This is a genomic window from Microbacterium sp. NPDC056736 (genome assembly GCF_042790415.1).
Taxonomy (GTDB): Bacteria; Actinomycetota; Actinomycetes; order Actinomycetales; family Microbacteriaceae; genus Microbacterium.
Map to the genome: position 1 here is coordinate 1 of NZ_JBHTZE010000006.1, position 55438 is coordinate 55438.

55 protein-coding genes and 1 tRNA gene (1 of these 56 cut by a window edge) are annotated in these 55438 nt (G+C 71.6%); 14 read left to right on the forward strand and 42 right to left on the reverse strand.

Going from position 1 to position 55438, the window contains the following annotated elements:
- Positions 1 to 112: 112 nt before the first annotated feature.
- Entirely contained in the window at positions 113 to 775 is a 663-nt protein-coding gene (locus ACFRAL_RS12515) for a YqaJ viral recombinase family protein (protein ID WP_336394873.1), read from the forward strand.
- Between the two features lie 6 nt (positions 776 to 781).
- Here ACFRAL_RS12515 and ACFRAL_RS12520 read toward each other — a convergent pair whose 3' ends face one another.
- Complete coding sequence (locus ACFRAL_RS12520; RefSeq protein WP_336394872.1) at positions 782 to 1285, reverse strand: 2'-5' RNA ligase family protein; 504 nt, start codon at positions 1283 to 1285, stop codon at positions 782 to 784.
- A 147-nt stretch (positions 1286 to 1432) separates the two neighbouring features.
- On the opposite strand from ACFRAL_RS12520, the gene ACFRAL_RS12525 reads away from it, so the two are divergent.
- The 3 genes from ACFRAL_RS12525 (at position 1433) to ACFRAL_RS12535 (ending at position 4826) form a co-directional block, all read left to right on the forward strand.
- Entirely contained in the window at positions 1433 to 3175 is a 1743-nt protein-coding gene (locus ACFRAL_RS12525) for an MDR family MFS transporter (protein WP_378883352.1), read from the forward strand.
- Between the two features lie 11 nt (positions 3176 to 3186).
- On the forward strand, positions 3187 to 3651 hold the full coding sequence (locus ACFRAL_RS12530; RefSeq protein ID WP_378883355.1) for a MarR family winged helix-turn-helix transcriptional regulator: 465 nt from the start codon (positions 3187 to 3189) through the stop codon (positions 3649 to 3651).
- Between the two features lie 149 nt (positions 3652 to 3800).
- A complete protein-coding gene (locus ACFRAL_RS12535) occupies positions 3801 to 4826 on the forward strand; it encodes an NADP-dependent oxidoreductase (RefSeq protein ID WP_336394869.1) in 1026 nt (341 codons plus the stop codon).
- A gap of 9 nt (positions 4827 to 4835) precedes the next feature.
- Here the strand turns inward: ACFRAL_RS12535 and ACFRAL_RS12540 are convergent, their stop codons facing one another.
- The gene (locus ACFRAL_RS12540; protein ID WP_378883359.1) at positions 4836 to 5729 is read right to left on the reverse strand and encodes a LysR family transcriptional regulator ArgP; all 894 of its coding nucleotides are present in this window, start codon (positions 5727 to 5729) and stop codon (positions 4836 to 4838) included.
- 71 nt (positions 5730 to 5800) lie between these two features.
- Here ACFRAL_RS12540 and lysE point away from each other — a divergent pair, with 71 nt between their 5' ends.
- The gene (gene lysE, locus ACFRAL_RS12545) at positions 5801 to 6511 is read left to right on the forward strand and encodes an L-lysine exporter (protein ID WP_378883362.1); all 711 of its coding nucleotides are present in this window, start codon (positions 5801 to 5803) and stop codon (positions 6509 to 6511) included.
- A gap of 35 nt (positions 6512 to 6546) precedes the next feature.
- Here the strand turns inward: lysE and ACFRAL_RS12550 are convergent, their stop codons facing one another.
- Complete coding sequence (locus tag ACFRAL_RS12550; RefSeq protein ID WP_378883365.1) at positions 6547 to 6900, reverse strand: iron chaperone; 354 nt, start codon at positions 6898 to 6900, stop codon at positions 6547 to 6549.
- A gap of 59 nt (positions 6901 to 6959) precedes the next feature.
- On the opposite strand from ACFRAL_RS12550, the gene ACFRAL_RS12555 reads away from it, so the two are divergent.
- On the forward strand, positions 6960 to 7235 hold the full coding sequence (locus ACFRAL_RS12555; RefSeq protein WP_336394866.1) for an acylphosphatase: 276 nt from the start codon (positions 6960 to 6962) through the stop codon (positions 7233 to 7235).
- Here the strand turns inward: ACFRAL_RS12555 and ACFRAL_RS12560 are convergent, their stop codons facing one another.
- The 16 genes from ACFRAL_RS12560 to gabT form a co-directional block, all read right to left on the reverse strand.
- On the reverse strand, positions 7236 to 8054 hold the full coding sequence (locus ACFRAL_RS12560; protein ID WP_378883367.1) for an amino acid ABC transporter ATP-binding protein: 819 nt from the start codon (positions 8052 to 8054) through the stop codon (positions 7236 to 7238).
- Entirely contained in the window at positions 8041 to 8709 is a 669-nt protein-coding gene (locus ACFRAL_RS12565; protein WP_378883369.1) for an amino acid ABC transporter permease, read from the reverse strand. The genes ACFRAL_RS12560 and ACFRAL_RS12565 overlap by 14 nt, the downstream gene beginning before the upstream one ends.
- Positions 8710 to 8775: 66 nt before the next feature.
- Entirely contained in the window at positions 8776 to 9582 is an 807-nt protein-coding gene (locus tag ACFRAL_RS12570; protein ID WP_336394863.1) for an amino acid ABC transporter substrate-binding protein, read from the reverse strand.
- 104 nt (positions 9583 to 9686) lie between these two features.
- The gene (locus ACFRAL_RS12575; protein ID WP_378883371.1) at positions 9687 to 10754 is read right to left on the reverse strand and encodes an NAD(P)H-dependent flavin oxidoreductase; all 1068 of its coding nucleotides are present in this window, start codon (positions 10752 to 10754) and stop codon (positions 9687 to 9689) included.
- A gap of 197 nt (positions 10755 to 10951) precedes the next feature.
- The gene (rplA, locus tag ACFRAL_RS12580; protein WP_336394861.1) at positions 10952 to 11644 is read right to left on the reverse strand and encodes a 50S ribosomal protein L1; all 693 of its coding nucleotides are present in this window, start codon (positions 11642 to 11644) and stop codon (positions 10952 to 10954) included.
- 14 nt (positions 11645 to 11658) lie between these two features.
- Positions 11659 to 12090, reverse strand: a complete 432-nt coding sequence (gene rplK / locus ACFRAL_RS12585; protein WP_192634886.1) for a 50S ribosomal protein L11 — start codon at positions 12088 to 12090, stop codon at positions 11659 to 11661.
- Between the two features lie 325 nt (positions 12091 to 12415).
- On the reverse strand, positions 12416 to 13246 hold the full coding sequence (locus ACFRAL_RS12590; RefSeq protein WP_378883374.1) for an endonuclease domain-containing protein: 831 nt from the start codon (positions 13244 to 13246) through the stop codon (positions 12416 to 12418).
- Positions 13247 to 13675: 429 nt separating this feature from the next.
- Positions 13676 to 14740, reverse strand: coding sequence for a transcription termination/antitermination protein NusG (gene nusG, locus ACFRAL_RS12595; protein WP_378883377.1), 1065 nt, complete (start codon positions 14738 to 14740; stop codon positions 13676 to 13678).
- A gap of 78 nt (positions 14741 to 14818) precedes the next feature.
- Positions 14819 to 15091 carry a preprotein translocase subunit SecE gene (secE, locus tag ACFRAL_RS12600; protein WP_336395064.1) on the reverse strand — a complete coding sequence of 91 codons (273 nt, stop codon included), beginning with the start codon at positions 15089 to 15091 and terminating at the stop codon, positions 14819 to 14821.
- Positions 15092 to 15202: 111 nt separating this feature from the next.
- Positions 15203 to 15275, reverse strand: a tRNA-Trp gene (locus ACFRAL_RS12605).
- A 186-nt stretch (positions 15276 to 15461) separates the two neighbouring features.
- Complete coding sequence (locus ACFRAL_RS12610) at positions 15462 to 15899, reverse strand: pyridoxamine 5'-phosphate oxidase family protein (RefSeq protein WP_378883380.1); 438 nt, start codon at positions 15897 to 15899, stop codon at positions 15462 to 15464.
- Between the two features lie 86 nt (positions 15900 to 15985).
- Positions 15986 to 17350, reverse strand: coding sequence for an NAD-dependent succinate-semialdehyde dehydrogenase (locus ACFRAL_RS12615; RefSeq protein WP_336394857.1), 1365 nt, complete (start codon positions 17348 to 17350; stop codon positions 15986 to 15988).
- Positions 17351 to 17390: 40 nt separating this feature from the next.
- Entirely contained in the window at positions 17391 to 18932 is a 1542-nt protein-coding gene (locus tag ACFRAL_RS12620; protein ID WP_378883383.1) for an APC family permease, read from the reverse strand.
- A gap of 20 nt (positions 18933 to 18952) precedes the next feature.
- Positions 18953 to 19837: a universal stress protein gene (locus ACFRAL_RS12625; protein ID WP_378883385.1), complete on the reverse strand. Its 885-nt coding sequence runs from the start codon at positions 19835 to 19837 to the stop codon at positions 18953 to 18955.
- Positions 19834 to 21195, reverse strand: a complete 1362-nt coding sequence (locus ACFRAL_RS12630) for an NAD(P)/FAD-dependent oxidoreductase (RefSeq protein WP_336394854.1) — start codon at positions 21193 to 21195, stop codon at positions 19834 to 19836. The genes ACFRAL_RS12625 and ACFRAL_RS12630 overlap by 4 nt, the downstream gene beginning before the upstream one ends.
- Before the next feature lie 70 nt (positions 21196 to 21265).
- Positions 21266 to 22627, reverse strand: coding sequence for a 4-aminobutyrate--2-oxoglutarate transaminase (gene gabT / locus ACFRAL_RS12635; RefSeq protein WP_378883389.1), 1362 nt, complete (start codon positions 22625 to 22627; stop codon positions 21266 to 21268).
- 93 nt (positions 22628 to 22720) lie between these two features.
- Between gabT and ACFRAL_RS12640 the strand changes: the two genes are divergently transcribed.
- Positions 22721 to 24256, forward strand: a complete 1536-nt coding sequence (locus ACFRAL_RS12640) for a PucR family transcriptional regulator (protein ID WP_378883392.1) — start codon at positions 22721 to 22723, stop codon at positions 24254 to 24256.
- A gap of 119 nt (positions 24257 to 24375) precedes the next feature.
- Complete coding sequence (locus ACFRAL_RS12645) at positions 24376 to 25779, forward strand: NAD(P)/FAD-dependent oxidoreductase (protein ID WP_378883395.1); 1404 nt, start codon at positions 24376 to 24378, stop codon at positions 25777 to 25779.
- A 3-nt stretch (positions 25780 to 25782) separates the two neighbouring features.
- Here the strand turns inward: ACFRAL_RS12645 and ACFRAL_RS12650 are convergent, their stop codons facing one another.
- Positions 25783 to 27261, reverse strand: a complete 1479-nt coding sequence (locus ACFRAL_RS12650; RefSeq protein WP_378883397.1) for a helix-turn-helix domain-containing protein — start codon at positions 27259 to 27261, stop codon at positions 25783 to 25785.
- A gap of 229 nt (positions 27262 to 27490) precedes the next feature.
- Here ACFRAL_RS12650 and aceB point away from each other — a divergent pair, with 229 nt between their 5' ends.
- Both aceB and ACFRAL_RS12660 read left to right on the forward strand, forming a co-directional pair.
- Positions 27491 to 29131: a malate synthase A gene (gene aceB / locus ACFRAL_RS12655; RefSeq protein ID WP_378883836.1), complete on the forward strand. Its 1641-nt coding sequence runs from the start codon at positions 27491 to 27493 to the stop codon at positions 29129 to 29131.
- Between the two features lie 48 nt (positions 29132 to 29179).
- Entirely contained in the window at positions 29180 to 30775 is a 1596-nt protein-coding gene (locus ACFRAL_RS12660) for an isocitrate lyase (RefSeq protein WP_378883399.1), read from the forward strand.
- A gap of 214 nt (positions 30776 to 30989) precedes the next feature.
- Here ACFRAL_RS12660 and ACFRAL_RS12665 read toward each other — a convergent pair whose 3' ends face one another.
- The 5 genes from ACFRAL_RS12665 to ACFRAL_RS12685 all read right to left on the reverse strand — a co-directional run bounded on the left by ACFRAL_RS12665 (position 30990) and on the right by ACFRAL_RS12685 (position 35063).
- Complete coding sequence (locus ACFRAL_RS12665) at positions 30990 to 31622, reverse strand: response regulator (protein WP_378883402.1); 633 nt, start codon at positions 31620 to 31622, stop codon at positions 30990 to 30992.
- Positions 31619 to 32830 carry a sensor histidine kinase gene (locus tag ACFRAL_RS12670; RefSeq protein WP_378883405.1) on the reverse strand — a complete coding sequence of 404 codons (1212 nt, stop codon included), beginning with the start codon at positions 32828 to 32830 and terminating at the stop codon, positions 31619 to 31621. The genes ACFRAL_RS12665 and ACFRAL_RS12670 overlap by 4 nt, the downstream gene beginning before the upstream one ends.
- A 24-nt stretch (positions 32831 to 32854) precedes the next feature.
- The gene (locus ACFRAL_RS12675; protein WP_336394847.1) at positions 32855 to 33688 is read right to left on the reverse strand and encodes an ABC transporter permease; all 834 of its coding nucleotides are present in this window, start codon (positions 33686 to 33688) and stop codon (positions 32855 to 32857) included.
- Positions 33685 to 34566, reverse strand: a complete 882-nt coding sequence (locus ACFRAL_RS12680) for an ABC transporter ATP-binding protein (RefSeq protein ID WP_336394846.1) — start codon at positions 34564 to 34566, stop codon at positions 33685 to 33687. Before ACFRAL_RS12680 ends, ACFRAL_RS12675 begins: the two co-directional genes overlap by 4 nt.
- 152 nt (positions 34567 to 34718) lie before the next feature.
- Positions 34719 to 35063 (reverse strand): hypothetical protein, encoded by a 345-nt coding sequence (locus ACFRAL_RS12685; protein ID WP_336394845.1) that lies wholly within the window; start codon positions 35061 to 35063, stop codon positions 34719 to 34721.
- A gap of 158 nt (positions 35064 to 35221) precedes the next feature.
- Between ACFRAL_RS12685 and ACFRAL_RS12690 the strand changes: the two genes are divergently transcribed.
- The gene (locus ACFRAL_RS12690) at positions 35222 to 36424 is read left to right on the forward strand and encodes a pyridoxal phosphate-dependent aminotransferase (RefSeq protein ID WP_336394844.1); all 1203 of its coding nucleotides are present in this window, start codon (positions 35222 to 35224) and stop codon (positions 36422 to 36424) included.
- A gap of 94 nt (positions 36425 to 36518) precedes the next feature.
- On the opposite strand, the gene ACFRAL_RS12695 is transcribed toward ACFRAL_RS12690, so the two are convergent.
- The 13 genes from ACFRAL_RS12695 to ACFRAL_RS12755 form a co-directional block, all read right to left on the reverse strand.
- The gene (locus tag ACFRAL_RS12695; RefSeq protein WP_378883409.1) at positions 36519 to 37655 is read right to left on the reverse strand and encodes a UDP-N-acetylmuramate dehydrogenase; all 1137 of its coding nucleotides are present in this window, start codon (positions 37653 to 37655) and stop codon (positions 36519 to 36521) included.
- Between the two features lie 3 nt (positions 37656 to 37658).
- Positions 37659 to 38063 (reverse strand): MaoC/PaaZ C-terminal domain-containing protein, encoded by a 405-nt coding sequence (locus tag ACFRAL_RS12700; RefSeq protein ID WP_378883838.1) that lies wholly within the window; start codon positions 38061 to 38063, stop codon positions 37659 to 37661.
- Between the two features lie 23 nt (positions 38064 to 38086).
- Positions 38087 to 38536 carry a MaoC family dehydratase N-terminal domain-containing protein gene (locus ACFRAL_RS12705; protein ID WP_336394842.1) on the reverse strand — a complete coding sequence of 150 codons (450 nt, stop codon included), beginning with the start codon at positions 38534 to 38536 and terminating at the stop codon, positions 38087 to 38089.
- Between the two features lie 9 nt (positions 38537 to 38545).
- Complete coding sequence (locus ACFRAL_RS12710; protein WP_378883412.1) at positions 38546 to 39373, reverse strand: sulfite exporter TauE/SafE family protein; 828 nt, start codon at positions 39371 to 39373, stop codon at positions 38546 to 38548.
- Complete coding sequence (locus ACFRAL_RS12715; protein ID WP_378883415.1) at positions 39370 to 40254, reverse strand: DUF2510 domain-containing protein; 885 nt, start codon at positions 40252 to 40254, stop codon at positions 39370 to 39372. Before ACFRAL_RS12715 ends, ACFRAL_RS12710 begins: the two co-directional genes overlap by 4 nt.
- 111 nt (positions 40255 to 40365) lie before the next feature.
- The gene (locus ACFRAL_RS12720; RefSeq protein ID WP_378883418.1) at positions 40366 to 41346 is read right to left on the reverse strand and encodes a DUF2510 domain-containing protein; all 981 of its coding nucleotides are present in this window, start codon (positions 41344 to 41346) and stop codon (positions 40366 to 40368) included.
- A 66-nt stretch (positions 41347 to 41412) separates the two neighbouring features.
- Entirely contained in the window at positions 41413 to 43656 is a 2244-nt protein-coding gene (locus tag ACFRAL_RS12725; protein ID WP_378883421.1) for a heavy metal translocating P-type ATPase, read from the reverse strand.
- 73 nt (positions 43657 to 43729) lie between these two features.
- The gene (locus ACFRAL_RS12730; RefSeq protein ID WP_378883423.1) at positions 43730 to 45361 is read right to left on the reverse strand and encodes a CDP-alcohol phosphatidyltransferase; all 1632 of its coding nucleotides are present in this window, start codon (positions 45359 to 45361) and stop codon (positions 43730 to 43732) included.
- A gap of 1 nt (position 45362) precedes the next feature.
- The gene (locus ACFRAL_RS12735) at positions 45363 to 46130 is read right to left on the reverse strand and encodes a RibD family protein (protein ID WP_378883426.1); all 768 of its coding nucleotides are present in this window, start codon (positions 46128 to 46130) and stop codon (positions 45363 to 45365) included.
- Between the two features lie 94 nt (positions 46131 to 46224).
- Entirely contained in the window at positions 46225 to 47052 is an 828-nt protein-coding gene (locus tag ACFRAL_RS12740) for an SAM-dependent methyltransferase (RefSeq protein ID WP_378883429.1), read from the reverse strand.
- Entirely contained in the window at positions 47049 to 48059 is a 1011-nt protein-coding gene (locus tag ACFRAL_RS12745; RefSeq protein ID WP_378883432.1) for a glycosyltransferase family 4 protein, read from the reverse strand. Before ACFRAL_RS12745 ends, ACFRAL_RS12740 begins: the two co-directional genes overlap by 4 nt.
- Positions 48056 to 48451 (reverse strand): 6-carboxytetrahydropterin synthase, encoded by a 396-nt coding sequence (locus ACFRAL_RS12750; RefSeq protein ID WP_336394834.1) that lies wholly within the window; start codon positions 48449 to 48451, stop codon positions 48056 to 48058. The genes ACFRAL_RS12745 and ACFRAL_RS12750 overlap by 4 nt, the downstream gene beginning before the upstream one ends.
- The gene (locus tag ACFRAL_RS12755; protein ID WP_378883435.1) at positions 48448 to 49332 is read right to left on the reverse strand and encodes a zinc-binding alcohol dehydrogenase; all 885 of its coding nucleotides are present in this window, start codon (positions 49330 to 49332) and stop codon (positions 48448 to 48450) included. Before ACFRAL_RS12755 ends, ACFRAL_RS12750 begins: the two co-directional genes overlap by 4 nt.
- A gap of 167 nt (positions 49333 to 49499) precedes the next feature.
- On the opposite strand from ACFRAL_RS12755, the gene ACFRAL_RS12760 reads away from it, so the two are divergent.
- Positions 49500 to 50252: a CDP-alcohol phosphatidyltransferase family protein gene (locus ACFRAL_RS12760; protein ID WP_336394832.1), complete on the forward strand. Its 753-nt coding sequence runs from the start codon at positions 49500 to 49502 to the stop codon at positions 50250 to 50252.
- 4 nt (positions 50253 to 50256) lie between these two features.
- A complete protein-coding gene (locus ACFRAL_RS12765) occupies positions 50257 to 50673 on the forward strand; it encodes a hypothetical protein (RefSeq protein WP_378883438.1) in 417 nt (138 codons plus the stop codon).
- 8 nt (positions 50674 to 50681) lie between these two features.
- Here the strand turns inward: ACFRAL_RS12765 and ACFRAL_RS12770 are convergent, their stop codons facing one another.
- Positions 50682 to 51509: a zinc-ribbon domain-containing protein gene (locus ACFRAL_RS12770; protein ID WP_378883441.1), complete on the reverse strand. Its 828-nt coding sequence runs from the start codon at positions 51507 to 51509 to the stop codon at positions 50682 to 50684.
- Between the two features lie 120 nt (positions 51510 to 51629).
- On the opposite strand from ACFRAL_RS12770, the gene ACFRAL_RS12775 reads away from it, so the two are divergent.
- Positions 51630 to 52166, forward strand: a complete 537-nt coding sequence (locus tag ACFRAL_RS12775; protein WP_336394829.1) for a MarR family transcriptional regulator — start codon at positions 51630 to 51632, stop codon at positions 52164 to 52166.
- Positions 52167 to 52173: 7 nt separating this feature from the next.
- On the opposite strand, the gene ACFRAL_RS12780 is transcribed toward ACFRAL_RS12775, so the two are convergent.
- The 3 genes in view from ACFRAL_RS12780 to ACFRAL_RS12790 are tightly spaced (at most 4 nt apart) and all read right to left on the reverse strand, a layout consistent with a single transcriptional unit that may run on beyond the window.
- Complete coding sequence (locus ACFRAL_RS12780; protein ID WP_378883444.1) at positions 52174 to 53367, reverse strand: MFS transporter; 1194 nt, start codon at positions 53365 to 53367, stop codon at positions 52174 to 52176.
- 4 nt (positions 53368 to 53371) lie between these two features.
- The gene (locus tag ACFRAL_RS12785) at positions 53372 to 54631 is read right to left on the reverse strand and encodes a 2-hydroxyacyl-CoA dehydratase (RefSeq protein WP_378883447.1); all 1260 of its coding nucleotides are present in this window, start codon (positions 54629 to 54631) and stop codon (positions 53372 to 53374) included.
- Positions 54628 to 55438, reverse strand: partial view of a 2-hydroxyacyl-CoA dehydratase gene (locus ACFRAL_RS12790; protein ID WP_378883449.1) — the 3' portion only. The gene runs 236 nt beyond the window's last position; only the last 811 of its 1047 coding nucleotides appear in the window; the start codon falls outside the window, past its right edge; its stop codon occupies positions 54628 to 54630. Before ACFRAL_RS12790 ends, ACFRAL_RS12785 begins: the two co-directional genes overlap by 4 nt.

A 55438-nucleotide genomic window follows, 5' to 3' on the forward strand; every position in this document is an offset into this window, starting at 1 on the left:
GGGAGGGAGGGAGGGAGGGAGGGAGGGAGGGAGGGAGGGAGGGAGGGATGAGGGGCTACGCCGGGGGGTGTCGCGGGCGGCGGATGTCGCGGCGGCGGCGTACGGTTGATCCGTGACACCCGAGCTCGCCGCCCGCATCGTCGCGGATTCCCGCGACCGGGTCGCGTGGGTCCGTGCGCGGTCGCGCGGCATCACCGCGACCGATGTCGCGGCGCTGACCTCCGACAGGGCGATCTCGCGCGCAGCCGACGCGAAGCTGATGGGCTCAGGGTTCTCCGGCAACGCCTACACCGCGCACGGCCGCGCGCGCGAGCCCGAGATCGCGGGGTGGGTCGCCGCTACGCACGGCATCCAGCCGTCATCGGCGCTCTTCCACGCCGTCGTCGAGAAGCGCCATCTGGCCACACCCGACGGCATCGCGGTCGACGGCGCGGGCCGCGTCATGCTGGCCGAGATCAAGACGACCAACAAGGCGTGGCGCAGCATCCCCCGCTCCTACCTCCGCCAGGTGTGGTGGCAGCAGCACGTGCTCGGGGCCGAGCGCACGCTCGTCGCGTGGGAGCAGCACGACGGCTTCGTGCCGGTCGGCGACGAGCCGCGCTGCGCGTGGGTCGACCGCGACGAGGCCGAGATCGCGAAGCTGGTGCGCCTCGCCACCGCGCTCATCGACGAGCTCTATCTGCGCACGACGCGCGCGCGACGCACGGATGATCGGATGCCGCAGCCCCCGGCTCCGCCCCGCGAGCCGTTCCGCGCCCTCGCCCTCGCCGACTGAGTCCGCTCAGCGCAGGGTCGTGACCTGCTTGGCCGAGGCATCCCACACCCGCAGTCCCACCGCGTGCCCTCGAGCATGCCCGAGCTGCACCGCGCGCAGCGCGAGCGCCAGGCGTTCGGGATCGAGTCCGCGGGCGAGCGTCATGTGCGGCGACCAGCGGTCGGGCGCCGTGTTGGCGTAGTGCGGCTCGGGCGGGCCGATCCGCCACGCCACCTCCGCGTGGAACGCGAGCAGCGCTGCGACGGGCACGACCTGCCGGGTGAGGACCAGCCGCGGGCTGCGGCCGAAGAGCAGCACGCCGCCGAGCTCGAGCGGCAGCGGCAGGAGGTCGGCGATCCCCTCCAGCTCGCGCGGGTCGATGTGCTCCCGCACGGCGAGGGTGACGTGGGGGCGGTTGCTCGGCGCGGGGTTGCGCCCCGAACTCGGCAGCCCGGCGTCGATCAGGTGCGTCCAGTCCTCCCTCACAGCGCGGTCCACGGCGTCGTCGGGGACCAGCTCCACACTGAACACCTCTCCATCTTCCGCCGATCCGCGCCTCCCGGATGGTTGACACACCTCAACGATCAATCTATAGTTGATCCAAATCAACTGTTGACTTCGGTCAACCAGCTTCCGGCGCCGCCGCCGCTCCCGTCCATCGCCTCGGAAAGACCATCCATGACTGAACCCACCCCCGCGACCGGATCGGTCGCCGCTGTCGACGACAGGCGCCGGCACCGCACGGTGCTGCAGGCGCTCACCGGCCTCCTGCTGGGCATGTTCGTGTCGATGCTCGCATCGACCGTCGTGTCGACCTCGCTGCCGGTCATCGTCCACGACCTGGGCGGCGACCAGGCGGCCTTCACCTGGGTCGTCACGGCGACCCTCCTGACGACGGCGATCTCGACTCCCATCTGGGGCAAGCTCGCCGACCTCTTCGACCGCAAGCTGCTGATCCAGCTCGCGATCGTGCTCTTCGTGCTGGCCACCGCGGCCGCGGGCTTCTCGCAGGACCCCGGCACGCTCATCGCGTTCCGCGCCGTGCAGGGCCTCGGCGCCGGCGGCCTCGCCGCGCTGAGCCAGGTCATCATGGCCGACATCATCAGCCCGCGCGAGCGGGGCCGCTACATGGGCCTGTTCGGCGCCGTCATGGCCGTGGCGACCGTCGGCGGGCCCCTCCTCGGCGGCTTCATCACCGACACCATCAACTGGCGCTGGAACTTCTTCATCGCGCTGCCCTTCGCCGTCGCGGCGCTCATCATCATGCAGCGCACGCTGCACCTTCCCGCCCGCCCGAAGCAGAAGGCGCGCATCGACTACGTCGGCATCGTGCTGCTGTCCACCGCCGTGTCGCTGCTGCTCATCTGGGTCACCGGCGCCGGAGACGACTACGAGTGGTGGAGCGTCGAGACGGCCCTCATGGTCGGGGGCGCGCTCCTTGCGGCCGTGCTCTTCGTGATCGTCGAGCTGCGGGCGAAGGAGCCCCTCATCCCGCTCACGCTCTTCCGCGACCGGACCTTCACGCTCGCCGTCGTGGCGTCGATCTCCATCGGCATCGCGATGTTCGGCACCTCGGTCTTCCTCAGCCAGTACATGCAGCTCGCGCGCGGGGCGACCCCGACGGAGGCGGGGCTCATGACCCTCCCGATGATCGGTGGCCTCCTGCTCGCGTCGATCGTGATCGGCGGCCTCGTGACCCGGCACGGCCACTGGAAGCCCTACCTCATCGCGGGCGGCGTGCTCCTCATCGCCGGCTCATATCTGCTGTCGACCATCCACTACGACACGAACTTCGCGCTCGTCTCGCTCTACATGTTCCTGCTCGGCGCGGGCGTCGGCATGACGATGCAGAACCTCGTGCTCATCGTGCAGAACACCGCGAAGCCGAGCGAGATCGGGGTGGCGAGCTCGGGGGTCACCTTCTTCCGCAGCCTCGGCGGCACCGTCGGCGTCTCGGTGATGGGCGCCGCGCTGGCGGCGTCGGCGACGGACCTCTTCGCCGACCGCACGGACGACATCGCCGCAGCCATCATGACGCTCGGCGAGAAGGGCGCCGCCATCGCGGAGCAGCTCCAGTCCGGCACGATCCCGCAGGTCTCTACGCTGCCCGAGGGCGTCCGCGTGATCGTCGAGGACATCTACGCGCAGGCCATCGCGCACTCGTTCCTCATCGCCGTGCCGCTGGCCGTCATCAGCCTCATCGCGATCCTCTTCCTGCCGAACGTGCCCCTGACCCGGATGACGACGAGCGAGCGCGTGCAGGCCAGCGAGGCCGACCTCGCGACGGTCTCGACGGCCGAGGGCATGGCGGCGCTGACGGCGACCGCTCCGCGGACGGGGAACACGGATGCCTCCGCCGCCGCCGCCGCACAGCCCGAACCGTCCGGCGACGCGTCGGACGAGGCATCCGTCCGCCGCTAATGTCGATCACGATGACCTCCCCCGACACCCGAGCGGCGCGCACCGAGGCGGTGCGCGCCCTCGAGGCGGAGTTCGGCGAGCTGGTCACGCGCTTCCGGCGGGTGATCAGCGAGAACGCCAACAGGGTGAGCCCCGGCATGCTGCCGGGCGCCTACAAGGTGTTCACCACCATCGTCCGCCGGGAGCGGATCACCCTGTCGGCCCTCGCCGAAGTCCTGATGGCCGACAAGGGCCAGATCAGCCGCACGGTGCGCGAGCTGGAAGCACTCGGCCTCATCGAGCGCACGCCCGATCCGGACGACGGGCGCTCCCACCTGCTGTCGCCGACCGCGTTCGGGCTGGAACGCCTCGCCGAGGCGCGCGCACCGCAGGAGAACACGCTGGTCGACGCGCTCGCGGAGTGGCCGCTGGAGGACATCCGCAACCTCACGCGGCTGCTGCACGCCCTCACCGCGGGCGAGACGCCTCACGCCTGACGCCTGACCGCTGACGGCCCACGCCCCACAGGCGCTCTGCGGCTGGGCTTAGCACCGGCGTAACACGGTCGAGACGTGGGCAGGGTTGACTGGTGCCACGGGGATGGAATCCGGTGCCGACGGCGGCACGCCCGCGGAAGGAGTGCACGATGAGGATCCGGCCGCTGCGATCATCGCCCGACGTCCCGCTCACCGAGGTGGCCGACCCGCCCGAGACGATGCGGGCCATGGTCGTCGACGCGCCGGGGACGCCGGACGCGCTGCGCGCGGCATCCGTCCCCGTCCCCTCCCCCGTGCTCAGCGAGGTGCTCGTGCGGGTGGTGGCCGCGGGCGTGAACCCGATCGACGCCAAGACGCGGTCGGGCGCGGGGGTGTCCGCCTCCATCGGCGGGTATCCCGCCATCCCCGGGTTCGACTTCAGCGGGATCGTGGTGAAGAGCCCGTACGAGTCCCACCCGTTCCCGCCGGGAACCGAGGTGTTCGGCATGGCGGCGTTCCCGCGCACCGGCGGGACGTACGCGGACTACGTCGTCGCGCCGACGCTGTCGGTCGCCCGCAAGCCCGCCACGCTGTCGCACGTCGAGGCGGCGGGCGTGCCGTTGGCGGCCCTGACGGCCTGGGGGCTCGTGGTCGAGACCGCTCACGCGCACGAAGGTCAGCGCATGCTGATCCACGCCGGCAGCGGCGGCGTCGGTCACTTCGCGGTGCAGTTCGCCGCGTACTTCGGCGCGCACGTGACCGTGACGGCCTCCGCGCGCAACTCCTCGTGGCTGCGCGAGCTCGGCGCAGCGGTCGTCATCGACTACACGACCACGCGCTTCGAGGAGGTGGTCCCCGAGGTGGATGTCGTGATCGACCTCGTCGGAAACGTCTCCGCCGACACCGGCTCCCGCTCCCTCGAGGTGCTGCGCACGGGCGGGCTGTATGTTCTGGTGCCCACCGGCTCGTGGCCGGGGTACGCGGCGGCCGCAGCCGGGGCCGGCGTGCGCGCGACGTCGTACAAGGTCATCCCCGACGGCGGAGCGCTGGCGACGATCGCCCGCCTGCTGGACTCGGGCGCGGTCCAGGTCTACGTCGAGCAGGTCTTCGAGCTCGAGGAGGCGCCCGGCGCGCACCGCGCGATCGAGGCCGGTCACACGCGCGGCAAGGTGGTGCTCCGCGTCAGCGACGGCTGACCTGCAGTGTCACCGCACGGGCGCGAGCACGCGCCTGCCTTCGGCGACGACCTCGTCGGCGATGGCGTCCAGGAGCGGCGAGCGGAGGTTCCACTGCTGCCAGTGCAGCACCACGTCCACCGGGCGGCCGCCGAGCAGGACGAGCTCGCCGCGCTCGATCGCGTCGTGCGACTGGAACCGCGGCAGCATCGCCCAGCCCAGTCCGAGCCGCACGGCGGTCGCGAAGTCGTTCGAGGCCGGGACGTAGTGGCGCGGCGGCCGCGCCGGATCGACGCCCTGGTCCGAGAGCCACTCGTTCTGGAGGTCGTCGCGGCGGTCGAAGTCGACCACGGGTGCGGCGGTGAGGGCGGCGAGCGGCTCCCCGGCGAGCCAGCGCGCCGCGAAGCGCGGCGTGGCGACGGCCTCGTACCGCATGGCGCCGAGCACCGACGAGCGGCATCCGGGCACCGGCGCCGCCCGTGAGGTGACGGCGCCCATCACGGTTCCCGACTCCAGCAGCCCGGCCGTGAAGTCCTGGTCGTCGCGATGCAGGTCGAAGACGACCGGATGCCGTTGCGCGAGCCGGGCGAGCGGCTCGAGGAACCACGTCGCCAGGGAGTCGGCGTTGACGGCCAGCGGCACGCTCGCCAGCGCGGCGTCAGCGGGGTCCGCACCGAGCTCGGCGAGCGCGTCGTGCTCGAGCAGCGCCGTCTGGCGCGCCAGCCGGATGACCGACGCTCCGGCCTCGGTCGCGCGGGCGGGCTTCGAGCGCACCAGCAGGAGACGCCCCAGCTGCTCCTCCAGCGCCTTGATGCGCTGACTGACGGCGGACGGGGTGATGTGCAGTCGCCGGGCGGCGGAGTCGAGCGTGCCCTCGTCGACGACGACGGCCAGGGTCTCTGCCAGCTCGAACGGAATGCGCATCTTCAGTGGGGCTAATGGTACTGAAGAACCATGAGCTGGACTACGGATCAGCCGGCTCCTAGCGTCGAAGGGTGCTCAGTCCCCTCATCGCCGGCCTCGGCCTCGGCTTCTCCCTCATCATCGCCATCGGCGCGCAGAACCTCTTCGTGCTGCGGCAGGGACTCCGCCGGGAGCACGTCCTGGTCGTGGCGACGATCTGCGCCGTGTCCGACGCCGCGCTCATCGCGCTCGGGGTGTCGGGCATCGGACTCGTCCTGCAGGCCGTGCCGTGGCTGGTCGACGTCGTCAGGTGGGCAGGGGCCGCGTTCCTCGTCGTCTACGGCCTCCTCGCAGCGCGGCGCGCCTGGCGGCCGACCGGCGACGTCCTGGGCGGCCCAGACGACCCGGATGCCGCGCACGACGTCGTCGGCGGCGGCGCCATCGAGCTGCGATCGGGGCCCGAGGCACCGGCATCCGTCGCCACCCGCGTCCGCCCCGCCTCCGCCGCAACGGCGCGGGTGCTGCCTGTCGTCTTCACGTGCCTGGCACTGACGTGGCTCAACCCGCACGTGTACCTCGACACCGTGTTCCTCCTCGGCACGGTCGCCAACACGCACGGCGATCAGCGCTGGCTCTTCGCCGCCGGCGCGATGGCGGCGAGCTTCCTCTGGTTCTTCGGCCTCGCGTTCGGCGCGCGCCTGCTCGGCCGCTGGCTGTCGACGCCCCGCGCCTGGCGCATCCTCGACGCCGTGATCGCGGTCGTCATGATCGCGCTCGGCGTCTCACTGGTGCTCCCGCACTGACGAGCCCGACCCCACCGGGCTGCGCCGCAGCCGGCTCAGCGCTCGATCTGCTCCCGACGAGCGACGACCAGAGCCCGCACCACGTCGTCCGGGAGCGGGTGCTCCGGCTGGTACCGGATCGTCCCCTTGTCCAGTCCGACACCGGGATGCCCCTCGAGCGCGCCCGACACGGCTGCGACAGCCTCCGGGCTGAAGGGATAGACGCCGATGTGCTTCTTCGCCCTCATCACGGAGACGAGCGGCTTGCCGCGGTAGACCAGCGCCGGCATCCCGTAGCCGGTCCCCTGTTCGGCGTCGGGCGCCTCCTCGCGGGCGATCTCATAGATGCGCTCGACAGAGGGCCGATCGGCGGGATCGAGCCCTGCGAGCAATTCGTCCACGGTTCCCATGGAGGCATCCTGGCATCCGGCGCTCGCACGCGTCACCACCGGCAGGGCACGATGGGCTCATGAGACGGGTGCACGTGACGGTCCGCGGCGAGGTGCAGGGCGTCGGCTACCGGTACACCATGCGCATGGTCGCCCGGGAGGCGGGGGTCGCCGGGTGGGTGCGCAACCGGCGCGACGGGGCGGTCGAGGCCGAGGTCGAGGGCACTCCCGGCCAGGTCGACGAGGTGCTCGCCTGGATGGCAGAGGGGCCGCCCGGGTCGCTCGTGGAGTCGGCGACGGTGACGGATGCCACGCCCACCGGCGAACGCGGCTTCGAGGTGCGCCCGACCGGCTGACTACTCGTCGTAGGGCCGGAGGATCCGGTCGATGAACCGCCTCGTGCGCTCATGCTTCGGAGCGGTGAACAGCTGCTGCGGCGCCCCGCGCTCGACGATGACGCCCTGGTCGAAGAAGACCACCTCGTCGGCGACCTGGCGCGCGAAGGCCAGCTCATGCGTGACGATGAGCATCGTCCAGCCCTCGTCGGCCAGCTCCTTCAGGACGGTGAGCACCTCGCCGACGAGCTCGGAGTCCAGGGCGCTCGTCGGCTCGTCGAAGAGCAGCAGCGTCGGCTGAAGGGCGAGCGCCCGCACGATGCCGACCCGCTGCTGCTGGCCGCCGGAGAGCTCGAACGGGTACGCATCGCGCTTCTCGCTCAGGCCCACGCGCTCGAGCAGCGCCTCCGCGCGCGCGATCGCCTCCCCTTTCGGCACGCCGTGCGCGTACACCGGCCCTTCGATGACGTTCTGCAGCACGGTGCGGTGCGGGAAGAGGTTGTGGTGCTGGAACACCATCGCCGACCGGTCGCGCAGCGCGATGCGGTCCGCCTTCGACACCGGGGCGGCGAAGTCCACCGCGGGTCCGCCGGTGAACGCGACGGTGCCCGCCTCAGGGATCTCGAGGCCGTTGAGCGAGCGCAGCACGGTCGTCTTGCCCGAGCCGCTCGGACCGATGAGCACCACGACTTCGCCACGGCGCACCTCGAGGTCCACGCCGTCGAGCACGCGGTTGTCGCCGAAGCTCTTCGTGAGCCCCGACACCGTCAGGAGCGGGCGGTCGTCGGCGGGCGCCGGAGGGGCCAGCGCGTCGTCGTGGGAGTGGTCAGTGGGCGACATAGCGGTCGAGCCTCCGTTCGATCGCGCTCTGGCCGGTGGAGAGCACCAGGCAGATCAGCCAGTAGATGAGGGCGGCCTCCAGGTAGATCGGGAGCACCTCGAACGAGAACGCGGCGATCTGCTGCGCCTGACGGAACATCTCGGTCACCAGGATCGTGGACGCGAGGGACGTGTCCTTCACCAGCGAGATGAAGGTGTTCGACAGCGGCGGCACGGACACCCTCGCCGCCTGGGGCAGCACGATCCTGGTGAGGGTGCGGGTCTGCGAGTACCCGACGGTGTGGGCGGCCTCCCACTGTCCCTTGGGCACCGAGAGGATCGCCGCGCGGACGATCTCGGCCGCGTAGCCGCCGACGTTGAGCGAGAAGGCGATGATCGCCGCCGGCCAGGGATCGATGACGATGCCGACCGACGGCATCCCGTAGAAGATCACGAACAGCTGCACCAGCAGCGGCGTGCCGCGGATCACCGAGACGTAGAACCGTCCGACGTTCGACAGCACGGGATTGCGCGACAGTCGCAGCAGCGCGATCGCCACGGCGATCACCATGCCGATCGCGAACGAGGCGATCGCAAGCGGGATCGTGCCGGTGATCGCCGCCAGCAGCAGCGGCCAGAACGAGTCGACGAGCAGAGTCCAGATGGTCTCGTCCATGGGCGCTCCTCCTTCGCACAGAGCCGCCGCCCGCCCAGGGCAGGGCGAGCGGCGGCTCGGGATGCACTACTCGGTGACGTCGGCTCCGAAGTACTTCTCGCTGATCTCGGCGAGGACGCCCTCCTCGCGGAGCTCGGCGAGGGCGCCGTCGATGGCCTCCGCGAGCGCTTCCTTGTCCTGGGTGAGCGCGAACGCGCTGAGGCCCGGCTCGTCGGTCTCCGCGGCGATCTTCAGACCCGTCGGGCCCTCGCTCTTCTCGTAGTCGAGGAACGTCAGGTTGTCGTTGATGGTGGCGTCGACGCGGCCCTGCTGGAGCAGCGCCACGGCCTGCGCCCATCCCTCCACGGCCTCGATGGTGGCACCGCTCTCCTGGGCGAGCTCGTACCAGTTGCTCGTGAGGGACTGCGCGGTGGTCTTGCCCTCGAGGTCGTCGAAGCTCGTGATCGAGTCGTCGTCCTCGGGCACGACGATGACGCCGGGCGATACCGTGTAGGGCTCGCTGAAGAGGTACTTCTCCTGGCGCTCCGGGTTGATCGAGACCTGGTTGGCGATGACGTCGAAGCGGCCGGCGTCCAGCCCCGCGAAGATCGCGTCCCACTGGGTCTCCTGGAAGGAGACCTCGAGCCCGAGCTTGTCTGCGACGGCCTCGGCGATCTCGACGTCGAAGCCGACGAGGTCGCCCGACTCGTCGTGGTAGCTGAAGGGGCGGTAGGTGCCCTCGGTCGCGACGGTCAGCGTGCCCGCGGACACGAGACCGAGGTCGTCCGCCTCCGCGGACGCTGCGGGGTCGGCGGATCCGCCGCTGCTGCAGGCGGTGAGCGCGAGGGCGGCGGCGGTGGCGACGACGAGGGCGGTGATACTGCGGCGTGACATGTAGCTGTTCCTGGTGGGGTGAGTGCGAAGGACGCGCGAAGGGGTGGACGCCCGTCCTGGGGCCTTCCAGTACAACACGGGTCGCGCCGAGGCTCTTCCCCGCGTTACGCCGCGTTGCCTCCCGCCGCCTGCGGGACGCCCGCCCTCAGCTCGGCGAACACGTCCGTCGCATCGTCGAGGACCGCCAGGCCCGCGGCCTGCCCGGCCCACAGCGAGACCAGCTCGCCCTCGCCGCGCCGCGCGGCCTCCGTCCGGAACTGCCCCGTGAGCCAGTTCTGCGCGGGGAACGGCGCGATGACGCCGGCGGTCTCGAGAGCGCGCATCGCGCGGTTCGGGATGCCACGCGCCAGCCGTCCGCTCATGGCCCGGGTGAGCACGGTGCCGGTGTCGGCGGCACCGGCGATCGCCTGCCGGTGGGCGGCGGTCGCGGCGGACTGCCGCGTGCGGAGGAACGCCGACCCGACCTGCACGCCCGAGGCGCCCAGCGCGAACGCCGCGGCGACGCCACGCCGGTCGGCGATGCCGCCTGCCGCGATGACGGGCACCCGCACCGCGTCCACCACCTGCGGCACCAGCGCGAAGGTGCCGATGAGCGACTGCTCGGCCGGGCGCAGGAAGGAGACGCGGTGGCCGCCCGCCTCCGCGCCGGTGGCGACGACCGCGTCGACGCCGGCTGCGTCCAGCGCCACGGCCTCGGCCACCGTCGTGGCCGTGCCGATGAGCCGGATGCCACGGCTGTGCGCCGCGGCGACGAGCCGGTCGGAGGGCACGCCGAAGACCACGCTGAGCACCGCGGGCGCGGCATCCAGCACCGCCGTCACCTGGGCGTCGACGTCGGGCATGAACTCGAACGGCGGCGCCGGACGGGCCAGACCCAGCTCGTCGAAGAGCGGCGCAGCCGCCTCGATCGCGGGGCGGAGGTCGACGTCGCCGGGGGCCACCTCGTCGCCGGTGGGAAGCCACAGGTTGACGGCGAACGGTCGCGTGGTCGCAGACCGCAGCGCCGCGATCGTGTCGCTGATGCGGTCCGCCGAGTACCCGTAGAGCCCGTACGACCCGAGCCCCCCGGCGTCACTGACCGCCGCCGTGAGCTCCACCGACGACAGCCCGCCGAACGGGCCCAGCACGATGGGCGCGTCGATGCCGAACAGGTCCTGAAGGGGCGTGGGCATGACTCCGACGCTACTCCGAACGCTCGGCGCCGCGCACAGAATCGGAGGCCCCGCCCGACACGCCGGGTCGCGGCATCCGTCCCCCGGCGGGGATCATCCGACGTTGCGCCCGCCCGCTCACGCCGCTCGGAGACGCCGAAGGCCCCACCCGAGCGGGTGGGGCCTTCGGACGGACCGTCGCTGCGACGGTCGAAGCGTCAGGCGAGCGCGTTGACGTCCAGCGGGATGCCGGGGCCGAACGTGGTCGACACAGCGCCCTTCTGGATGTAGCGGCCCTTCGAGCTGGACGGCTTCAGGCGCACGATCTCCTCGAGCGCGGCCTTGAGGTTCTCGTCGAGCTGCTCGGCCGAGAACGAGGCCTTGCCGACGACGAAGTGCACGTTGGCGTGCTTGTCGACGCGGAACTCGATCTTGCCGCCCTTGATCTCCTCGACGGCCTTGGCCGGGTTGGGGGTCACGGTGCCGGTCTTGGGGTTGGGCATGAGGCCGCGCGGACCCAGCACCTTGCCGAGGCGACCGACCTGGCCCATGAGCTCGGGCGTGGCGACGGCCGCGTCGAACGCGGTCCAGCCGCCGGCGACCTTCTCGATGAGCTCGGCGCCGCCGACCTCGTCGGCACCCGCGGCGATCGCGGCCTCAGCGGCCGGACCGGTCGCGAACACGATGACGCGGGCGGTCTTGCCGGTGCCGTGCGGGAGGATGACGGTGCCGCGCACCATCTGGTCCGCCTTGCGGGGGTCGACCGAGAGCTTGAGCGCGACCTCGACGGTCGAGTCGAACTTCGCCGAACCGGTCTCCTTCGCCAGGGCGACGGCCTCGGTGGGAGTGTAGAACTTGTCCGCCTCGATCTTGGCGGCAGCGGCCTGGAAGGCCTTGGACTTGGTAGCCATGGTTACTGTTCCCCTCAGTCCTCGACCGTGATGCCCATGGAGCGGGCGGTGCCGGCGATGATCTTCGAGGCGGCCTCGATGTCATTCGCGTTCAGGTCGGCCTGCTTGGTCTCGGCGATCTGACGCACCTGGTCCTTGGTGAGCTTGCCCACCTTGGTCGTGTGCGGCGTCGGCGAGCCCTTCTGCAGTCCGGCGGCCTTCTTGATGAGCTCGGCGGCCGGCGGGGTCTTCAGGATGAACGTGAAGCTGCGGTCCTCGTAGACGGTGATCTCCACGGGGATGACGTTTCCGCGCTGCGACTCGGTCGCGGCGTTGTACGCCTTGCAGAACTCCATGATGTTGACGCCATGCTGACCGAGCGCGGGGCCGATCGGCGGCGCCGGGTTGGCTGCACCGGCGTTGATCTGAAGCTTGATCAGGCCGGTCACCTTCTTCTTCGGTGCCATTCTTCTTCCTCTGTTTCGTGCGCCCGTGCGGGCACGCTTCCACGGATCAGGCGGACCCTGAATGTGGTGGGGATGGTCGCGCAGACACGCGCAACCGCTCTAGTCTACCGGATGCCGCGAGCCGCAGCATCCGCTAGCGCCCCTTGGCCATCTGCGCGTGCCCCTTGGCCATCCGCGCGTGTACCGAATGACGGAGATGTGCCAGATGACGGATGCCGCGGGGGCGAGGCATCCGTCATCGTGCACATCTCTGTGGTCATGCGCATGACTGGTGAGCGTCATGCCGCGCGGTGAAGGCCCTGGGGCCTGCGCGCGACGGTGAGCGTCATGCCGCGCGGTGAAGGCCCTGGGCGATGGCCCGCACGATCACGTCGTGCACCTCGGGCCACCGCGTGACCACCTGGACGTAGTCGATGCGGATCACGTGGAAACCCATCAGGGTCAGCCGCGCGTCGTGCGCGATATCGCTGCGCCGTTGCGCGCCGACGTGGTGGCCGCCGTCGATCTGGAGCACGAGCCTGTCTCCGATGAGGAAGTCGACCGGGTGACCGGCGAGCCAGACCTGCTGGCGGATCGGCAGCCGGAGGAAGCGCAGCCGCACCGGAATGAGCGTCTCCAGCCCCGAGTCGGAGTGCGACGAGCATTCGGCCAGGACATCTCGCGCAGACGAGGGCAGGGGCATCCTCTCAAAGGACCAACGCTCCACCAGCTCGAGCCGAAGCGCCGCCTCCCAGATCGTGAGCGCCTCCTCGCGCGGCAGGCACGCCGCGGCGATCACCAGCACGTTCTCGATCGGGTCGACCAGAGCGTCTGGATGCCTTGGCACGAGCGGCCGCGCCCAATGCACGTGGGTGTCCCGTTTGACCTCGCCGACGTGCCGGTGAGGAGGAGCAGCCACGTGCACGGGACGCTCCTCGAGAACCCACAGCCCGAGCCTTCGCGCCTGGGTGTGGGACGTGAGCACCACCCCGGCGCGTGCGGCCGCGACGAGGAGCGGATCGGCGCCGGGCATGGCGACCCAGCCGTTGCGCGGACGGGTCAGCGCTCGCGACGACACGGCATTCTCGATCGTGCGGCGCGAATGCCCCCGCGCCCGCAGCGAAGCGACGCGCGCAACCCCGCCCGCCGCGCGCACCTCGCCCAGAAGGTGATCCATGGCCTTCAGGGTGCGACATCCCGGGGGCCGCGCCGACAGTCACGCCCGCGACGGTGGAGAGCCGGGACCCTACCAGCCCTGGGGAGGAGGCGCCGAGTCTTGGAGCCGGAGCCCTCCCCGGCCTGGGGAGGAGGCGCCGAGTCTCGGAGGCGGAGCCCTCCTCGGCCTGGGCAGGAGGCGCCGAGTCTCGGAGCCGGGACCCTCCCCGGCCCTGGGGAGGAGGTGCCGAGTCCTGGCGACGTGGAGGGTCTCCTGCAGACGCGGAGCAGGACGCCGGAGATCTGCAGAATCACGGATGCCGCAAGCCCAGCGGATCCGGCATCCTGCGCTTCTCCGCACTCGCGCGCCGAAGCGTTCGGCACCGCCGACTGCCGCGCACGACGAAGCGCCCCGCCGATTCGGCGGGGCGCTTCGGAGAATCTCGATGAGTCAGAGCTTGGTGACCTGGTCGAACGACAGCTCGACCGGGGTCTCGCGCTCGAAGAGCGAGACGAGGACCGTGAGCTTGCCGCTCTCGGGCTTGATCTCGCTGATCGTGCCGGGCAGGCCCGCGAACGAGCCCTCCTTGATCGTGATGGTCTCGCCCACCTCGAAGTCGACCTCGGCGGGGATGACGCGGGCAGCGGCGGCAGCGCCCTTCTTGGCGGCACCGCCCTTGGCGCCGGCGACCTCCTTGACCTCGACGAGGCTCTTCAGCATGTTGAAGGCCTCCTCGAAGCGCAGCGGGGTCGGGTTGTGGGCGTTGCCCACGAAGCCGGTGACGCCGGGAGTGTGGCGGACGACCGACCAGGTGTCCTCGTTGAGCTCCATGCGCACGAGCACGTAGCCGGGGATCCGGACGCGCGTGACCATCTTGCGCTGCCCGTTCTTGATCTCGACGACGTCCTCCATCGGGACCTCGATCTGGTAGATGTCCTCCTCGACCTCGAGCGTCGACTTGCGCTGCTCGATGTTGGCCTTCACCTTGCGCTCGAAGCCGGCGTAGGAGTGGATGACGTACCACTTGCCCGGGAGGGTGCGCAGCTCGGCGCGGAACGCCTCGTACGGGTCCTCGTCCTCGTCGGACTCGTCGTCGGAATCCGTCTCGACGGCGTCGGCCGCCTCGTCGAGCTCCGGCTCGTCCTCGTCGCCGTTCACATCGGGGCCGTCGTAGGGGCTGACCTCGTCGGCGGCCTCGGCCTCCCGCTCGGCGACCTCCTCCGCGATGGAGTCGTTGATCACCTCGGCGGCAGCCTCGGTCTCGGCCGTCTCGTCCAGGTTGAGAGCGTCGTTCACGATGGCATCCGCCTCCGGGTCGTCGATGTCGATGTCGTCCAGGTCGGCGTCGTCCTCGTCGGCGTCGGCGTCGTCGACGATGTGGATGGCGAGGTGCTCTGCGGGCTCCACCGAGCGCTCCTCGGCGGCCAGGACGTTGCCCTCCTGCGCTTCGTCGTCCTCGGACGACTGCTCGGCGGCCGTCGCCCAATCGGCGTCGTCGACATATCTTTCAGTCACGTGAATTCTCTTCCGTTCCGTCCGCTTCCGGACCTGCGGCCGCCCGTGCCGTGCACCGGCGAGCCGGGGCGCTCAGGATCAGGCGCCGGGCACTCCGAAGACGTAGGCCGTGATCCACACGAACAGCACGTCCAGGCCGTAGACGATCGCCATCATCACGACGACGAACCCCAGCACCACCGCCGTGTACTTCAGCAGCTCCTGGCGCGTCGGGGTGACGACCTTGCGGAGCTCGGCGAAGACCTGACGGATGAACAGGGCGATGCGAGCGAAGACGTTCGGCTTCTTCTCGCGAGGCGCCGCCGTTCCCTCAGTGGGGACGACTTCGCCCTTCGGCTCGTCCTGAACCATCGATGCCACCTGATTACCTTCCGTGAGCCGACGCGGGTCGGCCGCACATTACATGTCAACGCAGGGTGTTGTGTTCGACCGGAGCCATGTCACCGGTGTTGCGCTGATGCGCAGGGCGGACAGGAATCGAACCTGCAACCTGCGGTTTTGGAGACCGCTGCTCTGCCAATTGAGCTACCGCCCTAGAGACCCGGAGGTCTCGTGAAGCCCGCACTCTTCCCCTCTCACCGCGGCTTGAGGATGCGTGCCCGACCGGCGGGCACACCGAAAGAATGCAGAATTCAACTGCACCATCAAGTGTACGGCATGCCCGCGGAGCCCGCGAACCGGGGCCCCTCCGCAGGTGTGTCCCGGACATGGCGCGACAGCGTCAGTACTGCTGCACGCCGTAGCGGTCGGGCTCGGGACCGCGCTGGAACGCGCGGCCCGAGATCGACGTCGCCTCGACGCGGACGTACGTGTACTTGAGGGTGGGGATCCAGGGCCGAAGACCCAGGCCGTCGGCGCGCTCCACGTCCGCGGAGCGGTCCAGCGGATGCGCGTGACCCCGCACGATGACGCTCCACGCCTCGGCGTCGGTGTGGTCGTCCACCTCGAACAGCACCTCGTCGTTCACGGTGAGCTCGAAGAGCTTGCTGCCCTGCGCGGTGCGGAACAGCACACCCTGACCGTCGACGACGTAGTTCACCGGGAAGATGTCCAGCACGTCGCCCACTCGAGTGACGAGCCGGCCGAGCTCCTGGGTGCGCAGGCGCTCCCAGCACTGCTCGTCGGCGAGTGCGACGACGGGGTCGGTTGTCTCTGCCATGCCCTTATCCTCGCGTTTCCGAGGTCGCGGCGACACCCCCGGATGGCGGTCCCGCCGTCCGGGGGTGGCGCGGGGAGGTCGCGGCGTCAGGGGGCGACGCGGATGAGCTTCTTGTTGACGAACTCGTCCGCGGCCAGCAGCCCCATCTCACGGCCGGTGCCGGAGCGCTTCACACCGCCGAAGGGCAGCTCGGGCGAGTCGGCGAGCACGATGTTGACGTAGACCATGCCGGCGTCGATCCTGTCCGCGATGCGCTGAGCCTGCTCGGGATCGGTCGTGTAGACGTACGACCCGAGGCCGAAGCTGGTGTCGTTGGCCACCTTGACCGCCTCGTCCTCGTCCGCGACCTTGTACACGACCCCCGCCGGCCCGAACAGCTCCTCGCGGTACACGTCCATCTCGGGCGTGACGTCGGTGAGCACCGTCGGCTCGTAGAACGCGCCGTCACGTGTGCCGCCGGCCACGAGCCGCGCCCCCTGCGCCACCGCCCGGTCGACCTGCTCCTGAAGGCGCTCGGCGGCCGCCAGCGACGACAGCGGACCGAGGACGGTGTCGTCGGCGAACGGGTCGCCCATCTTCGACGCAGTCATCGCCTCGGTGAACTTCTCGAGGAAGGCGTCGTAGAGGCCCTCCTGCACGATGAAGCGCTTCGGGGCGTTGCACGACTGGCCGTTGTTGTCCATGCGCGCCTCGACGGCGGCGGCGACCGTCGCGTCCAGGTCGTCGGTGGACAGCACGATGAACGGGTCGGATCCGCCGAGCTCGAGCGCGACCTTCTTCAGGTTCTGTCCGGCCAGCGCCGCCACGGCGGACCCCGCCCGCTCCGAGCCGGTCACCGAGACGCCCTGCACCCGCCGGTCGGCGATGATGGCGGCCGCCTGGTCGTTGGTGGCGTACACGTTCGTGTAGACGCCCTCGCCGAGCCCGGCATCCGCGTACATCCGCTCGATGGCCGCGGCCGACTCGGGGCACTGCGGTGCGTGCTTGAGGAGGATCGTGTTCCCCACCACCACGTTGGGCGCTGCGAAGCGGGCGACCTGATAGTAGGGGAAGTTCCACGGCATGATGCCCAGGAGCGCCCCGAGCGGGCTGCGGCGGATGACCGCGGTGCCCTCGCCGAGGATGTCGATCGGCTGGTCGGCCGTGATCGTCTCGGCGTTGTCGGCGTAGTACTCCGTGATGTCGGCGGCGAAGTCCACCTCGCCCAGCGCGGCCGACAGCGGCTTGCCCATCTCGCGCACGATGATCGCCGCCAGCTCGTCCCGGCGCTCGCGGTGGAGCTCGGCGACCTTGCGGATGCGCGCCGCGCGCTCGGCGACGGGCACGTCGCGCCACGTGCGGTACGCGGCATCCGCCTTCGCGATCGCTGCCTCCAGGGCCTCGTCGGTGATGGTGGGATAGGTGGCCAGGGTCTCTCCTGTGGCCGGGTTGACGACGGCGTAGTCGGTCATGCTTCCTCTCCGATCGGATGGATTGGGGACAGTCTGCCCGTCAGCGGCGGGCGCGTCGAAGGCTTTCGGGCGCGTCGATACCGAGTGTCTCACCGCGGAAGAACGCAGGACGCTTGATCGCCTGCCAGATCATGATCACGATGCCGAGGCCGATGATCAGCACGCCGAGCACGAAGACGCTGCCGAGGCCGAACCACTCGGTGCCGCTGCCGTACGCCGGATCGAGGCTCTCGACGAGGGTGATCACGAACAGCGCGACGAGGATGACGCCGCCCACCAGAGGGAACAGCAGGGTGAAGAAGAAGGTGCGCGCCGAGTCGAACCACTGCCGGCGGAAGTACCAGACGCACGCGAACGCGGTGATGCCGTAGTAGAAGCAGATCATCATGCCGAGCGTCGTGATCGTGTCCCACAGCACGTTCTCGTTGATGAACCGCATCACGGCGTAGAACACCGACGCGACGACGGCGGAGACGATGGTGGCGTAGCCGGGCGTGAAGAAGCGCGGCGAGACCTTCGCGAACGCCGGCGGCAGCGCCCCGTAGTGCCCCATGGCGAGAAGCGTTCGCGCGGGGCCTACGAACGTCGACTGCAGCGACGACGCCGAGCTCGTGAGCACGGCCAGCGACACCAGGAACGCCAGCGGCCCCAGGATCGGGCCCGACAGGTAGAAGAAGACGTTCGCCTGGATGTCGGGGTTCCCGAGCCCGAGGCCCTCCTCTCCCGTGCCCGCGAACGCCAGCAGCGCCACCGAGATCAGCAGGTACAGCGTGACGATGGTGACCACGGTGACGGTGGCCGCGCGGCCCGGGGTCTTCTCGGGGTTGCGGGTCTCCTCGTTCATGGTGAGGGTGACGTCCCATCCCCAGAAGATGAAGATCGACAGCGACAGGCCCGCGACGATCGCGAGCGGCGGCGTCACGACGAGCGGGTTGAACCAGGATGCCTCGACGGGACTCGCGTCGAAGGCGGTGCCGTTCGCGACGTGCACGAACGCCGCGATCGAGAAGACCACCAGCACCAGCACCTGGAAGCTCACGAGCACATACTGCAGCTTCTGCGTGGTCTGCATGTCGCGGTACGAGATGTACGTCGCGCCGAGCATGAACAGCAGACAGACCGCGACGTTGATGAACGGGTTGAAGGCGAGGTCGGCGATGGTCCCCGGACTGCCCGCGAGCTGGTCGATGAGGAGGAAGAGGAACTCCACGGCGATGCCGGCGAGATTCGACAGCACGAGGATCGTGGCTGCGACGAGCCCCCAGCCCGCCATCCAGCCCACCCACGGCCCGAAGGCGCGCGCCGCCCACGTGAACGACGTACCCGAGTCGGGCATCGAGCGGTTGAGCTCGCGGTAGCCGAATGCGACGAGCAGCATCGGGATGAAGCCGAGCAGGATGATCGCCGGCACCTGGAACCCGACCTCCGACACGGTGGGGCCGAGCGCCGCGGTGAGGGTGTAGGCGGGCGCGATGCACGAGATGCCGATGACGACGGCGCCGATGAGACCGACCGTTCCGGCGCTCAGCCCCTTCTTCGACAGTCCGCCCGTGAGCGGCGCGGATGCCTCGGCGAGAGGCATCCGCGATTCCTGGCCAGCGCTCATCGCTGTGCTCCGTTCTTGCTCTCATGGCGGGTGCGGGGCACGACCACCATCGGTACGGTCAGCTCGTGCAGCATCTTCGCCGCGGTCGAGCCGAGGAACAGCCGACGAGGCTGCGCGAGACGGCTGGAGCCCACGACCGCGAGCTCGCGGGGGTCCCACGAGAGGTCGGCGACGGCGTCCTCGATGCTGTCGCCGAGCGCCACCACGGAGTCGGCGTGGATCCCCTCGGGTAGCGCGGCCCGCACGTGGACGTAGACCTCGTCGGCGTGCTGCGCGGCCGACTCGTTGCCCGCGAGGCCCGCCGGGAGGTCGAGCGCCACCAGCGACACCAGACGCAGCTCGGCGCCGGTCGCCTTGGCCAGCGCGATGCTCTCGTCCAGCAGCACGTCGGCGCCTGGGCGCAGCCCGATGGCGGCGGTGATGCGGCTGACGCCGCCGGCGGGGTCTATGAGGCGCGTCCCCTCGGGGGCGAGTGCGACCGGGACGTCGGCGGAGTGCAGGAGCTCACTGGCGACGGTGCCCAGGCGGTGCCGACCCCGCAGCCCGCCGTTGGCCGCGCCGACGACGATGAGCGAGGCGCCGGACTCGTGGGCGCACTCGAGCAGCCCCTCGGCGAAGGACTCCGCACGCCGGACGTGCGACTCGTGCGCGACCCCGTCGATGACGCGGTTCGAGGCGTCGGCCAGCCAGCCCTCGGCCTGCTCCTGGATGTAGCGGTCGTACGAGGCGTTGGGGGGCGTGATGACGCTCCGCTCCTCACTAGGGAGCACGACGACGAGGTCCAGGACCGCGCCCGTCGCCTTGGCCAGGCGCATGCCGAGCGAGAGCGCGTCGGCGCCGGCATCCGTCGCGGTGTAGCCGACGACGATCCGCGCGCTCATCGGCGGGCCGCCTCGACGATGCTGCCGGCGACGAGGCGACCCATGCGGATCGCGCCGTCGACGTGCTGGTAGCCGGCGCCGGCCATGTCGCTGCACGCGAAGTGGATGGGCCCGACCGGCGTGCGCAGGTCTGCGCCGTAACGGGCGAGGCCGCCGAGGTCGAAGCTGGCGGCGTAGGCGCCGCGGGTCCACTCCTCGGCGCCCCAGTCGCTCTCGAAGTACACGAGCGGCGTCTTCGCCTCGGGGCCGTAGTAGTGCGACAGCGACTCGAGGATGCGCTCCCTGCGCTCCTCGGCCGGCACGCGGAAGAGGTCGTCGGCGTTGCGGTCCGACACGAAGCCGACGAGGGTGCCGCGCTCGTCGCCGTGGTTGGTGTTGTCGTAGGCCTCGTGCGAGATCTCGTACGGGCTGAACGCGGTGCCCGACAGGCCCTGGTCGCGCCAGAAGGGACGGTCGTAGACGGCGTGGACCTTGATCACGAAGCCCATCGAGATGTGCTGGTGCATCTGCTGCTTCAGGCGCGGCAGGGCCGGCTGGAACTCGATCCACGGATAGAGGATCGGGGCGTGCGCGAGCACCACGAAGCGGGCGCGCACCTGGAGCCCCTGGTCGGTGACGACGCGCACGCTCTCGTCGGACCAGTGCACCTCGTTGACGGGCTGGCCGAGCAGGACGTCGTCGCCCAGCCGCTCCGCCAGCAGCAGCGGAACCTGCTGCAGGCCGCCCACGACGCGCTCGTCGAGGATGAAGTCGGCGTCCACGAGGTGCGAGAAGCTGCCGGCGCTGGCGGCCATGAGCAGGGCCTGCAGGGTCGAGAACGCATAGGCGGGCTTGGTCAGCATCGCGCCGGCGATGAAGAGCGCGATGTTGTCGCGCGCCTCGGCGTCGTCGGTCTGGGCTTCGAGCCACGCCTCGAACGAGACGCGGTCCAGTTCCTCGGCGTCGGGGTGCTCCCACGGCTTGTCGGGATCGATCTCGGCGACCATGCCGTCGAGCAGCTCGATGAGACGGACGATCTCCTTCTCGGTCTCGGGCGCTACCGGGAAGATCTCGCCGGTGAAGCGCTTGAGCTCGCCGTCCCGGCCGATGTAGACCGAGTCCCCCTCGCGGTAGCGGCTGTAGGTCTCCAGCCCCAGCTCGGCGAGGGTCTCCTTCAGCGCGTCCTGATCGGGCGAGACCCACTGACCGCCGATCTCGAGCATGGCCCCGTCGACGACGTCGGTCCACAGGCGCCCGCCCACGCGGTCGCGCGCCTCGAGCACGACGACCGAGAGGCCTGCCTTCTTCAGCTCGTTGGCGGCGGTCAGGCCGGCGGCTCCGGCGCCGACGATGACGACATCGCGGCTCAACTCGGTCATTCGGACTCCTTCGTCGAGTTCTCTTCGTCAGGTCTGCGCGCCGTGGAGCGCAGGACACGGATGCCGCGGATCACGCAGCCGCGAGTGCGGCGGCGACGACGTCCAGGCCCTCGTGGAGCAGGTCGTCGGTGATCGACAGCGGCGGCAGGAAGCGGATGACGTTCCCGTACGTGCCGCAGGTGAGCACGATGACGCCCTGTGCGATGCAGGCCTTCGCGACCGCGGCGGTGAGCGCGGCATCCGGCTCTCCGGTCGCGGGATCCACGAACTCGGCGGCGATCATCGCGCCGTGCCCGCGCACGTCTCCCACGCGCGGGTCGGCGGCCTGCAGCCCGCGCAGCCGTTCGGTGAGGACGGCCTCGATCTCGCGGGCGCGCTCGAGCATCCCGTCGTTCTCGAAGACGTCGATGGCGGCCAGGGCCGCGGCGCACGCGATCGGGTTCCCGCCGTAGGTTCCGCCGAGGCCGCCGGCGTGCGACGCGTCCATGATCTCGGCCCGGCCGGTGACCGCAGCCAGCGGCAGGCCGCCCGCGATGCCCTTGGCGGTGGTGATGAGGTCGGGGACGATGCCGAACACCTCGCTGGCGAACATGCGGCCGGTGCGGGCGAAGCCGGTCTGGATCTCGTCGGCGATGAAGACGACGCCGTTGGCGCGGCACCAGTCGACGATGGCGGGGAGGAACCCGTCCGCCGGAACGATGAAGCCGCCCTCGCCCTGGATGGGCTCGATGATCACCGCGGCGAGGTTGTCGGCGCCGACCTGCTTCTCGATGAGCGAGATGGCCTTCTTCGCCGCCTCGGCACCGCTCAGTCCGTCGCGGTACGGGTACGACAGCGGTGCGCGGTAGATCTCCGAGGCGAAGGGACCGAAGCCGTGCTTGTACGGCATCGACTTCGCCGTCAGCGCCATCGTGAGGTTGGTGCGGCCGTGATAGCCGTGGTCGAACGCCACGACAGCGGGCTTGCCGGTGTACTTGCGGGCGATCTTGACCGCGTTCTCCACCGCCTCGGCGCCCGAGTTGAACAGCGCGCTCTTCTTGGCGTGGTCGCCGGGGGTGATCCGGTTGAGCGCCTCGGCGACCGACACATACGAGTCGTACGGCGCGATCATGAAGCACGTGTGGGTGAACTGCGCGACCTGCTCCTGAACGGCCTTCACGACCTTCGGATGCGCGTTGCCGATGGTGGTGACGGCGATGCCCGAGCCCAGGTCGATGAGCGAGTTGCCGTCGGCGTCGACGATGACGCCGCCGCCGGCAGCCACGGCATGCACCGGTGCGGTGTGGCCGACACCGGCTGCCACGGCGCCCGCCTTGCGGTCGAGCAGCTCCTGCGACCGGGGACCCGGGATGCTCGTGACGAGGCGTCGCCGCTGAGGCAGGGTGGGACCGCCGAGGGGCGTTTCGGTGAGGGTGTCGGCTGCGCTGCTCATGGAGGGGAGCGTATGTCGGCCGTTTCCGACGCCGCACCTTCCCGGCCGTACATTCTCGATGGACCGCTGTACGAAACGTACACTCGGAGCATCATGGACACCGACGCCCCCACGCTGCGCGCACTGCTCGCACGCAGAGATCTGCAGCTGTCACTGGCGATCGACGACGTCGATCCGGCGGCCCTGGACCGAGCGATCCGATGGGTGCACAGCTCGGATCTCGCCGACCCGACACCGTTCCTCTCCGAGGGCCTCGTGCTGCTCACGACCGGGACCCAGTTCCCCCACGGCGACGACGGCGGCGCGGACGCGGCCGAGGTGTACCGCGCGTACGTGCGCCGCCTCTCGGCGCGGGGCGTGGTCGGTCTCGGCTTCGGCACCGAGGTCGTGCGCGCCGGCATCCCACCGGCGCTCGTCGGCGCGTGCACGGATGAGCGGATGCCCCTGTTCGAGGTCCCCTACCGCACGCCGTTCATCGCCGTGGCGCGGGCGAACGCCGAGGCGATCGCGGCCGAGGCGTATGCCCGGCGCAGCTGGGCGCTGGCCGCTCAGCGGGCGATCGCGCTCGCCGCGCTCCGGCCGGACGGCCTCGGGGCGACGGTGGCGGAGCTCGCCAAGCAGCTCGACACCTGGGTGGGCATGTTCGACGCGGCCGGAGAGCTGTCGCGCGAGCACCCGGCCGGGAGTCTCGGCCACGACACGGCGGCCGCGCTGCAACGCGAGGTGACGGGCGTTCTCCACCGCGGGGCGCGCGCGGGATCGTCCCTGCACATCGGCCAGACCCCGTTCACGCTCCAGACGCTCGGGCGCGGCGGGCACCTCCGCGGCGTGATCGCGATCGCCGCGGGGGACCTCGACCAGGAGGGACGCGTCGTCGTGACAGCCGTCATCGCGATGGCCGGCCTGGCGCTCGAGCAGCAGCAGGGCCTGGCGCGGGCGCGATCGGCGCTGCGCGCGGGGCTCGCGCAGTCGCTCATGACCGGCGACCCCGGCCTCGCCCGGCGGACGTCGCGCGAGCTGTGGGGGCCGCTGCCGTCCGCGCCGGTCATGGTCGGACTGACGGATGCCTCCGCCCTGCGCGTCGACGGCATCGCCGAGCTGCTCGAGCTGTGGGCGGAGGAGCGGCGCGGCGCGCTGTTCTTCGGCCGCGGCGACGACGGCATCGTGCTCGTGGTCCCGTCGGACGACCGCTCGGCCGTGGACGAGCTCGCCGACCGCTTCGACGTGCGGGTGGGACTCTCGGACCCGACCGGCTACGACGGGTTCGCCGCGGCGGTGGGCCAGGCACGGGTCGCGCGGGATCGCGGTCTCGCCCCCGTGACGGCGTTCGCCGACGTGTCGGGCGCGGGCGTCCTGTCCGCCCTCGGGGATGAGGCGCGAGCCCTCGCACGGGCCGAGCTCGCTCCCCTCGTGGATCACGACGCGGCGCAGGGCACCCGACTCCTCGAGACGCTGCGGGTGTGGCTCGACGAGGACTGCTCGCACGAGGCATCCGCTCGATCCCTCGGCGTGCATCGCCACACCGTGCGCACCCGCCTGGCGCTCATCGAACGGGTCCTCGGGCGCGACCTGTCGTCGTTCGCGACGCGCGCGGAGCTGTGGGCCGCGCTGCGCGCGCTGGAGGACTGAGCGCTCGAACCATGCGGCGGTCGCGCGCCGTACACCGGATACGGGTGGACGCCGCGAATCGGACGGATCGACGACCCCTCGGCGCCGGCGTGCGCGGACGGCGGCGGTAGCCTGTGCGCGTGCCGCCGACCCGAGACCTCGATGACATCCGCAACGGCGACGTGTCGTGGTGGTGGCGCAGCGCCGGCGGGACTCCTGCCCCGCGACCGCCGCTGAACGGCGACCTGCAGGCCGACGTGGCGATCGTCGGCGCGGGCTACACCGGCCTGTGGACCGCCTACTACCTCAAGCGCGCCCAGCCCGAACTGCGGGTGGTCGTGCTCGAGCAGCGCTTCGCCGGGTTCGGGGCGTCCGGCCGCAACGGCGGATGGCTCACGAACACCGTCACGGGCGGCCGCGACGCGTTCGCGGCCTCGCACGGCCGCGACGCGGCCATCGCGCAGCAGCGGGCGCTCAACCAGACCGTCGACGAGGTCATCGGCGTCGCGCAGCGCGAGGGCATCGAGGCCGACATCGCGAAGGGCGGCGAGCTGAACGTCGCCCGCTCCGCCGCGCAGCTCGCCCGCCTGCAGGCCGCCGTCGCGCACGACCGCTCGTGGCCCCACACCGACATCGAGGAGTGGGATGCCGCGGCCACGGCATCCCGTCTCCGCATCGACGGCGCGCTCGGGGCCGCCTGGCATCCGCACTGCGCACGCGTGCACCCCGTGAAGCTGGCCGCCGGGCTCGCCGAGGCCGTCGAGCGCCTGGGCGTGACCGTCTTCGAGGACACGCGCGTGACCGAGATCACGCCGGGCCGCGCGGTGACCGACCGCGGCACGGTGCGGGCGGCACACGTCCTGCGTGCGACCGAGGGGTTCACGCCCGACCTGCGAGGGCACCACCGCGCGGTGCTCCCGATGAACTCGTCGATGATCGTGACCGATCCGATCCCCGCTGCGGTGTGGGAGCGGATCGGCTGGGAGGCCCGTGAGACGCTCGGCGACTTCGCCCACGTCTACATGTACGCGCAGCGCACCGCCGACGACCGCATCGCGTTCGGCGGCAGAGGCGTCCCGTACCGCTACGGCTCGCGCGTCGACACGGACGGACGCACCCAGGAGCGCACGATCCGCTCGCTCGCCCGGCTGCTGCGGCGGTTCTTCCCGGATGCCGCGGACGTGCCGATCGCGCACGCCTGGGCGGGCGTGCTCGGCGTCCCGCGGGACTGGACGGCCTCCGTCGCGCATGACCCGGCGACCGGCCTGGGCTGGGCGGGCGGCTACGTCGGCACCGGTGTGACGGCGACGAACCTCGCCGGCCGCACGCTGGCCGACCTCGTGCTCGCGCGCGACACCGAGCTCACCCGGCTGCCGTGGGTCGGGCACCATGCCCGGCGCTGGGAGGTCGAGCCGCTGCGGTGGGTCGCGGTGCACGCGATCTACACGGCGTACCGGGTGGCGGACCGGGTCGAGGACGCGCGGTCATCGCCGCGCACCGCGTGGCCGGCTCACGTCGCCGGCTGGGTCGCCGGCCGGCACTGACGATCAGCGCGGCGCGTGCGCCTCGAGGAACTCGTAGACGTCGGTCGTGTCGACCCCGGGGAACGCCCCCGTCGGCAGGGTGGCCAGGAGGGTTCTCGGCGTCCGCACGTTCGGCCAGGACTGCTCGCGCCACGCCGCCTCGAGGTCGGCAGGGGCCCGGCGGCAGCAGACCTCGACGGAGTGCTTCGACACCCCGCGGTTCGTCGTGTCGCGGCCGAGGAACCACCGGGTGTCGTCGAACCGCACACCCACCGACACCGAGTGGGCGCCCTCGCTCGACAGCTCCACGCGGGCGGTGCACCAGTACGTCCCGTTGCCCGTGTCGGTGTACTGGTAGTACGGGTTGAAGTGGTCGTCGACGTCGAAGACGACGCGCGACGTCCACTTGCGGCAGCACATCTGGCCCTCGATCGCGCCGAGGCGGTCCGTGGGGAAGTTCACGTCGTCGTTCTCGTACGCCTTGGTGATGGTGCCCGACTCGTGCACCTTGAGGAAGTGCACCGGGATGCCGAGGTGCACGGTCGCCAGATTCGTGAAGCGGTGCGCGGCCGTCTCGTACGAGACCGAGTACGCGTCGCGGAGGTCCTCGATCGAGATCGCGCGGTCCTTCTTGGCCTCCTGCAAGAACGGCACGACGTGGGCCTCGGGGATGAGCAGCGCCCCGGTGAGGTAGTTCGTCTCGACGCGCTGACGGAGGAACTCCGCGTACGACGTCGGCTCGCGGTGGCCGAGGATGCGGCTCGACAGCGCCTGCAGCAGTGCGGTGCGGGGGTCGCCCTTGGCCGTGACCCGGCTGGAGAGGTAAAGGCGGCCGTTCTTGATGTCGGCGACCGAGCGCGTCGTCTGCGGCAGGTCGGGCACGTAGTGGAGGGTGAAGCCGAGGTGGGCGGCGATGTCGGATGCCGTGCGCTGCGTCAGCGGACCCCCCGGGTGGTCGACGGCATCGAGGAGCCGGCGCGCCTCGATCTCCAGCTCGGGGAAGTAGTTGTTCTGCGTGCGCATCAGCCGCCGTAGCGCCACGTTCGCCCGCCGGGCCTCCTCCGGCGTCGCCGCCCGCTCGTCGCGGAGACGCTCGATCTCGCCCTGCAGGGCCAGCATCGCCTTCAGCGCCTCGGTCGGCACCGCCTTGCCGATGCGGAAAGGCGGGATCCCCAGCGCCTGGAACGTCTGGCCGCGCATGGCGCGTTCGAGGGAGATCTCGAGCGTGGCGCGCTCGTCCAGCGGCTCCGACTCGAGGATCGCCTCGATCGACGAGCCCAGCGCGCGGGCGATCGCCTGCAGCAGCGTCAGCTTCGGCTCGCGGCGCCCGTTCTCGATCATCGACAGCTGGCTCGGCGCGCGGTCCACGGCCGCGGCGAGCTCCTCCAGCGTCATGCCGCGGTCGGTGCGCAGTTGCCGGATGCGGCGGCCGATGGTGAGCGGGTCCACCCCGCCATCGTCGGGGACTTCTGCGGCGGCATCCCTGGTCAGCGTCGTCGTCATGGGCCGATTCTGTCACGAAAACAGAAATAGACGAAAACTTCACAGCCTGATTCGTCAGGCAGTTCCCCGAACTTCACCGCAGAGTGGTCTCACGACACACCGCCGATCGGCCCAGAACGCAGATCAGGGGCAACCGCGAATCCGGCCCACACGCCGGATCGGGGCATCCCACTCTCCACGCACTGCTCACAGGAAGACAGGGACCATGACACCTGCAACCGCCACCCCGATGCGTACGCGCACCGGACCGATCCCCACCCAGACGCACGAGCCCTCGATCGAGATCGCCGGGCGCCTCGGCCCCCGCTACGACGAGATCCTGACCCCCGCGGCTCTGGCGTTCCTCACCGAACTGCACCACCGCTTCGGCGCCCGCCGGCACGACCGGCTCGCCGACCGCATGCGCCGCCGGTTCGAGATCGGCAACGGCCACGACCCGCAGTTCCGCGACGAGACCCGGCACATCCGTGAGGACGCGCAGTGGAAGGTCGCCGGCGCGGGCCCCGGGCTCGAGGACCGCCGCGTCGAGATCACCGGCCCGACCGACCCCAAGATGACCATCAATGCGCTGAACTCGGGCGCGAAGGTGTGGCTCGCCGACCAGGAGGACGCCACCAGCCCGACGTGGAAGAACGTGATCGAGGGGCAGCTGAGCCTGCGCGACGCGATCCGCGGCGAGCTCTCGTTCACCAGCCCGGAGGGCAAGCGGTACGAGGTGACCGCGACCGAGACCCCGACGATCGTGATGCGACCGCGCGGGTGGCACCTGCCCGAGCAGCACCTCCGCTTCACCGACCGCGCCGGCCGCACGATGGCGGCATCCGGCTCGCTCGTCGATTTCGGGCTGTACTTCTTCCACAACGCCCAGGCGCTGATCGCGAACGGCCGAGGCCCGTACTTCTACATCGCCAAGCTCGAATCGAGCGAGGAGGCGAAGCTCTGGGACGACGTCTTCACCTTCAGCGAGCGCTACATCGGCATCCCGCACGGCACCATCCGCGCGACGGTGCTCATCGAGACGCTGCCGGCCGCGTTCGAGATGGAGGAGATCCTCTTCGAGCTGCGCGACCACTGCGCGGGCCTGAACGCCGGCCGCTGGGACTACATCTTCTCGATCATCAAGAACTACCGCGGCCGCGGCGCGCGCTTCGTGCTGCCGGACCGCAGCGAGGTCACGATGACGGTGCCGTTCATGCGGGCCTACACCGAGCTGCTCGTGCAGACGTGCCACAAGCGCGGCGCCTTCGCGATCGGCGGCATGAGCGCTTTCATCCCGAACCGCCGTGATCCCGAGGTGACCGAGCGCGCATTCGAGAAGGTCGCCGCTGACAAGAAGCGCGAGGCCGGTGACGGCTTCGACGGCACGTGGGTGGCGCACCCCGACCTCATCCCGGTGGCGCGCGCCGAGTTCGACGCGGTGCTGGGCGACCGGCCCAACCAGCTCGACCGTCAGCGCCCCGAGGTGGAGGTGCGGGCCGCCGACCTGATCGACGTCCACATCGGCCGCCCGATCACGAGCGCCGGCGTGCACGGCAACGTCTCGGTGGCCATCCGCTACATCGAGGCGTGGCTGCGAGGCCTGGGCGCCGTCGCGATCGACAACCTCATGGAGGATGCGGCCACTGCCGAGATCTCGCGCTCGCAGGTGTGGCAGTGGATCCATCAGGACCGCACGACCGAGGACGACACCCCGATCACCCGCGAGCACGTCGAGGGCCTGATCTCACAGGTGCTCGGCGAGGTGGACCGCCGCGACGGAGACCGCTTCGACGACGCGGCCGAGATCTTCCGCGACGTCGCCCTCGGCCAGGACTTCCCGGCGTTCCTGACGCTGCCCGCGTACTCGCGCTTCCTCGTCGAGACCGAGTGACGCGGCATCCGTCCCCGCGACACCCACACCACCACCCAAGGAACTGACATGACCGCGTACCAAGACGACATCGAAGCCATCCAGGCGCTCAAGGAGCAGCACGGCTCCGGCTGGGAGGCCATCAACCCCGAGCATGTGGCCCGCATGCGGGCGCAGAACCGCTTCCGGACGGGCCTTGCGATCGCCCAGTACACCGCCGACATCATGCGCCGCGACATGGCCGACTACGACGCCGACTCGTCGGTCTACACCCAGTCGCTCGGCGTCTGGCACGGCTTCATCGGGCAGCAGAAGCTCATCTCGATCAAGAAGCACCTGAAGAGCACGAACAAGCGCTACCTGTACCTGTCCGGCTGGATGGTCGCCGCGCTGCGCTCGGAGTTCGGTCCCCTGCCCGACCAGTCGATGCACGAGAAGACGGCGGTGCCGGCCCTCATCGAGGAGCTCTACACGTTCCTGCGTCAGGCCGACGCCCGCGAGCTGGACCTGCTCTTCACGCAGCTCGACGAGGCGCGCCGCGCGGGTGACGAGACCGCGGTCGAGTTCATCCAGTCCCAGATCGACAACCACGAGACCCACGTGGTGCCGATCATCGCCGACATCGACGCGGGCTTCGGCAATCCCGAGGCCACCTACCTGCTCGCCAAGAAGATGATCGAGGCGGGCGCCTGCGCCATCCAGATCGAGAACCAGGTCTCGGACGAGAAGCAGTGCGGCCACCAGGACGGCAAGGTCACCGTCCCCCACGAGGACTTCCTCGCGAAGATCAACGCCGTCCGCTACGCGTTCCTCGAGCTCGGCATCGACAACGGCATCATCGTCGCCCGCACCGACTCGCTCGGCGCCGGGCTCACGCAGAAGCTCGCCGTCTCGAGCCGGCCCGGCGACCTCGGCGACCGGTACAACGCGTTCCTCGACGTCGAGGAGATCTCGGAGGCGGAGCTGAGCGACGGCGACGTCATCATCCGGCGGGAGGGAAGGCTGCTGCGGCCGAAGCGCCTGGCCAGCAACCTGTACCAGTTCCGCCCCGGCACGGGCGAGGACCGCGTCGTCCTGGACTGCATCACGTCGCTGCAGAACGGCGCGGACCTGCTGTGGATCGAGACCGAGAAGCCGCACGTCGAGCAGATCGCCGGCATGGTCGACCGCATCCGCGAGGTCGTCCCCGACGCGAAGCTGGTCTACAACAACAGCCCGTCGTTCAACTGGACCCTCAACTTCCGTCAGCAGGCGTACGACCTGCTCGCGGAGCGGGGCGAGGACATGTCGGCGTACGACCGCGGCGACCTGATGAGCGTCGAGTACGACGACACCGAGCTGGCGCGACTGGCCGACGAGAAGATCCGAACGTTCCAGCGCGACGGGTCGACGCGCGCCGGCATCTTCCACCACCTCATCACCCTCCCGACGTACCACACGGCGGCGCTGTCGACCGACAGCCTGGCCAAGGGGTACTTCGGCGACGAGGGCATGCTCGCCTACGTGAAGGGCGTCCAGCGCCGCGAGATCCGCGAGGGCATCGCGACCGTCAAGCACCAGAACATGGCCGGAAGCGACATCGGCGACAACCACAAGGAGTACTTCGCCGGCGACGCGGCCCTCAAGGCCGGCGGCAAGGACAACACGATGAACCAGTTCGGCTGAACGGCAGACGGATGCCCCGGACCGCCCGGTCCGGGGCATCCGTCGTCGCTCCGCGGCATCCGTCGCGGATCCGGAATTCGGAGAACCGAAGCGTTTCCGGATCGATGCGCCGCCAGCTCTCCGGAAACGCTGCGAAAGTCCGAATTCCGGATCCGCGAAGTGGGGCAGGAGCCGACGAGGACGCCGGCGGAAGCCCGTTCGCGGTGAGCCGGCGTCAGGAGAGCAGGCCGCGCTCCATGGCGAGCGTCACGGCGCGCGTGCGGTCGGCGACCCCCAGCTTCTCGAACACCTTGAGCAGGTGCGTCTTGACCGTCGACTCGCCGATCCCGAGGGCGACCGCCACCTGCTTGTTGCTGTGACCGGTGGCGACCAGCCGCAGCACGTCGAGCTCACGGGCGGTGAGTACGGCGCCGGGCTCGGGGCGGCGCATCCGCTCGACGAGCCGCACCGCGACCTGCGGCGACAGCGCCGACTGCCCGGCGGCGACCGAGCGGATGCCGGCGACGATCTCCGCCTGCGGCGCCGCCTTCAGCAGGTAGCCCGATGCCCCAGCCTCGATCGCGGCGAGGATCTGGTCGTCGGACTCGTAGGTCGTGAGGATCAGCACGCGCGGCGGCGGCGTGCCCGCCTCTCCGCCGACGATCCGCGCGGTCGCCGTGACGCCGTCCACCCGGGGCATGCGCAGGTCCATCAGCACGACGTCCGGGTGCGTCGCGGCCGCCAGGCGGACCGCCTCGTCTCCGTCGGATGCCTCCGCCACGACGTCGAAGCCGGGCTCGTCCGACAGCAGACCGGCCAGGCCCGCGCGCACGACGGGATGGTCGTCGGCGATGAGGAGGCGGATCACGGCGCCTCGCCCGCTCGGCGTGCGTCCGCGGACGCCACAGTGGGCTGCCCCGGCGAGATCGGCAGCCGTACGCGCACGGTCGTGCCGGCGCCCGGCGCGGAGTCCACCTCGAACGTGCCGCCCGCCAGAGCCACGCGTTCCGCCATTCCCGCGAGGCCGAATCCGCCGCCGGTGCCCGCAGGGTCGAAGCCGCTGCCGTCGTCCACGATCTCGAGCAGTGCGCCCTCCTCCGACTCCCGCACCGCGACCGAGACGTGCGTGGCGCGCGCGTGTCGTGCGACGTTCGAGAGCCCCTCCTGCACGCAGCGCAGCAGCACGACCTGCCGGTCGCGGTCGAGCGCCTCGGCGACATCGTCGACCTCGATGTCGATCGCGGCGCCGTCGTGCGCGCGGAACCGCTCCGCGAGACGCTCGACGGCAGCACCGAACGCGGGCTCGTCGGGCACGGCGGCCGTGCGGGCGACGAGCGCGCGTGCCTCGCCGAGTGCGTCGCGCGCGACCTGCTCGACGGTCGCGATCGTCGCGGCCGCGGCATCCGCCTGCCCCTCTCGAGACTGCCGCCCTGCGCGCTCCGCGAAGATCACGAGCCCCGCGAGGGTCTGAGCGAGCGTGTCGTGGATGTCACGGGCGAGCCGCTCCCGCTCCTCCGACGCACCACGCTCGTGGCTCAGCGCCCGCACCTCGGCCTGCGCCGCCGTCAGCTCGTCGAGCAGTCGCGCCCGCTCCTCGCCGTACTCCGCGATACCCGAGATCCACAGGCCGAACGCGGTCGCGAAGGCGAACGAGAACCCGGCGGTCGTCAGTCCCGCGACGATCGCGCCCACGGTGAAGCCGCCGCCGATCGCGTAGCCGAGCATCACAGCCGCGGCGATCACAGCCGACCCGATGACGCCGCGGCGGCGGGTGTCGCCGAGCACCCACGCCAGCGGGTACGCGAGCACCTGGAGGGTCGCGAGGAACGCGGTCGCCGCGGTTCCGACGGTGAGGATGACAGCGATCGTCATCATGAACGCGACGAACCGCACCGTCGACGCGGCGCCGATCGCGGGGCGTGCGATCACGAAGTACGCCAGCGCGAACGCGGCGATGGCCACGAACGCGATCGCCCGTTCGGCCGCGCCCCCCGGCCCCAGGCCGAAGGCGATGGCCATCGCGATCGACGCCGCTCCGGCGACGACCGCGATGTCCCACCACCGCTTCTGCAGCATCCGTCCTCCTGTCCCTGAGTGAGGCTACGCGTTGCGGCGGATCCACCGGAAGGTGACGAGGGAGAGCACGAGCCCCACCACGAGCCAGATCCCCAGCGCCGCGGCGACGCCGCCCAGATTCCACTCGCCGCCCTGCTCGAGCGCCGCGAAGGCATCGGGGAGGAAGACCGCCCGCATGCCCTGCGCCATCCATTTCAGCGGGAAGAGCGACGCGATGTTCTGCAGCCACTCCGGCAGCTGCCAGAACATGAGGTACACGCCGGAGATGAACTGCAGGACGAGTCCGACCGGGATCACGACCGCGGTCGCGCTCTTGGCCGTGCGAGGCACGCTCGACAGCGCGATGCCGAGGAGAGCCGACGTGGCGATGCCGAGCACGAACACCCATGCGAACGTGAGCCACTGCGCCGGCTCGGTGGGCAGCGGCACGCCCAGCAGGATGCCGGCGACCGCGAGCAGCAGCACCGTCTGCAGGACGCCGGTGACCAGGACCTGCGCGATCTTGCCCAGGAAGTAGCTCACCGGGGAGAGGGGGGACCCTCCCAGCCGCTTGAGCGTGCCGTCCGAGCGCTCCAGGGCGATGTCGATCGCGAGGTTCTGGAACCCCGACAGCAGAAGCCCTGCCGCCATCATGCCGGGCAGGTACAGCTGCGCCATCGGCAGCGCCGGCACGCCCGGCGCGATCTGCACGTCGCCGTCCCCGCCGAAGGCGACGCTGAAGAGTCCCAGCATGAAGACCGGGAACAGGAACGTGAAGAAGAGCGTGTCGCCGGAGCGGAAGTACTGCCTCAGCTCGAACTGCGCCCGCCACAGGCCGGTCGGGACGATCCCCGGCACCCGTATCGCCGTCGTGCTCATCGCACCGTCTCCTTCATGTCCGCCGCCGCGACGCCGGATGCGCTCGCGACCAGTTCCAGATAGATGTCCTCGAGGCTCGGGCGGACGATCTCGAGCTGCTCCGGCTCGTGCCCCAGCCTCTCGGTGAGCTCCCCGACGAAGCGCAGCGGCGCGGTCGCGCGCTGCTCCCGCCGGACGCCCTGCTCGTGCCACCGGACGAGCGGCACGCGGGCCTGCGGTCCGCCGAACGTGTCGACCGGCCCCACCGCCTGCAGCCGGCCGTCCGCGATGACGGCCACCCGATCGGCGAGCTGAGCCGCCTCATCGAGGTAGTGGGTCGTGAGCAGGATCGTGGTGCCGTCCGCCTTGAGCCCGCGAATCAGCTCCCAGAACTCTCGGCGGGCCTCCGGATCGAAGCCGGTCGTCGGCTCGTCGAGGAAGAGCAGCTCGGGCCGGCCGATGATCCCCATCGCGACGTCGACCCGGCGCTGCTGGCCACCCGACAGCTTCGAGGTCCGCATCTTCGCCTGGGCCGTGAGGCCGACGGCGGAGATGACCTCGTCGACGTCTCGCGCGTCGGGGTAGAAGCCCGCGAACTGCCGCAGCTGCTCGCGGACGGTGAGCAGACCGCTCTGGCCGCACACCTGCAGCACGATCCCCAGACGCGCCTTCCACTCGAGTCCGCCGTGCTCGGGATCGACGCCGAGCACGCTCACCGTGCCGCCGCTGCGCCGGCGGTACCCTTCGAGGATCTCGACCGTCGTCGACTTGCCGGCGCCGTTCGGGCCGAGCAGGGCGAAGGTCTCGCCCTGCTCGATGTCGAAGCTCACGTCGTCGACGACCGCGCGGCCGTCATACGTCTTCTGCAGGTTCCGCACCTGCACCGCTGGAGTTCTCATGCCTTCAGCCTCGCGGCGCCGAGCCGCCTCGCCCAGCCGTCATCCGCAGGAGGAGGCATCCCCCATTCGGTGGATGCCCGCGTCCACCGGGTCGGGGTGCGGAGCGAAGCGAAGCGGGCCGCGAACCGGCGCGCGAACGGGCAGTCGCCGCGTCAGATGCTGCGCGGGCGTGCGGGCGCGGTGGGCGCCACGAGGGCGTCGGCGGCGGCATCCGCTCGCTCTTCGGCGCGAAGCATGCGCTGACCGCGGATGCCGCCGGCCAGCGCCCACGCGAGCAGCCAGACGCCCGACGCCACCGTGCCGATCGCTGAGACCCGCAGGCCGGTGTCGAGGTCGAGCAGCACCGCCAGCGCGACGAGCGACATGACGCCGCCGACGATGGCGCCGGTCGCGCCGATCATGGTGAGGACGCAGCCGCGCGCGAGCCACCAGGCGATCCCCCCGGCGATCACGAGCACGATGGCGAGCACGACCGCACCCCAGATCCACGCGTCCACGAGGCACAGGCTATCCCGGCCGGGGGAGCCGCGGAAAGGGCTCGCCGGGCGGCGGGCGGCGAGACCCGCCGTCGCCGGCGCCGCTCCCCCACCGGTCGCAGGCCGCCCGTGCGGAAGCAGCGGCTGAACCGCCGCGCCGCTCGGACTACGCTCGAAGCGTGACCGAACGCGCACCGCTCTCCCGCAAGCTCTCCGCCATCGCCGAGTCCGCGACCCTCAAGGTCGACGCCAAGGCCAAGGCGCTGCAGGCCGCCGGCCGCCCCGTCATCTCGTACGCGGCGGGCGAGCCCGACTTCGCGACGCCCGGATACATCGTGGATGCCGCCGCCGAGGCGCTGCGCGATCCCGCCAACTTCCGCTACACACCGGCGGCCGGCCTGCCGGTGCTGCGCGAGGCCATCGCCGCCAAGACGCTGCACGACTCGGGCCTGGACGTCGACCCGTCGCGGATCATCGTCACCAACGGCGGCAAGCAGGCCGTGTACCAGGCGTTCCAGACGGTCCTCAACCCGGGCGACGAGGTCCTGCTCCCCGCCCCGTACTGGACCACCTACCCCGAGGCGATCGCCCTGGCCGACGGCGTCCCGGTCGAGGTCTTCGCCGGGGCCGATCAGGAGTACAAGGTCACCGTCGAGCAGCTCGAGGCGGCACGCACCGAGCGCACGACGGCCCTCGTCTTCGTCTCTCCCTCCAACCCCACCGGCGCGGTGTACACCGCCGAGGAGACCACCGCGATCGGCGAATGGGCGGTCGAGCACGGCATCTGGATCATCTCCGACGAGATCTACCAGAACCTCGTCTACGAGGGCACCCGTGCGATCTCGATCGTCGAGGCGGTTCCGGATGCCGCGGCCCAGACGATCCTCGTCAACGGCGTGGCCAAGACCTACGCCATGACCGGCTGGCGCCTGGGCTGGATGGTCGGACCCGCGGACGCCATCAAGATCGCCGGCAACCTGCAGTCGCACCTGTGCTCGAACGTCAACAACATCGCGCAGCGCGCGGCGCTGGCGGCCCTCACCGGCCCGCAGGGAGAGGTCGAGCAGATGCGCCTGGCCTTCGACCGCCGCCGCCGCACCATCGTGTCGGAGCTGTCGAAGATCGACGGCGTGACCGTGCCCAACCCGCTGGGCGCGTTCTACGCCTACCCCGACGTCCGCGGCCTCCTCGGCCGCGAGTGGGCGGGCAAGACCCCGACGACGTCGCTCGAGCTCGCCGACCTCATCCTCGAAGAGGCCGAGGTCGCGGTCGTCCCCGGCGAGGCCTTCGGCCCGTCCGGCTACCTGCGCCTCTCGTACGCCCTCGGCGACGAGGCCCTGCTGGAGGGCATCCAGCGCCTGCAGCGCCTCTTCGCGTCCTAGCGACACAGCTCGTTCGGGCGCGTCCCGCTCGTTCGGGGCGCGTCGCGCGCGCCCCGAACGGGTGCCGCGCGCCCCAAACCCGGGATGGGGGGTGTCAGAGCTCGACGTTGACCAGCACGGGCTCGGGCTGGAGGAGGAGCCCGAACTCGGACTGCACGCGGCCCTGGATGAAGCGGGCGAGCTCGGCCAGCTCGGCGGCGGTCGCGCTGCCGCGGTTGGTCAGCGCGAGGGCGTGCTTGGTCGACAGTCCCGCGCGCGAGCGGGGCAGCTTGAAGCCCTTGCGGACGCCGGCCTGCTCGATGAGCCATCCGGCGCTCACCTTCACGTCGGACTCGACGGTGGTGGGCGCGGGCACGTGGCCGTCGAAGGTCGCGAGCGGGATGACCAGGACCGGATCGAGGTCTGGGTGCACGGGCCAGCGCGGGCACGCGTCGGGAAGCGTCCGGGCGAACGACGCCGACACCACGGCGTTCTGGAAGAACGAGCCGGCGCTGTACGTGTCGGGGTCGTCGGCGTCGAGCACCATGCCCTTGCTGCGACGGGTCTCGAGGATCCGGTCGCGCACCCACGCGAGCGTCACCTCGTCGTCGGGGCCGACACGCAGCGCCGTGCGCAGCTGGTCGCCGGCGATGCGACGGGCGTCGGGGCCGATCTCGGGCAGGTCGAGCGTGACCGACAGGATCACGGCACGACGCTCGGGCACCGAGCCGTAGTGGTGCTTGAGCACCGACGTCCGGAACCCGAGGCCGAGCTCGGCGGCCGGCACCGTGGAGACCTCGCCGGTCGACTCGTCGAGCAGTTCGACCTCGCTGAGCGTCTGGACGATCTCCTGCCCGTAGGCGCCGATGTTCTGCACCGGCGCCGCGCCGACGGTGCCGGGGATCCCCGACATCGCCTCCAGACCGCCGAGGCCGGCGTCCACGGCGTACGCGACGAGGTCGTCCCAGTCGTGTCCTGCCTGCACCCTCAGGCGCACCCGGCCCGGCAGAGGCGACGGCATCCGCTCGATGCCCTTCGTGAGCACGCGCACGACGGTGCCGTCGAACGGCTCGTCGCCGACGAACAGGTTCGATCCGCCGCCGAGCACGAGCCATTCGTCGCCGGACGCCCACACGTCGCGGAGGGCGTCGACGAGCTCGTCACGAGTCGTCGCCTCGATCATGCGGGCGGGCAGACCGCCGGTGCGGAGTGTCGTGAGCCGCGACAGCGGCACGGGGATGACCTCGGGCATGCGTCAGGCGGTCCGCACGCGCACCTGCGCCTTGACCAGCACGGTGGTGCCCTCGTGCGACACGGTGAGATCGATGCGGGCGGACTCCTCGTCGACCGCGCCGATCTTCGCGACCACGGTGACGCCGGCGCCGGACTCGGGGTCGACCACGACGGGCTTGGTGAACCGCACGCCGTACTCGAGGATGCGACCGGTGTCGCCTATCCACGACTCGACGGTGCCGACGGCCAGGCCCATCGTGAGCATGCCGTGCGCCAGGACTCCCGGCAGTCCGACAGCGGCGGCGACATCGTCGCGGTAGTGGATCGGGTTGAAGTCCCCGGAGGCGCCGGCGTAGCGCACGAGGGATTCGCGGGTCAGGTGGACCGTGCGCTCGGCGACGACGTCGCCCACGGCGAGCGCATCCATCGCCGGGCCCGTCGATGCAGCGCTCACTGGTCGCCCTCCCCCACGAGCAGCACGGAGGTCGCCGTCACGACGTGGTCCCCCGCGGCATCCGTGATCTCGGACTCGCTCGTGACCATCGACGCGGCGCCCATCGCGCGGATGCCGGTGACCGAGAGCTTCGCCGTCAGCGCATCGCCCGCCACGATCGGCCTGGAGTAGCGGAACTTCTGCTCGGCATGCAGCACGTTCTTGAGGACGATGCCGGAGTCGGGCTCGCCCAGCAGCTGCTGGAGCGTGGCGTCGGTGACGACGATGGCGAACGTGGGAGGGGCGACGACGTCCTTGTAGCCCAGCGCCTGCGCGGCCGACGGGTCGATGTGCTGCGGGTCGTCGGCGAAGACGGCGCGCGCGAACTCGCGCACCTTCTCGCGACCCACGAGGTAGGGGGCCGTCGGCGGGAAGTCACGCTCGACGAGCTCGGGGTTCACTGGCACCAGGCCATCCTACCGAGCGGCTTCGGACCCCCCGGCCGGACGGGAGCGGCCCTTCCAGGCACGGATCGCCATCTGCACGGCGATCACGACGAGATACGCCGCGAAGAGGGCGTTCGCCACGACAGGGTCGATCAGCACCGCCGCCCACGCGCCGAGAGCCGTCGTCGTGCAGGCTGCGATGCCCACGATCGCCGCCGCCACCAGGTCGACGTTGCGGCGGCGGATGTTGCCGACGGTGCCCGACAGCGCGGTCGGGATCATCATGAGCAGCGAGGTGCCCTTGGCGACCAGATCGCTCGTTCCGAACAGCACCATGAGCGCCGGAACGACGATGATGCCGCCGCCGACGCCGATGAGACCCGAGAGGATGCCGGTGACGACTCCCAGCACGACCAGCGCGGCGCCGCTCAGCCACGTGAGGACGAGCTCGGCGTCGCGCGACGGGATCACGACGAAGAGGCTCACGATCACCGCGACCAGGAACCCGACGAACGCCGACCGCAGCACCGTGAGCGAGAGCCTGGGCAGGAGCCACGTGCCGATCTGGGCGCCGACCACCGCGCCGGCGGCGAGCAGCAGCGCGGCGATCCAGGCGACGGAGCCGTGAACGGCGTAGGAGATGACGCCCACGGTGGCGGTCGGGACGATCGCCGCCAGAGACGTCCCCGCGGCGAGGCGCTGGTCGAAGCGCAGCAGCATCACGAGGAACGGCACGATGACGGTTCCGCCGCCGACGCCGAAGAGGCCCGACAGCAGGCCCGCCAGCAGGCCGATCCCCACGCAGGTGAGGTAGAAGCGCGCGTCGCGCGGAGGACGGATCGCCTGCGCCGCGCTCATCCGCCGGCGACGTCGTCGACGAGCCAGGCGCCGCCGGAATCGACCACCGTGTACTCGTACACCGCAGAGCCCGGGGTGGGCTCGGCGTCCTCGCCGATCTCGGAGTAGCTCTCCGTCGTCGTCACGACGATCACGTCCGCGACGGTCTCGACGTCCGTCACCTCGATCTCGTACTCCTGGAGGGCCGCGTTGAAGGCGGCGGCCTGCTCCTGGAAGGCGGCGCAGTCGTCGAAGCCGTTCGCCGCCCGGAACTCCTCCGTCGTCGCCTCGGCGAGGGCGTCGCAGTCGCCCTGCTGATAGGCCTCGTCGAACAGCTCCACGGCGGCGACGGCCGAGCGCTCGTCATCGCTCTGCGCGGAGCCGCCGGACGTCGACGCCGAGAGGATCAGCAGCGGGATCAGCACGGCCGCCGCGATGACGACGCCGAGAAGCACGACGCCGAGCACCACCCACACGATCCAGAGCTTGGACCTGCGAGGTTCGGTGGCGGCGGTGAAGGCGCCGCCCGCGGGTGCACCGCCGGGGTACGGCGGCTGGGGCTGCCCCGCGTAGGGCGGCGTCGCCGTACCGGGCACGACCGCCTGGGCAGGCGCGCCGGCGGCATACCCCGGAGACGCGACGGATGCCGCCCCCGGGCCGGCCGCGGTCGCGGCGGGTGCGGCGGTGACGGGCTGAGCGGGCGCGTCAGGGCCGGCGGTCCCCGCGGTCGCAGCGGGCTCGCCGCCGCCGAAGCCCAGCTGCGCGGCCACGATCTCGGCCTCGGTCGGGGCCTCCGACGCCTCCGGATCGGGCTGAGCGACGTGCTCCGTCCACTGACTGCCGTCCCACCACCGCAGCGCGCCGTGGCCGTCGTCGTACCAACCGGGAGGAGTCGTCGTCATGGACAAACCCTATCCCCGCGGGCGGCGGGCGCCCGTGAAGCAGAGGCGGAGAGGTTACGCGCTCCGCTGCACGCCGGGCGGCGGCAGTCCCGGCAGATCGGATCCGGACGGTCAGTCCGGGTACAGGTCGTTCACCTTCCAGGCATCTCCTTCGTACACGACGAAGTACTCCCAGGGGTCCTCGTAGAGCTGAGGCTCAGCGGTCGGATTGCCCTCATCGTCGTAAGGACTGATGAAGGACTCCGTCGTCGACACCGCGATGGCGTCGCCGATGGTCTGCACTTCACGCACCGTCATCTGAAAGTCGGAGACCTGGGCGGCGAAGTTGCGGGACTCGGGATAGAACGACTCGCAGTCGGGCAGCTCCGTCACGGTGCGGAATCGCTCGGTCGTGGACGCTATATAGGCCTCGCAGTCCGAGTCGAGCCAGGCCTGATTGTAGGTCTCCACGGCCGCGGTCGCGGCCGCGGCCGCATCGGCGGGGACGGTGGGCGCCGCTTCCTCCGTCTCGACCACCTCCGGATCGACGCTCGCAGTCGCCTGCGGCTGCGGTCGCGGAGCAGGGTCGGAAGCGGGGCTTGTCGCGGGTCCGCCGAAACCGCCGGTGATGAGCATGACGGCCAACGCCACCACTGCGGCGAGGACGGCGACCAGCCCGACGCCGACGAGGAGCCAGACCAACCATCCCTTGGACTTCTGCGGCGCGGAGGACGCACCCGCCGATGTGGCGTCGCCCGGGTACGTCACGACGGGCGATGGCACGGGACTGCTGTCGGCTGCTGGCGCCGCGGGGCTGTAGCCGTACCCATCCGGCGCGCCGCCGACCGCGCCGGATGGGGCGGACCACTCGGTCGCACGAGGCGGCGTGAATCCTCCGACGCCCGTCAGCGCACCCGCGCCCTCGCCCGCCGGCGGGGGCACCGGCGGTACGGCGTCGCGGTCGCTCCGCTCGGGGGCATGGGGAGCCGGCGGCTCGGAGGTGTCGTCCGCCGCGGACGCGGGCGAGGCGACGTGCTCGGTCCACTGCCTTCCATCCCACCAGCGGACCGCGCCGTGGCCGTCGTCGTACCAACCCGGTGGAGGCGTTGCCATGCCCAAACAATAGCGCCGCCGCCCAAGGCGGTGGGGGTGAATGCACCCGCACCGCCCCGCGCATCGTCAGCGTTCGAGGACGGCGCGGGCGCTGTGCTCGGGGCTCAGGTCGAGGCGGCGCAGCAGCTGGGCGTTGAGGGCCACTACGACCGTCGACAGCGACATCAGGAGGGCGCCGACCGACATCGGCAGCACGAAGCCGACGGGGGCGAGCACGCCGGCCGCCAGCGGCACCGAGAGGAGGTTGTACCCCGCCGCCCACCACAGGTTCTGCGACATCTTGCGGTAGCCGGCGCGCGACAACTCGATCACCGAGAGCACCGAGCGCGGATCGCTCGAGGCGAGGATGACCCCCGCCGACCCGATGGCGACGTCCGTGCCGGCGCCGATCGCGATGCCGACGTCGGCGCGGGCGAGCGCGGGAGCGTCGTTCACGCCGTCGCCGACCATCGCGACCTTCAGCCCCTCCGACTGCAGCTCGGCGACCTTGGCCGACTTGTCCTCGGGTCGCACACCCGCGAACACGCGACGGATGCCGAGGGCCTCGGCCACAGAACGCGCGACGGGCTCCGCATCCCCGGTGATCATGACGACCTGGACGCCCAGCGCGTGCAGCGCCTCGACGGCCTCGCGGGACTCCGGCCGGATCTCGTCGGCCAGCGCCAGCTCGCCGACGACCTCGCCGTCGCGGACCACGTGCAGCACGGTCGAACCCTGCTCCCGCCAGTCCTCCGCCGCCGTCACGTCCGCCGCGCCGATCTCCTCCAGGAGGCGAGGGCCGCCGACCCGCACGACCTGACCGCCGACGGTGGCGGTCACGCCGACCGCGGGCGAGGACTGGAAGTCGGCCGCCGTGGCCACCGCGAGTCCGCGCTCGTGCGCAGCCCGGACGATGGCGCGGGCGAGGGGGTGCTCGCTGTCGGCCTCGGCCGAGGCGGCGAGCGCCAGCACGGCGTCGGCGTCGATGTCGGCGACCGCCGCGACGTCGACCACCGTGGGCTCGCCCTTGGTGAGCGTGCCTGTCTTGTCGAAGAGCACCGCGTCGACCGTGCGCATGCTCTCCAGCGCGAGGCGGTCCTTCACCAGGACGCCGCCGCGGGCGGCGCGCTCGGTCGCGATCGAGACCACGAGGGGGATCGCCAGCCCGAGCGCGTGCGGGCACGCGATGACGAGCACCGTGATCGTCCGGACCACCGCCTCGTCCGGCATCCCGAACGCGGTCCACACGACGGCCGTGACCGCAGCGGCGCCGAGCGCGAACCAGAACAGCCATCCCGCGGCGCGGTCGGCCAGGCGCTGGGCGCGCGATGTCGAGTTCTGCGCCTCGGCGACCAGACGCTGGATGCCCGCGAGCGTGGTGTCGTCGCCGGTGGCGGTCACCTCGACGCGCAGCCCCGAATCCGTCGCGACGGTCCCTGCGGTGACCTGGTCGCCCCGCGAGCGCGCGACGGCCCGCGACTCGCCGGTGACCATCGACTCGTCCATGTCGGCGCGGCCGTCGACGATGCGGCCGTCGGCGGGGACGCGCCCGCCGGGGCGGACCACCACGACGTCGCCGACGGCCAGGTCGGCGGGCGGCACCGTCACGATGCGATCCCCCTCGACGCGCTCGGCCTCGTCGGGGAGAAGGGCTGCCAGCGAGTCCAGCGCCGACGTCGTCTGCGCGAGCGAGCGCATCTCGATCCAGTGGCCGAGCAGCATGATCACGATGAGGAGAGCCAGCTCCCACCAGAACTCGAGCTCGTGATGGAGAAGGCCGAGGCTCGCACCCCACGACGCGAAGAACGCGACGGTGATGGCGAGCCCGATGAGGAGCATCATCCCGGGCTTGCGGGCCCGCAGCTCCGAGACGGCTCCCGTGAGGAAGGGCCAGCCGCCCCAGAAGAACATGACAGTGCCGAGCACCGGTGAGATCCAGGACACGATCGGGGCGTCGGGAAGCGTGTAGCCGAGCAGCATGGCGAACATGCCCGAGAAGGCGACGACCGGGACGGCGAGGACCAGGTTGATCCAGAACAGCCGGCGGAAGCGCGCCACGTGGTCGGCCCCGTGCCCGGCGTGACCGCCGTGACCCGCGTGTGCGTCGTGGCCGGCGTGCCCGGCCTGTGCGCCATGCCCTGCGTGTGCGTCATGGCCGGCGTGAGCGTCATGACCGGCGTGATCGGCGTGCGGGCCGTGGCCGGCGTGCCCGGCGTGTGCGCCATGCCCTGCGTGCGCGTCGTGCCCTTCGTGGGGCGACTCGCTGTGCACCGTATCGGTGTGGTCGTGTGCGACGGCGCCGGCGGCGGCGTCGTGGTGCGGATCGTTCACGGGATTCTCCTCACGAGCCGGTGCTTCCGTTATACCCCCATGGGGTATCACCCACAACGCCCCACGCACGCTGCTATTCCCGGAACGCGGAGAAGAGCCGATCACGGAAGGCGTCCATCCCCCACACCGGAGAGGTCGTCCCGGGTCGGAGCCCCGGCGTCCACTCCCACCCGGCGATCGCCTCCAGCACGGCAGGATCCTTCGCGATGATGCTGACCGGCACGTCGCGGCCGGCGCCTTCTCCGGTGACGATCGGCGCCGGCTGGTGATCGCCGAGCGCGATGAGCACCAGATCGCGGTCGTCCACGTTCTCGAGGAACGCGAGCGTCGAGCCGAGGGCGTACTCGATGGATCTTCCGTAGTGCCGCTGAACCGTCTCGGCGTCCTCCCACACCTCGCCCGCCGAGGCGCTCCGCGACCGCTGAGCGTGGTAGACGCTCCCGTCTCCGACGTGACCCCACGGCACGAGCTCCGGCAGCGGCGCCCACGGCGTGTGCGACGACACCAGGTCGACCTCCGCCATGACCGGCTGTGCGGAACCGGCGAGCTCGTGGTCGGCGAAATGCTTCCAGACATACTGGTCCGGGACGCGCGCATACCCGAAGGGCGGGCCGCGGTACCCGAGATCGGTGGCATCCCAGATCTCGTCGAAACGGTAGAAATCCTGGCCGACCGGCCACGGCTGGGTGTTCGACGGCACCACGCCGACGGTTCGCCAGCCCGCCTCGGCGAACGCCGCGCTCAGCGTGAGACGGTCGCTGCGCATCACCTCTGTGTAGGCGGTCTGCGAGTCGATCCACACGCCGCTCTGCAGCGTCGCGTGCGCCAGCCAGCTGACTCCCCCGGACGTCGGCGAGGTCAGCCACGCGCTCTCGGCGACGTACCCCTCTGCGGCCAGCGCACTCTCGCCTCGGCGCAGGGTGTCGTTCACTCCGGACGAGAAGCCGCCGCCTTCCAGCGCCACCCGCCCGTAGCTCTCGATGAACGCGATCACGACGTCCTTGCCCCGGAGAGCCCTGACGAGGCCGCCGGGCGCGGCATCGGCGTAGCGGTCGTCGGCGATCGCGCGCGCGACGGCTTCTCGGTCGTGCAGCGCGGTGACCGTCCGCGAGACGGCCGCGCCGACGGACCCGGTGGATGCCGCCGCCGCGACGGGGCCGGTGGCACCCAGCGGGATCGCAGCCGCCGCGAGCACGATCCAGACGCCGGTGACGGCCGCGAGGGCGCGGTGGCGTCGGTGGCTGTGGCCGGCTCCGACGGCATCGATGCGCAGTGCGGCCCACGCCAGCGCGCACGCCGCCGCGACGAGCACGGCCAGCGCCGCGCCCACCAGCGCACTCGCGGGCAGCGGGCCGATCGCGGCGGCCAGCACGCCGTAGGCGTCGCCGAGCTGCGGCCAGTCGAGCGGCACGAAGCGCGTCCCCAGCGCGACGTCGTATCCGCGATCGACAGCGGCCAGGACGACGGCCACGCACACGAACGTCCCGAACGCCGCGGCGAGCGCCACGCGGCCGGGACGCCACGGCACCACGGCGAGCAGCAGCAGGATCACGAGGGACTCGACGGGGATCCCCACGAGTCGGAGGGCCGAGCCGGTCGAGATCACGCCAGGCACGAGCGGCACGACGATCAGGAGCGTCAGCGCGGCGGCGGTCCTGAGGCGCCGGCGCGGCGCAGGGACGACTCGTCCGCTGACCGCGCCCACGTCAGCGCCGTTCGGCGGGCACCGTCTCGGTCGCGTTCCGGCGTGATGCGGCGCCGTCGCCGAGGCCGTCGCCGTCAAGGGCGCCGAATCGCTCCGACAGCGCGTAGCGCAGGAGCACGACATCGCCGATCCGGAACGTCTCGGCAAGTCGCGCACGCCGCGAGGCCGTCCACGGGAAGCGCCCGGCCCCGACCGCACGCGGGGCACGATCCTCGCCCACGAAGAACGGGGCGACGACGAGGTGGAACTCGTCGACGAGATCGGCGGTGAGGAACTGCGTCAGCACCTTCCCGCCCCCCTCGACCATGAGACTGCGCACCCCCCGGTCGCCGAGGTCGTCGAGCACGGCGGTCATGGTGACGCAGTCCTGGCCCGACCCGACGACCGTCGCCCGCTCCCCCAGCCGATCCCGGAGCGGCACCGCGACCTCGGCGGGGCAGTACACGATGCGCGGCGCGTCGCCGGTGGTGAAGAAGGCCGCATCGGCGGGGAGGTCTCCGCTCGCGGTGACGGTCACCTTCGTCGGCGATTCGGGCAGCCCGAGCGCCAGCCGCCGCGCGCGCCGAGCGGTGTCGCGCACCAGCAGGCGCGGATCGTCGCGGCGCACCGTCGAGGCCCCGACCATGATCGCGTCGCTGCGCGCGCGCACCTCGTCCACCCGGTCCAGGTCGGAGGCGTTCGACATCGCGAGACGCCGGGGCTCGGCGCTGTCGAGGTATCCGTCGATCGACATCGCGCAGCTGAGTGTGACGTACGGTCGCTCTCTCATGCGGATCTCCTGCACCCGATGATGCCCCTCCCGCGCGGGCAACGGAAGCGGTCTCGGTCCGCGACGCCGGCTCCGCCGGCCCGGGGAGCCGCACTCAGCCCGGCCATGCGAGCAGATCCTCGTGCCCGACGACGACCCGGAGATCGCCGGTGTCGGCCTGCGCGCGGCGCCGGCGACGCAGCTCCCCTGCCGGGCCCGCGAGGTCGGGACGCTGCTCGATCGCCGCGTCGACCCAGCCGTCGAGCCACGCGGCGGCCAGGGCGCGGTCGTGAGCGCCCAGTCGCCACGGCGTCGGCATCGTCCTGACGCGCCAGCCGGCCGCGGCGAAACGCTCCGCGACGACGCGCACCGCGTCGGGGCCGAGCATGCGCCGCCCGTCCGCGTCGCGCCGCTGATGGGCGTCGAACGCCGCGCCGATCGCACGCTCCAGCGCGGCGTCCTCACCCGTGCGCGGCCGCAGTGCGGCCTCCCCGGTCACGCTGAGGCTGAACAGCGCCGGCACGCCCGCGGCGGTGCACGCGGCCACGATGTGCGCGGCCTCGTGCTCGGTGATCACGTCGAGGAGAGCGGATGCCGTCACCGCCGACGCCCCGCGGAACGCGTCGCGCGGCAGCTCCGCCAGATCCTCCACCACCCATTCCGCGGCGATCGGACGCCCGTCTCGGTCGGCGACCGACCGGAGGTCCGCGTGCGCGAGGATCCCCGCGTCACCGTCGCGCAGGGTCCAGCGCTGCGGACCGGGAAGCAGCGGCGCGAGCCAGCGCGCCATGGCGCCGGTTCCCGCGCCGAGGTCGTGCACGTCCACGGGTCCCGGTCCGGTCAGCCGGGCCAGCTCGCGCGCCAGCTCGGCGGAGCGGGCGGCGTCGTCGGCACGGGCGCGCAGCGCGAGCCATTCGGCCGTCGCCGTCGAGATGGAGCTCATGCCGACTCCAGGGCGGCGGCGACGCTCTCGATCGTGTCGTCCCATCGCGGCAGCGCGTCCCGCGCGGCGAGCGCCTCGCGGCGCAGCCGCGCGCGAAGGCCCGGATCGCTCATCCACGCGTGCAGGGCGGCGGCCAGCTCGACGGCGTCGCCGGGCCGGACCAGGACCGCGCCGCCGCCGGCGACGGTGTCGGGGATGCCGCCCGTCGCCGCGGCGACGACGGGAAGCCCGCGGCCTCGCGCCTCGCCCACGGCCATGCCCGCGCTCTCGACGCGCGACGGCGCGACGAGCACGGCGCTGCGCCGGTACATCTCGGCGAGCTCGTCGCCTGTGAGCACTCCGGTGAGCGTGACGCGGCCGCCGAGCGCCTGCGCCTCCCGCTGGATCCGCGAGGCGAATCGCGGGTACGGCTCGGCGGACCCGACGATCGCACACGACCAGTCGGCTTCGCGCAGGCGGGCGAGGGCTGCCAGCAGGGTGTCCTGACCCTTGTGCGGCGCAAGCACCCCCACGCAGAGGAACCGGTCGTCACCGTCGGGGACGCTCACCTCCGCCGCCGCGACCCCGGGCGCCGCGACGGTGACGCGATCACGCGTCGAGAGCCCTCGGTTCACGAGCTGGTCGGCCGTCCAGCGGCTGGTCGCGATGACGCGGCGAGCGCTCTGCGCCGCACGCCGCTCCGCCGCGACGGTGTCGATGTCGGCGTCGGGGAACACCGCCGCCACCATGTGCATGAGGAGCACGAGCCGCACCCGCGGCGACGACGCCTCGACCTCCGCCGGCGCCCAGCACGCGGCCAGACCGTCGACCAGCACGAGCGCACCGTCGTCGGCTGTCCGCAGGGCGGACGCGACAGCGGCACCGTCGGATGCCTCCACCGTCGTCACCGCCCACCCGCGGCGGCGCAGGCCGTCGCGCACGTGCTGGTCGTAGACGTTCCCGCCGCTGACCCGGCCCGGGTCATCGATCCCGGCGGGGACGATGAACACGATGCCGGGTCGTGTCACACCGTCACCTCGTACGAGGCCCAGGCCACGTGCGACTCGTGGAGCGTCACCGCGATGCCGGTCAGCGCCGTCTCGCCCAGCGCGCCGTCGCGCGCCCGCCCCGCGAGGCGGTCGCCGATGATCTGGCAGAGGCGCTCCGTCGTCGTGTTGACGCCCCGCAGGTCGGGCTCGTCGTCGAGGTTGCGGTAGTTGAGCGATGCGACGATCTCACGCACCGCCTCCGCCGCCCGCCCCATGTCGACCACGACGCCGTCGTCGTCGAGCTCGGCGGCCCGGAACGTCGCGTCGACGAGGAACGTCGCCCCGTGCAGGCTCTGGGCGGGGCCGAACACCTCGCCCCGCAGGCTGTGCGCGACCATGAGGTGATCGCGGACGGTGACGCTGAAGCTCATGCCGCACTCCAATCAAAGGTGTGACAGAGCCCTCCCGCCGTGCCGTCCGCGAGCGCGGCCACGACCTGGGGGAACTGTCTCCACGAGGAGCTTGCACCCAGCAGCGCGTCGAAGGCAGGGTCTTGCAGCAGGCGGAGGGCGAGCGCTAGGCGATCCCGTGTCGTGCGCCGCGATCGCCTGCTCGACGCGACGGCCCCGACCTGGCTGGAGCGGATCGCCAGGCGCCGCGAGTGGAAGTCGGCCCCCAGCTCCAGCGGCACGGGCCGGTCGCCGAACCAGCTGGCGACCACCACCTCCCCGTCGGCGGGTGCCGCGCGCAGGGCGAGCTGAAGCCCTTCGACGCTGCCGCTGGACTCGATGACCACGTCGGCCGCGCCGATCGGCCCCTCCGCCGGCGCGAAGCGAACCCCCAGCGCATCGGCCACCGATCGCTTGGACTCGTCGACATCGACGACGGTGACGTCGGCGCCCGGGATGCCGCGCGCCACGCGCGCGATCGCACCGCCGATCATGCCGGCGCCGACGACCACGATCCGGTCACCGACGAGCGCCCGGGCATCCCACAGCACGTTGACCGCCGTCTCGACCGCACCCGCGAGCACCGCACGACGGGCCGGCACGCCTTCCGGAACGACCGCCAGGGCCTCGGCGGGTACGACGAACCGCGACTGATGCGGGTACAGCGCGAACACCGTCCGCCCGCGCACGTCCGGGGGTCCGTCCTCCACGACACCGACGTTGAGGTAGCCGTACTTCACGGGGAACGGGAAGTCGCCCTCCTGGAACGGGGCGCGCATGCGCTCCCGCTCCGTGACCGGGACCTGTCCTCGCGCGACGAGCGACTCGGTGCCCCGGCTGACCCCGGTCCACAAGGTTCGCACCGACGCCTCGCCGTCCGACCGCGGAGGCAGCGGCGCCGGCCGGAATTCCCCCGAGCCCGGAGCCACCGTCCACCAGGCGGTCGCAGCATCCCGCTCCTCCCGGTGAACCGCGGCGGGTGTCTTCGTCGTGTTCCCGGTGACCGCCATGATGGGAACACGGGGAGCGGATGCGAAAAGTTCAGTGGACGCCGTGGTGGTGGGCCGTGGGCGGCTGCGTGCTGCTCGTCCCGGTCGGCGTCGTCGTCCCCCTCCCGCCGCCGGCATGGGCAGCGGGCATCGGCTACCTCGTCGTGTCCACGCTGCTGCTGACCGTGGCGCTGCGCCGCCGCCGAGCCGAGCGGTTCGGGGCGGCAAACGCCGTCACCGCGACGCGGTCGATGCTCGTCGGAGTGGTGACCGCGATGGTGGTCGCGTCGTTCTGGGGCGAGGCATCCGCTGCCCTGTTCGTGTCGATCGTGGCGGTGGCTCTCGTTCTGGACGGCGTGGACGGCTACGTCGCCCGGCGCACCGGCAGCGAGAGCGAGCTGGGTGCGCGCTTCGACATGGAGGTCGACGCGTTCCTTCTGCTCGTGCTGAGCGTGTACGTCGCACCGTTCGTCGGCTGGTGGGTGCTCATCATCGGGCTGCTGCGGTACGGCTTCGTCGCCGCGGGCTGGGCCCTGCCTTTCATGCGCGCGACGCTGCCCCCGAGGTACTGGCGCAAGGTGGTGACGGCAGCGAGCGGCATCGCCCTCGCGGCCGTGGCATCGCAGCTGCTGCCTCTCGGGGCGAACGTCCTCGTCGTCGTGACGGCACTGGCGCTCATGCTCGAATCGTTCGGCCGCGACGTCGTCTGGCTCGTCCGGATGAACCCGGCGCGCCGCGAAATCGTGTCCCTGGAGAGGGCCGCCACCGCGTCGCCTCCGGAAGAGAGCGGGTAGGACGATGAGCCAGACCGGTCTGCGCGTGCTGTGGGTCATGCGCATCCTGAGCGCCCTCGCGCTCGTCGCCGCCGGCGGGATCCACCTCTACCTCGCGCTCAACGGGGTGGGCGGCATCCTCGGCGTGCTGTTCATCCTCAACTTCGTCGCCGGGCTGGTCCTGGCGATCGGGATGCTCGCGCTGCGCGGCCGGCTTCTGCAGCTCACGACCGTCCTCAGCCTGCTGTTCCTGATCGCCACCCTGCTCGCGCTGGTTCTCGCACTGACCGTGGGGCTCTTCGGCATCACCCAGGAGTGGGACTTCATGCTGGTCCCCGAGACGGTGATCGTGGAGTCGGTCGGCATCCTGATCCTCGCGGTCACGACGTTTCTGGTGTTCCGGGTGCCTCCGGCGGAGTCGGTGACGCGCCGGGCTCCGTGATCTCGCTCTCAGACGAGATACGCGTCGACGAGGAGGCTGCCACGGATGCCGCGCAGCGCGTCGATGAGCGGATCGAGTCCACGCCGCGACCAGGCCGCCAGCTGCAGGTCGTGCGGGCCGAGCGGCTCGAGCTTGCCGGTGCGGATGCGCACGACCTCCCAGCCGGAGGCGCGGACCACGCGATCCTTGCGGCGATCAGCGTCTTCGCGCCCGCCGACGTGTTCCAGGCCGTGCCTGCCCACGGTGTCGTACTCGATGGCCACGCGCAGCTCGGGCAGGAGGATGTCGGGCCACACCTCGAGATGGTCGAAGAACGGCCGGGCGGCGCGGATGGCGTTCATGCCCTGGGAGACAGAAAGTCGTGAGAAGACGTCGGCGCGCAGCCGCGCCTCGACCGCGGACGCCGGCTTCGGGGCGCATGCGCTGGCGAACGGCTCCCCCACCGGCAGGTCGGGCGTCTTCGGGCAGAGCGTCCGCTCCCGCTTGCGCCGAGGCGGCCGCGCGGGGGTCGCGGCAGGGATGATGCGCGGCGGCCGGGCGAGGGTGGAACAGTCCGGGCACCACGCCGACCGGCGCCGCTCGCGTCCGGGACGCGCGCGCTGCTCGGCGGGCGTGGCGGCGAACCGGTGCCCCGCCTCGCACTCCCACAGCAGCAGCACGTCGGCCGCGGGCGGGACCTGCGTCAGCGTGATGCCCGCGTTGAGCTCGGGGTGGTACTGCCGGATCAGCGCGGGGTAGGCCGCCCATTCCGTGCGGTACGTCCCCACCGGGTACGGCACGTCGAGGCCCTTCGAGAACTGGCGCCTCGCCCACCACAGCTCCACGCGCTCGGCCATGCGCGCACTCTACGAGGAGCCGCGGACACCGGCGCCGGGCCCGGCGGGCCGGACGAACAGGCGGGAACGGCGGCGCCCGGGTGCTGCGACTCGATGCGCAGCGATCCGTAAGCTGGACGTGTGCCGGACATCAGTCGAGACCCTCGCGGGACTGCCGCGACCGATCGGCTCAACTACACCGCCTATCGCCTGGCGCGCGCACTGAACCGCGCGGCGGAGAACACTGCGCTCGCGCAGGGCATCACCCTCTCGCAGCTGCTGATCATGCAGGTGCTCGGAGAGGGCATGCCGCTTTCCAACGCCCAGATCGCCCGGCGCACGTTCGTGAGCTCGCAAGCGGCCCATGTCGTCTCCGCGGAGCTCCTGTCGTCCGGGCTCATCGAGAAGGTCGATCATCCGACGAACCGGCGCGTCCGGCTGGTGCGCCTCAGCGAGAGCGGATGGGCGCGGCTCGCCGAGTGCGAGCGGGAGATGCGGGAGCGAGAGGACCGGCTGGCGGCGGCGATCGGGCCCGATCTCGGTGAGACGCTGGCAGAGATCCTCGACCGCGCCGCCGACGCCCTCGCAGGTGGCTACTTCGGCGACAAGGACGCCGAGGCCGAGGCGGTCGCCCGTCGTCGCCGTCCGAGCAGCGGAGTCGGCATGACGCCTGCCTGACCGGCTGTCAGGACGAGCGCCTAGGACCGAGCCGGGCTCGCACGAAGACCGCGCAGGCAAGCGCGGCAGTCCCGCCGATCGCGAGCGCCGCCGGTCCGCCGCGCTCATCGATCACCCAGCCCATCAGCAGGGCGCCGAACGGCACCACGCCGTAGTTCCCGAGCGTCACCAGCGACATCGTGCGGCCGATCTGCTCGGGCGGCACGCTCACCTGCGCCGCGGCGTTGAGGACGCCGTGGTAGTACCCCACGCCGAGTCCCAGCAGCGGTCCGAGCGCGAGGAAGACCGGCAGCGCCGGCGCCAGGGCTGTCGCGAGGAGGGAGAGTCCAAGTCCGGCGCAGGCGGCGATGAGCGAGCGCACCGACACACTCGCGCGCGACGCGGCCAGCACACCGCCCAGGATCGCACCGATGGCGTTCAGCGTGTGCGCGACTCCGACGGCGGTCGCATCGCCGCCGAAGGTGAGGGCGACGGTGGACGTCAGCGTCAGCATCAGGTTGAGGGCGAGGAGCGCGACGACCGCATTCACGATGAGCAGCGTGACGAGGGGCCGGTCCTCGCGCACACGGTACCGCCGGTCCGCGGCTCGGGGCCGGCTCGCACGACGATGCAGCTGCTCGGGGCGGATCACGGCGATCGAGAGGAAGACCAGCAGGAACGACAGGGCGTTGACGAGCATGCACACGGTCGGCCCCGCCACCTGGAACACGACACCCGCGAGCCCCGGGCCGATCGACCGGGCCGAGGCGAGCGCGATGGTGCTCAGTGAGACCGCTCGGCTGAGCTCGCCCGGCCCGACCAGCTCGAAGATGATCGCCTGCGCCGCGATGCGATCGAAGGCGTGCACCGCGCCGAGCGCCGCGATCAGCGCGTAGAGCACCCCGACAGGAGCATCCGGGGCGAGCGTCGCCACTCCGAGACCCGTGACGATGACCGCGGACAGCAGCGACGTGATCAGGAGGATCGTCCGGGGCCGCACGCGATCGGCCACCCGGCCGGCCGGCACGCTGAGCAGCAGCAGCGGCAGGAACTGCGCGACGGTCACGCCGCTGAGGGCGCGGGCGCTTCCGGTCGCCTCGAGGATCACGAGCGAGAGCGCGAGATTCTGGAACCACGTCCCGGTGTTCGAGACGACCTGCCCGCCGAAGTAGAGCGAGAAGCGCCGGTTCGCGAACGGCTCGAACACTCCCCCGCGGATCACCGCCTCACGCGCTCGCCGGCACGCGGTCGCGCAGGAACCGCGCGATGCGGTCGCGCACATCGGCGGTCGACCGGTCGTCGGCGTTGCTCCCCCGGATCTCGAGGACGGGGATGCCGCGTTCCTCCAGTGCTGCCGAGATCAGGGCTCCTCCCGGGGTGTCGTCGGCCACGAGGTGCACGACCCCGTCGACCCCGTGGGACACGGCCTCCTTCACGTACCAGGACGACGACATCGGGGGCACGTAGAGGAGATCGGTCAGCCCGACGAAGCGGGCGGCGAGGGCCCGCACCGGGTCGTCTCCGTACCGCACGTAGCCGTCGGCGGCGATCGCGAGATACATCGACCACACGAAGACCGCGTCGAACTCTTCCTGGAACGACCGGTACATCTCGAGGTCCGACCACAGCCCGCGCCCGATCCACATCAGCCGGCGCCGCTCACGAGGCGCCACCGCGGCGCCGTCGTCGATGCGCTGGGCGACGTCGTCGTGGAGTCGCCGCGCCGCCTCGACCGCCCACCGGGTCCCCCGATGCCACTGCGGCACCATGACGCTGGGGATGATGTCCGTCACCGCGACCGGGAGCGGGCGCGCCGACGCGAGCAGGTCCCGGGTCCGCCGGTTCCACTCGGCCTGCTCATTGGCGAGTCCCATCACCTCGCCGAGGCGTGCACGGTCCAGCCGTCGCCCGAGCCGAGGCTCGAGCCACGTGATGAGGTTCTCGATCTCAGCCTGGAGCAGATCGATGCGGGGCCGCCCGAACACCTCCTCCCAGCGGTGCGCGACGATGTCCCACCAGCCCTCGGGTGCCGGGACGGCCGCCGTGCGCGACAGCAGGAAGGTCTCGGTCTGCGGCCGCCGGTCCCACTGCTCGAAGATCTTGTGCGTGACATCCCCGCCGCGCTCGGCGATCGCGAACCGCGGCTCGGGCAGTCCGCCCCATGGCGCGTCCTGCGCCGGCAGGTTCTGCGCGCCGAGCGGCAGCGCGTCGTATTGGCGGCTGTAATCCGGAAGCCCGGCGGCGCCGATGGCCTGCAGGCTTGCCGGACCCGCCCGCTTCGCCGAGATGATGGACGACCACCACTGGTTGACCACGTAGTGCACATCGAGCGCCCGCAGCACCTCGTGTGGCGCATCGGCGTTGGCCAGGGCGAGCGGCTCGCCGTCGCGGACCCTCCCGGCGAGGCCGGCGAACCACTCCCGCTGGTAGGCGGTCGCCGCCGCGGCGCTCGGGAGCCTCTCGGGGGTGAGGAGCCGTGCACTCATGCCGAGACCGCCCGACTCGAGGCCTGCGTCGCCAGTTCGCGCGCGGTCTCCGACTCGTCCCCCGGTCGCACGCGGATGCGGGTGAGGATCGGAACACCGATCTCGGCGAGCAGCCGCTCCTGGTCTGCGAGGTCCCACGCCGGGGCCTCGTCCAGTTCGCGGATGAGAGCGATGACGGCCTGTGCCTCCGCGGTCACCGTGGCATCGCGGGTGAGTTGCGCCCGAGCCGCGCTGGAGGCAGTGGGGGACGCACCGACGCGGTCGAAGTGGAGGTCCACCAGGGCGTCCAGCATCCCGTCCCGATCCGCCGCGTCGACGGCCGCCCCGAGCCATGCCCCGTCACCGGTGTCGTGGTCCTCGCTCACCACGACGCACCCGTGCTCCTCGAGCACGCGGTAGAGCGCGGCATCCGGATGACTCGATCCCGTGACGTGCACGCGGAGCGCTGAAGCGACGACGTCCGACCGCGCCGCGTCGATCCGCGCGATCGCTTCGGACGGGGACAGCCGTGCCGACGCGATGAGGGCTTCGAGCGCGACGGCGCCGTGGCACCGCGAGGGGACGGCATGGCGGCGGTCGCGCAGCCGCTGGATCGCATGCCCCAGCTCCCGCTCCTCCCGCCCGGCGTCGGCGAGGGTCGACGCATCGGGCGCCCGGCCGGTCAGGCCGCCCAGGAATGCGGCGAGATCGTCGAACTGCACGCGGGCGAATCGCCGGGCCGCGGCGGATCCGGCGCGCGGCAGGTCCACGAGGTGCAGCGGCAGCTCCGGCAGGATCGAGCGCACCACGTAGAACAGCCGCACGTGC

What these genes read in the sequence shown, in the direction of transcription:
- ACFRAL_RS12770 (WP_378883441.1), bottom strand. Translation starts at nt 51,509, where the DNA reads ATGGCCGAGCGCGTGGAGCTGTGGTGGGCGAGGCGCCAGTTCTCGAAG.
- ACFRAL_RS12760 (WP_336394832.1), top strand. Translation starts at nt 49,500, where the DNA reads ATGCGAAAAGTTCAGTGGACGCCGTGGTGGTGGGCCGTGGGCGGCTGC.
- ACFRAL_RS12620 (WP_378883383.1), bottom strand. Translation starts at nt 18,932, where the DNA reads ATGCCTCTCGCCGAGGCATCCGCGCCGCTCACGGGCGGACTGTCGAAG.
- ACFRAL_RS12550 (WP_378883365.1), bottom strand. Translation starts at nt 6,900, where the DNA reads ATGGGAACCGTGGACGAATTGCTCGCAGGGCTCGATCCCGCCGATCGG.
- ACFRAL_RS12740 (WP_378883429.1), bottom strand. Translation starts at nt 47,052, where the DNA reads ATGAGCTCCATCTCGACGGCGACGGCCGAATGGCTCGCGCTGCGCGCC.
- ACFRAL_RS12680 (WP_336394846.1), bottom strand. Translation starts at nt 34,566, where the DNA reads ATGAGAACTCCAGCGGTGCAGGTGCGGAACCTGCAGAAGACGTATGAC.
- ACFRAL_RS12640 (WP_378883392.1), top strand. Translation starts at nt 22,721, where the DNA reads ATGGACACCGACGCCCCCACGCTGCGCGCACTGCTCGCACGCAGAGAT.
- rplA (WP_336394861.1), bottom strand. Translation starts at nt 11,644, where the DNA reads ATGGCTACCAAGTCCAAGGCCTTCCAGGCCGCTGCCGCCAAGATCGAG.
- ACFRAL_RS12675 (WP_336394847.1), bottom strand. Translation starts at nt 33,688, where the DNA reads ATGAGCACGACGGCGATACGGGTGCCGGGGATCGTCCCGACCGGCCTG.
- ACFRAL_RS12735 (WP_378883426.1), bottom strand. Translation starts at nt 46,130, where the DNA reads ATGAGAGAGCGACCGTACGTCACACTCAGCTGCGCGATGTCGATCGAC.
- ACFRAL_RS12530 (WP_378883355.1), top strand. Translation starts at nt 3,187, where the DNA reads ATGACCTCCCCCGACACCCGAGCGGCGCGCACCGAGGCGGTGCGCGCC.
- ACFRAL_RS12590 (WP_378883374.1), bottom strand. Translation starts at nt 13,246, where the DNA reads ATGGATCACCTTCTGGGCGAGGTGCGCGCGGCGGGCGGGGTTGCGCGC.
- ACFRAL_RS12625 (WP_378883385.1), bottom strand. Translation starts at nt 19,837, where the DNA reads ATGAGCGCGCGGATCGTCGTCGGCTACACCGCGACGGATGCCGGCGCC.
- ACFRAL_RS12660 (WP_378883399.1), top strand. Translation starts at nt 29,180, where the DNA reads ATGACCGCGTACCAAGACGACATCGAAGCCATCCAGGCGCTCAAGGAG.
- ACFRAL_RS12610 (WP_378883380.1), bottom strand. Translation starts at nt 15,899, where the DNA reads ATGGCAGAGACAACCGACCCCGTCGTCGCACTCGCCGACGAGCAGTGC.
- ACFRAL_RS12540 (WP_378883359.1), bottom strand. Translation starts at nt 5,729, where the DNA reads ATGCGCATTCCGTTCGAGCTGGCAGAGACCCTGGCCGTCGTCGTCGAC.
- ACFRAL_RS12535 (WP_336394869.1), top strand. Translation starts at nt 3,801, where the DNA reads ATGAGGATCCGGCCGCTGCGATCATCGCCCGACGTCCCGCTCACCGAG.
- ACFRAL_RS12785 (WP_378883447.1), bottom strand. Translation starts at nt 54,631, where the DNA reads ATGAGTGCACGGCTCCTCACCCCCGAGAGGCTCCCGAGCGCCGCGGCG.
- ACFRAL_RS12700 (WP_378883838.1), bottom strand. Translation starts at nt 38,063, where the DNA reads ATGGATGCGCTCGCCGTGGGCGACGTCGTCGCCGAGCGCACGGTCCAC.
- ACFRAL_RS12765 (WP_378883438.1), top strand. Translation starts at nt 50,257, where the DNA reads ATGAGCCAGACCGGTCTGCGCGTGCTGTGGGTCATGCGCATCCTGAGC.
- ACFRAL_RS12720 (WP_378883418.1), bottom strand. Translation starts at nt 41,346, where the DNA reads ATGGCAACGCCTCCACCGGGTTGGTACGACGACGGCCACGGCGCGGTC.
- ACFRAL_RS12565 (WP_378883369.1), bottom strand. Translation starts at nt 8,709, where the DNA reads ATGGACGAGACCATCTGGACTCTGCTCGTCGACTCGTTCTGGCCGCTG.
- gabT (WP_378883389.1), bottom strand. Translation starts at nt 22,627, where the DNA reads ATGAGCAGCGCAGCCGACACCCTCACCGAAACGCCCCTCGGCGGTCCC.
- ACFRAL_RS12575 (WP_378883371.1), bottom strand. Translation starts at nt 10,754, where the DNA reads ATGCCCACGCCCCTTCAGGACCTGTTCGGCATCGACGCGCCCATCGTG.
- secE (WP_336395064.1), bottom strand. Translation starts at nt 15,091, where the DNA reads ATGGTTCAGGACGAGCCGAAGGGCGAAGTCGTCCCCACTGAGGGAACG.
- ACFRAL_RS12570 (WP_336394863.1), bottom strand. Translation starts at nt 9,582, where the DNA reads ATGTCACGCCGCAGTATCACCGCCCTCGTCGTCGCCACCGCCGCCGCC.
- ACFRAL_RS12715 (WP_378883415.1), bottom strand. Translation starts at nt 40,254, where the DNA reads ATGACGACGACTCCTCCCGGTTGGTACGACGACGGCCACGGCGCGCTG.
- ACFRAL_RS12630 (WP_336394854.1), bottom strand. Translation starts at nt 21,195, where the DNA reads ATGACCGAGTTGAGCCGCGATGTCGTCATCGTCGGCGCCGGAGCCGCC.
- ACFRAL_RS12695 (WP_378883409.1), bottom strand. Translation starts at nt 37,655, where the DNA reads ATGCCCGAGGTCATCCCCGTGCCGCTGTCGCGGCTCACGACACTCCGC.
- ACFRAL_RS12555 (WP_336394866.1), top strand. Translation starts at nt 6,960, where the DNA reads ATGAGACGGGTGCACGTGACGGTCCGCGGCGAGGTGCAGGGCGTCGGC.
- aceB (WP_378883836.1), top strand. Translation starts at nt 27,491, where the DNA reads ATGCGTACGCGCACCGGACCGATCCCCACCCAGACGCACGAGCCCTCG.
- rplK (WP_192634886.1), bottom strand. Translation starts at nt 12,090, where the DNA reads ATGGCACCGAAGAAGAAGGTGACCGGCCTGATCAAGCTTCAGATCAAC.
- ACFRAL_RS12650 (WP_378883397.1), bottom strand. Translation starts at nt 27,261, where the DNA reads ATGACGACGACGCTGACCAGGGATGCCGCCGCAGAAGTCCCCGACGAT.
- ACFRAL_RS12525 (WP_378883352.1), top strand. Translation starts at nt 1,433, where the DNA reads ATGACTGAACCCACCCCCGCGACCGGATCGGTCGCCGCTGTCGACGAC.
- ACFRAL_RS12710 (WP_378883412.1), bottom strand. Translation starts at nt 39,373, where the DNA reads ATGAGCGCGGCGCAGGCGATCCGTCCTCCGCGCGACGCGCGCTTCTAC.
- ACFRAL_RS12615 (WP_336394857.1), bottom strand. Translation starts at nt 17,350, where the DNA reads ATGACCGACTACGCCGTCGTCAACCCGGCCACAGGAGAGACCCTGGCC.
- ACFRAL_RS12750 (WP_336394834.1), bottom strand. Translation starts at nt 48,451, where the DNA reads ATGAGCTTCAGCGTCACCGTCCGCGATCACCTCATGGTCGCGCACAGC.
- ACFRAL_RS12670 (WP_378883405.1), bottom strand. Translation starts at nt 32,830, where the DNA reads ATGCTGCAGAAGCGGTGGTGGGACATCGCGGTCGTCGCCGGAGCGGCG.
- ACFRAL_RS12560 (WP_378883367.1), bottom strand. Translation starts at nt 8,054, where the DNA reads ATGTCGCCCACTGACCACTCCCACGACGACGCGCTGGCCCCTCCGGCG.